Origin of the sequence: Pseudomonas sp. SJZ079, from assembly GCF_007993865.1 — a bacterium.
Lineage (GTDB): Bacteria > Pseudomonadota > Gammaproteobacteria > Pseudomonadales > Pseudomonadaceae > Aquipseudomonas.
On sequence record NZ_VIUH01000002.1, the window covers coordinates 230,687 to 286,571 of the forward strand.

Consider the following 55,885-nt stretch of genomic DNA (forward strand, 5'->3'; position numbering starts at 1 on the left):
CATCCTGTTCATCGCCTCGGGCGCCTTCCACCTGAGCAAGCCGAGCGACCTGGTGCCGGAACTGCAAGGCCGCCTGCCGATCCGCGTCGAACTCAAGGCCCTCAGCCCGGAAGACTTCGAGCGCATCCTCACCGAGCCGCATGCCTCCCTGACCGAGCAATACACCGCCCTGCTCAACACCGAAGGGCTGGCTATCGAGTTCGGCGCGGACGCCATCAAGCGTCTCGCCGAGATCGCCTGGCAGGTCAACGAGAAGACCGAGAACATCGGTGCACGGCGTCTGCACACCCTGCTCGAACGCCTGCTCGAAGAAGTCTCCTTCAGCGCTGGCGACCTGGCAGCCCAGCACAACGACACCCCCATCCACATCGATGCGGCGTACGTTAACAGCCACCTCGGCGAGCTGGCTGAAGACGAAGACCTGTCGCGCTATATTCTCTGATACAACCACCCACGCCGCCCGGAGAGCCTCCGGGCGGCACACTGGCCAAGCACAATGCCGAAGATCCCCAGCGCCATCGAGCTGCATAAAGCCTCGAAAACCCTGACCCTGCAATATGGCGACGAGCGCTATACCCTGCCCGCCGAATTCCTGCGCGTGCACTCCCCCTCAGCCGAGGTGCAAGGCCACGGCAAACCCATCCTGCAGTTCGGCAAACTGCATGTCGGTCTGAGCAGCATCGAGCCGGCCGGCAACTACGCCCTAAAACTGTGCTTCGACGACGGCCACGACAGCGGTTTGTTCACCTGGGACTACCTCCATCAGCTGGCGACCCAGCAGGAAACCCTGTGGACCGACTACCTCAGCGCCCTCGCCGCCGCCGGCAAAACCCGCGACCCGGAGCAGTCCGTGGTCAAGCTGATGCTCTAGGAGCCTGTCGGACTTGACCGTCCGTAGCGAGGAAAAGTCCGACTTTAGTCAGTTTTGCTGATCTTTCGAGGCGGGGGGCTGCCCCGCGAATAGCGAGCTATTTAACGAGAAAGAGCGAAATAAATGGCCAAGTCTGACTTTTGCGCAGTAGGGCAGCGTTAAGCCCGACAGGCTCCTAGCATGCACCCCGCGCCCGGTTAGAGCGCATTTTCTAATCCTTCTCGGCATACTCCCCCCACATTTGGCCCTATCGCGACAAGCTTGCGTTAATTGACGAACTCGGGTAACCAAGGAACTGGCAAGTTCCATGCATTTGGCCACCAAGTCGTTGAGACATTTAGCGAGTGAAGGCTAGGCAAGACCAAGCCAGGGAAAACCCAGTGCACGATCTGCACTGGCATTCTCAGACGAACCTCAACGCCCAGAGCCGAGCAGCGCAACGTTTCAACGCCCTGATATGCCAGATGCATAGACATAATAGATGCGGAGTTGATCCGCATCCGGTACCCCGAGCAATACCAGGCCCCAGCCCTGTGTCGCCGCGCACAGCAGTAACGTCGGTATTCGCCTCAGGACAATGGAGCGTCGTAGATGACTGATAAAAGTACTGATGACCTGAAACGTCAGGCGTCTGAAAACACCCTCGGCCTTAACCCGGTCGTCGGCATTCGCGGTAAAGACCTGCTGACCTCGGCACGCATGGTGCTCACCCAAGCCATCAAGCAACCCTTGCACAGTGCCAAGCACCTTGCCCATTTCGGCCTGGAACTGAAAAACGTTCTGCTCGGCCAATCCGAGCTGCAACCCGAGCCCGGTGACCGCCGCTTCGCCGATCCGGCCTGGAGCCAGAACCCGTTGTACAAGCGTTATCTGCAGACGTACCTGTCCTGGCGCACGGAGTTGCACGACTGGATCGAACACAGCAACCTGTCTGAACAGGATGCCAGCCGCGGCCATTTCGTCATCAACCTGATGACCGAAGCCATGGCGCCGAGCAACAGCATGGCCAATCCGGCCGCCGTCAAACGCTTCTTCGAAACCGGCGGCAAGAGCCTGCTCGATGGCCTGTCCCACCTGGCCAAGGACATGGTCAATAACGGCGGCATGCCGAGCCAGGTCAACATGGACGCCTTCGAGGTCGGTAAGAACCTAGGCACCAGCGAAGGCTCGGTGGTGTTCCGCAACGAGGTGCTGGAGCTGATCCAGTACCGCCCGAGCACCGAGCAGGTGCATGAACGCCCGCTGCTGGTGGTGCCGCCGCAAATCAACAAGTTCTACATCTTCGACCTGTCTCAAGAGAAGAGTGTGGCGCGCTTCCTGCTGCGCAACGGCGTGCAGACCTTCGTGGTCAGCTGGCGCAACCCGACCAAGGCACAGCGCGAGTGGGGCCTGTCCAGCTATATCGAGGCATTGAAAGAAGCCATCGACGCGGTACTCGCGATCACCGGCAGCAAAGACCTGAATATGCTCGGCGCCTGCTCTGGCGGCCTGACCACGGCCTCGCTGCTGGGCCACTACGCCGCACTCGGCGAACAGAAAGTGCACGCCCTGACCCTGCTGGTCAGCGTTCTCGATACCCAGCTGGATACCCAGGTGGCGCTGTTCGCCGACGAGAAGACCCTGGAAGCGGCCAAGCGCCGCTCTTACCAGTCGGGCGTACTGGAGGGCAGCGACATGGCCAAGGTGTTCGCCTGGATGCGCCCCAACGACCTGATCTGGAACTACTGGGTCAACAACTACCTGCTCGGCAACGAGCCGCCGGTCTTTGACATCCTCTACTGGAACAACGACACCACTCGCCTGCCGGCCGCGCTGCACGGCGAATTCATCGAGATGTTCAAGACCAACCCGCTGACCCGGGCCAACGCGCTGGAAGTGTGCGGCACACCGATCGACCTCAAGCAAGTCACCTGCGACCTCTTCTGCCTCGCCGGCACCACCGACCACATCACGCCGTGGGAGTCCTGCTACAAGTCGGCGCACCTGTTCGGCGGCAAGTGCGAGTTCGTGCTGTCCAACAGCGGGCATATCCAGAGCATTCTCAACCCGCCTGGTAACCCCAAGGCGCGTTACATGACCAACCCGGAGATGCCGCGCGACCCGAAAGCCTGGCAGGAAAGCTCGACCAAGCACGCCGACTCATGGTGGCTGCACTGGCAGACGTGGCTTGGCGAGCGTTCCGGCAAGACCAAGAAGGCGCCGACCAGCCTCGGCAACAAACGCTACCCCGCCGGCGCGGCCGCGCCGGGGACTTATGTCCACGAACGCTGACCGACTGCGTACTGCGCAGCACTGCCCGCGACACCAGGATGTGTCGCTCGCTCACCCGGCCGACCTTGCCGGGCCGGGCCGGCGAAACAGGTTTAGCCCTGGGGGTTCTGGGAGTGGCAGGGACAGCCTGACTCAGTGGTTTACTAGATAGGGCTTCTGCGCATGTCATTACCATTTGTATTTCGCACCATCGAACTGGATGGCCAAACTATCCGCACCGCCGTTCGGCCCGGTAACGGGCTGATGGCACCACTGCTGATTTTCAATGGCATTGGCGCCAACCTGGAGCTGGTCATGCCCTTCGTCCGGGCGCTCGACCCCGATCTCGAGGTGATCGCCTTCGACGTACCCGGTGTCGGTGGTTCCTCGACGCCCAGCACGCCCTACCGTTTTCCTGGCCTGGCCAAACTGGCGGCGCGCATGCTCGACTATCTGGATTATGGCCAGGTCAACGTCATTGGCGTGTCCTGGGGCGGTGCCCTGGCACAGCAATTCGCCCACGACTATCCGGAGCGCTGCAAGAAGCTGGTACTGGCGGCGACCTCGGCCGGCGCACTGATGGTACCGGGCAAACCCAAAGTACTCTGGCGCATGGCCAGCCCACGACGTTATATCCAGCCATCCTACGGCGTGCAAATTGCCCCGGACATTTACGGTGGGGCTTTCCGCCGCGATCCGCAACTGGCCCTGGCCCACGCCAGCAAGGTGCGCTCCGGTGGCAAGATGGGCTACTACTGGCAGCTGTTCGCCGGCCTCGGCTGGACCAGCATCCACTGGCTGCACAAGATCCGCCAACCGACCCTGGTGCTGGCTGGCGACGACGACCCATTGATCCCGCTGGTCAACATGCGCCTGCTCGCCTGGCGAATCCCCAATGCCGAGCTGCACGTGATCGACGACGGCCACCTGTTCCTGGTGACTCGCGCCGAAGCGGTGGCGCCCATCATCATGAAGTTCCTCGCCGAGGAGCGCCAACCTGCCGTGATGCACCCGCAGCCCACTCCGGCACGCAGCTACTGACAAGCGGCACCCCGTCGCACAACTGTAGCGCCAAGCCCCCATACTCCGCCCCACTTTAGGGCGGGTTTATCTACTTGAAGTTCTGCGCAACACTGTCTGTAATGGACTGTCTGCCTGCGCTGGCATAAGCCTTGCTGCTGACCCGTACACCTCGAGTCTCAATGGTTTAACGACGGAGTGTTGCCCAATGCGAGACAAGCCACTTATTGGCTCTTTACCTGCCCCTGCCAATTTCATGAATGCGCAAGACGCCATGATCGGGCTGCGTGGCCGTGACTTGCTTTCCACCGTGCGCTCCATGGCGCTGCAAGGGCTCAAGCAACCCGTGCTCAGCGCCCGCCATACGTTGGCCTTGGGCGTCAAGTTGGGCCGCGTATTGCTCGGCGACACGCTGCATAAAGTCAATCCGCAGGATGCCCGCTTCGCCGATCCGACCTGGCAACTCAACCCTTTTTACCGCCGCAGCCTGCAGGCCTACCTGGCCTGGCAAAAACAGCTGAACCTGTGGATCGACGAAAGTCATTTGCCCGCCGATGACCTCGCCCGCGCGCGCTTCGTCTCGACGCTGCTCAGCGACGCACTATCGCCCTCTAACAGCCCGCTCAACCCACTGGCGCTCAAGGAGCTGTTCAACAGCGGCGGCAGCAGCCTGATCAAAGGCCTGGGTCAGCTGTTCGACGACCTGCTGCACAACGATGGCTTACCCAGCCAGGTCAGCAAGCAGGCCTTCGAGGTCGGCCGCAACCTGGCCAGCACACCTGGTGCCGTGGTCTTTCGCAACGAGATGCTGGAGCTGATCCAGTACAGCCCGATGAGCGAAAAACAGTACGCGCGCCCTCTGTTGATCGTTCCGCCGCAAATCAACAAGTTCTATATCTTTGACCTGTCCAACGACAAGAGCTTTGTCCAGTACGCCTTGAAGAACAGTTTGCAGACGTTTATCGTCAGCTGGCGCAACCCCGATGCACGCCATCGCGAGTGGGGCCTGTCGAGTTATGTGCAGGCCCTGGAAGAAGCCGTAGACGCGTGCCGTTCGATTACCGGCAGCAAAGACGTCAACCTGCTCGGCGTGTGTGCCGGCGGCCTGACCAGCGCCGCCCTGCAGGGCTATCTGCAAGCCAAGCGACAGCTGCGCAAAGTCGCCAGCGCGACCTACATGGTCAGCCTGCTGGACAGTCAGATCGACAGCCCGGCCATGCTCTTCGCCGACGAAAAAACCCTGGAAGCAGCCAAGCGCCGCTCCTACCAGCGAGGGGTACTGGACGGTCGCGACATGGCCAAGGTGTTCGCCTGGATGCGCCCCAACGACCTGATCTGGAACTACTGGGTCAACAACTACCTGCTTGGCAAACAACCGCCAGCCTTCGACATTCTCTACTGGAACAACGACAACACCCGCCTGCCGGCCGCACTACATGGCGATCTGATCAATTTTTTCAAGTACAACCCGCTGAATCATTCTGGCGGCCTGGAAGTCTGCGGCACGCCGATCGACCTGAAAAAGATCACCGTCGACAGTTTCAGCGTGGCCGGCATCAACGACCACATCACACCCTGGGACGCGGTATATCGCTCGGCCCTGCTGCTCGGCGGCAACCGGCGCTTTATCCTGTCCAACAGCGGGCATATCCAGAGCATCCTCAATCCACCGGGCAACCCCAAGGCCAACTACTTAGAAAGTGACAAACTCAGCTCTGACCCACGTGCCTGGTACCACGACGCCGAACATGTACAAGGCAGTTGGTGGCCGCAGTGGTTGAGCTGGGCTCAAGAACGCTCCGGTGAGCAGCGTGACACCCTGCCAGCCCTTGGCAGCCAGGACCACCCGGCACTGGAGGCGGCCCCCGGCACCTATGTGCATGTGCGCTAGGCACTCGCTCACTGGCGCTGCGCGTGCAACAGCTGGAGAACCGCTGCTGCACGCGCAACGTGCCGGCGGCACTGCCGCCAGGCCGTTATCTTTCCCTTCCAGCGGTCAAAATAAGAAAGCCCTATGAAAACCCGCGAGCGTATTCTCGAATGCGCCCTGATGCTGTTCAACCAGCAGGGCGAACCGAACGTCCCCACTCTGGAAATCGCCAACGAATTGGGCATCAGCCCAGGCAACCTGTACTACCACTTCCACGGCAAGGAACCGCTGATTCTCGGGCTGTTTGAGCGCTTTCAGGCGGAGTTGGCACCGCTACTCGACCCGCCCGCCGATGCGCGCCTGGATGCGGAAGACTACTGGCTGTTCCTGCACCTGATAGTCGAGCGTATGGCGCACTATCGCTTCCTGTTCCAGGACCTGTCCAACCTGGCTGGACGCTTGCCGAAGCTGGCACGTGGCATCAGCCATTGGCTGAACGCACTGAAACGCACTCTGGCGTCGCTGCTTGCACGCTTGAAAGCGGAAAACCAGTTGGTCAGCGACACCCAGGCTCTGGGCCAACTGGTCGAGCAGATCACCCTGACCCTGCTGTTCTCGCTCGACTACCAACGCATTCTCGGCAGTCAAGGCGAAAGCCGCCTGGTGGTCTATCAAGTGATGATGCTGGTGGCGCCGCACCTGAGGGCAGACTCGCGCTTCGCCGCCGAACATCTGGCCCAACGCTACCTGCAAGCCTGAGCGCTGAAACGCAAGCGCCCGGCACTAGGCCGGGCGCTTGCGCTTGCTGACAGTCTTAGGACTGGCTGGCGGGTGTTACCGGCGCTACTGCTGCAACCGCTGGTGCAGGTGCGGCGGCAGGAGTCGGCGCCGACGCTACAGGCACGGCTGGCTTGGCCACCACCGGCTTGGCGGCTGCTGGCTTTTTCACCACTGGCTTTTTCGCCGCGGCAGGTTTAGCGGCCGCTTTGGCAGCGGGTTTAGCCACAGCTGGTTTAGTAGCGGCTTTGACTGCTGGTTTGGCGACAGCCTTCGGCGCTGGCTTGGCCGCTGCTTTGGTTGCTGGCTTGGCGGCAGGCTTGACCGACTTCACCGATACACCGGTGAGCTGCTCGATCTGCTTGGTCAAACTTTCGACCTTGGCATTGAGCGCCTTCACTTCGTTACGGCTTGGCACGCCAAGACGCGAGATGGCGTTGTTCAAACGCTTGTCGAAGGCCTCTTCCAGCTCACCCCATTTGCCCATGGCCCGGTCTTTGACTTCATCGACCCGGGATTTGGCAGTGCTGACTTTAGAGTCAACCGTGGTTTTCACCGATTCAACCTGCTTGTCGACTTCACTTTTGGCCTGCTTCTCGGCTTTCTCGCCGTCCTTGACCAGAGTGTCGAACAGCTTGGTGCCGTCCTTGCTGACTTTGGAGTAGGCACCAAGGCCTGCCAACCAGATCTGACGCGAGTATTTTTCAACCTCGCCGATCCAGGAGCTGGTCTGCTTTTCAGTTTTCTTTTTAACAGCCATTCTGCTCTCCTTATTTACTACGAGCGGCATGCTCGAGCAATGCGCTCAACGCGTCCAGCTTAGCAGACAGCGCTTCAACATCGTGTTTCGACGGGATGCCGATACGGTTGAGGCCACTGGCTACGCGGGCGTCGAAGGCCTTCTCGATTTTATCGAGCTGCACGTCGACTTTATTGCGGACGCTGCTGACATTGCTGGTGACGCTGTTCTTCACACTGTCGATCTGGCTGTTGGCCGCATCGACTTGCTCGCTGACCAGCTGCTTGCCTTGCTTTTCAACAGTCTCGCCAGTCTTGATCAGCTCTTTGAAATACTCGCTGCCTTCCTGGCCTGCCTTGGCGTAGGCACCCAGGCCTGCCAGCCAAATTTTGCGAGCATAGACTTTAACGTCGGCCAAACGGGTGGCTTTTTCTTCGGCTTCGACTTTCTTCTTAACGGCAACTTTCGACATGGTGCACCTCACGCGCAGTGGTTTGAGGAAACGCCCACGGAGTGCAGGCTTGAGTGCACGGTATCGAGGAAAATTAGAAACCGCATACTAGCCGCAAAGAATCTGCAAATAGTTGACCTCAGCCGATCAGGCTTTTATCCAGCGCCGCCTCGATTTCACGCTTGATACTGCTGCTCATCGGCGACAACAGCAGACCGAGATTGAGCCGCACGCAGACGCGGTCTTCGCTCACTTCGATGCAGCCATCGGCGCCGCTACGCTTGAATTCCAGGGTGTCGCCGTTCCAACGATAACGCACGTCATATTGGCTAGCCAGGCGCTCGGCGAGTTTCTCGGCTTTTTCCCGGGCCGCCTCGCGACCGAGGGAATGGGCGCGCTCTACGTTGATTTTGGCCATGCTTTTGCTCCTCGCTGCGACCTTAAGTCGCGTGACTATAACAGCCCGCAGCAGGCTCTCGCCCAGCGACCGGGCGTGCATGCCAAGACAAAGGGGGGCTGCAGGTTTAGAATGGCCGCCACTTTGATTCAGCCTCTCTGTTTGGGAAAGGGCGACATGAACGATCCGCGCAAGAGCAGCGAAAGCGAACCCACCACCCACTTCGGTTTTCAGGATGTGCCGGAAAGCCAAAAGGCGCAGAAAGTCGCCGAAGTATTCCATTCGGTGGCGGCCAAGTATGACCTGATGAACGACCTGCTCTCGGCCGGCATGCATCGTCTGTGGAAGCGCTTCACCATCGAATTGTCGGGTATTCGCAGCGGCAATCGAGTACTCGACATCGCCGGAGGCACCGGTGACCTGACCAAACAGTTCGCGCGCTTGGTCGGCCCGACCGGCGAGGTGGTACTGGCGGACATCAACGAGTCGATGCTCAAGGTCGGTCGCGACCGCCTGCTCGACCGCGGCGTGGCCGGCAACGTCAAGTTCGTCCAGGCCGACGCCGAAAAGCTGCCGTTCCCGGACAACCATTTCGACTGCGTGACCATCGCCTTCGGCCTGCGCAACGTCACCCATAAAGAAGACGCGATCCGTTCGATGCTGCGCGTGCTCAAGCCCGGCGGTCGTTTGCTGGTGCTGGAATTTTCCAAGCCTTCCAGCCCCCTGCTGGAAAAGATCTATGACCGCTACTCGTTCAGCTTCATGCCGCTGATGGGCAAGCTGATCACCAACGATGCCGACAGCTACCGCTACCTCGCCGAGTCGATCCGCATGCACCCGGATCAGGACACCCTCAAGGCGATGATGACCGAGGCTGGTTTCGAGCGCGTCACCTACCACAACATGACCGGCGGCATCGTCGCCCTGCACCGCGGCATCAAGCCCTGATGCTGCTGAGCGGGCTGCTGGCCGGGGTCGAACTCGGCGTCAACCGGGTGCTGGCCATGGACAGCACGGCGCTGCCACGCCTGGCGCACCTGAGCGGTCGAGTCATTGCGATCGACTGCCAAGCACCGACGCTCAGCCTGTTTATCCTGGCCGATGGCCAAGGTCTGCGCCTGGCCGCACAGTGGGCCGGCGAGGTCGACTGCCGTCTGCGCGCGCCGCCTGCCAGCCTGCTGCGCCTGGCCACCAGTACAGACAAGAGTGCGCTGTTGCACAGCCCCGAGGTCGAGCTGGACGGTGACAGCACCGCACTGCTGGAGCTTGCCGGAGTTCTGCAAGACCTGGAGCTGGACTGGGAGTACGAGCTGTCGCGTTGGCTCGGTCCAGTCGGCAGCCAGTTACTCGGCAGCCACCTGCGCAGCCGGGCCAACTGGGCGAACCAGACCCTCGACAGCCTGCGCCTGAACCTCGCCGATTACCTCAGCGAAGAGTCGCGCAACCTGGTTGGCCGGCGCGAGGCCGATGCGCGGTTCGCCGAACTGGATAGACTCAAGCTCGCCCTCGAGCGCATCGATGCACGTTTCGAGCGCATCGCCCAACGCCATGATAAGCCCAACGCATGAAGCTGCTTGCCGTCCGCCGCCTGTTCCGTATTCAACGTGTAGTGATCCGCTATCAGCTGGATGACCTGCTGCTGGCCCTGCCTCTGCCGCTATGGATGAGATTGGTGCGCTATGTGCTGCCGTGGCGCTGGTTGCCACGCAGAAGCTTGTCACTGTCGCGCGGCGCACGCCTGCGCCTGGCCCTGGAAGAGCTCGGGCCGATCTTCATCAAGTTCGGCCAACTGCTCTCCACCCGGCGCGACCTGCTGCCAGGGGATATCGCCGATGAACTGGCCAAGCTGCAGGATCAGGTGCCGCCCTTCGACCCGGAACATTCGCGGGAATTGATCGAGATCCAGTTGGGCGCCAAGGTCAGCGAGGTATTCGCTCGCTTCGACAGCAAACCGCTGGCTTCTGCTTCGGTCGCACAGGTGCATGCCGCCCAGCTGAAGAGCGGCGAAGAAGTGGTGGTCAAGGTCATTCGTCCAGGCCTGGGGCCGGTTATCAAGCAGGACTTGGCCTGGCTGTTCCTGCTGGCCAAACTGGCCGAGCGCGCTTCCACCGATGCCCGTCGTCTGCGCCCGGTGGAAGTGGTCAGCGATTACGAGAAAACCATCTACGACGAGCTCGACCTGCTGCGCGAGGCGGCCAACGCCAGCCAGCTGCGGCGCAACTTCGAAGGCTCGCCGCTACTCTATGTGCCCCAGGTGTACTGGGAACTGTGTCGGCCCAAAGTATTGGTCATGGAGCGCATCTATGGCGTCCAGGTCACCGACCTCGCCACCCTGGCCGACCAGCGCACCGACATGAAACTGCTGGCCGAGCGCGGCGTGGAGATCTTCTTCACCCAGGTGTTCCGTGACAGTTTCTTCCACGCCGACATGCACCCCGGCAACATCTTCGTCAGCACTCGCCAGCCGTGGAGCCCGCAGTACATTGCCATCGATTGCGGCATCATCGGCAGCCTGACCGCGGAAGACCAGGACTACCTGGCGCGCAACCTGCTCGCCTTCTTCAAGCGCGACTACCGCCGCGTGGCGCAGTTGCACATCGATTCGGGCTGGGTGCCGGCGCATACCAGGGTCAACGATTTCGAGGCGGCTATCCGCACCGTCTGCGAGCCGATCTTCGAGCGGCCGCTGAAGGATATTTCCTTTGGCCAGCTGCTACTGCGCCTGTTCCAGACGGCGCGGCGCTTCAATATGGAAGTTCAGCCACAGCTGGTGCTGCTGCAGAAGACCCTGCTGAATATCGAAGGCCTGGGCCGCCAGCTGTACCCGGACCTGGACCTGTGGAGCACCGCCCAGCCGTTCCTCGAGCGCTGGATGCGCGAACGGGTCAACCCGCTGCATTTATTGCGCAACCTGCAGCTGCAGGCCGAACAGGTGCCACACCTGTCGCAGATGGCCCGCCACACCCTGGAGCGCCTCAATCAACCGACGCCTGCGACACAACCCCAGACGGTGAGTGGCTGGCAATGGCCGGCCCGTTTGCTCGGCGCCCTGCTGATCGCCGGCGCCGTCACCCAGGAACTGGCGCCCAACCCAGCCGCCTGGCCGAGCTGGGTGATGCTCGCCGGTGGTCTTTATCTGGTACTGCGCCGATAGCCACGCCCGAGTCGCACTGGCACACTAGCTTTATACCCAACAGGCCCGTGATGGGCGGATGTACTGATGAACGACTGGCTCGACGAAATCAACTGGAACAGCGACGGCCTGGTGCCGGCGATTGCTCAGGATCACCAAAGCGGCCGCGTCCTGATGATGGCCTGGATGAACCGCGAAGCCCTGGCCCTGACCGCCAGCGAACAGCGCGCTATCTATTGGTCGCGTTCACGCGGCAAGCTGTGGCGCAAGGGCGAGGAATCCGGGCATGTGCAGAAGTTGCATGAACTGCGCCTGGACTGCGATGCCGACGTGATCATCCTCAAGGTCGAGCAACTCGGCGGCATCGCCTGCCACACCGGCCGGGAGAGTTGCTTCTACCGGGTGTTCGAGCAGGGCGCGTGGAAGACCGTCGACGCCGTGCTCAAGGATCCGCACGCCATCTATGCCACAGGACACCGCCATGACTGACACCCTGAGCCGCTTGGCCGAAGTGCTGGAAGCGCGCAAAGGCGCCGCCGCCGACAGTTCCTACGTCGCCAGCCTGTACCACAAGGGCCTGAACAAGATTCTCGAGAAAGTCGGCGAGGAGTCGGTGGAAACCATTCTCGCCGCCAAGGACGCAGCCGCCAGCGGCGACTGCAGCGACCTGATCTATGAAACCGCCGACCTGTGGTTCCACAGCCTGGTCATGCTCGCCGCCCTCGGCCAGCATCCCCAAGCGGTACTGGACGAGCTGGATCGACGTTTCGGCCTGTCCGGGCATGCGGAAAAAGCCGCACGCCCGCAAACCTGATCAACCTACTACGGAGTACGCATCATGGGATTCGGTGGCATTAGCATTTGGCAACTCCTGATCGTCCTGCTGATCGTGGTCATGCTGTTCGGCACCAAGCGCCTGAAAGGCCTGGGTTCCGACCTCGGTGACGCGATCAAGGGCTTTAAAAAATCCATGGGCAACGAAGCAGAGGACAAGCCTGCGGTGGACGAGCCCAAGGGCCAGACCTTCGACGCCCAGGCGCGCAAAGTCGAAGACCCGGCGAAAAAAGACTGAAAGGTGCTTTGCAACCGGCGAGCGGAGGTCAGGCAAGGCAAAAGTGGCGGAGAACGCGGAGTTTGCGCGCTGTAAATCAGCAGTTCGAAGCCATTTTTACCACAGCATCACCGAGCGCAGACATTTTGAAAACAGCGTTTAAGAGTCGACTCTCATGTTCGATATAGGCTTTACCGAACTGCTGCTGGTTGCCCTGGTTGCCCTGGTGGTACTCGGCCCCGAGCGCCTGCCGGGGGCGGTGCGCACGGCCGGACTGTGGATCGGTCGGATCAAACGCAGCTTCAACTCGATCAAGGCCGAGGTCGAACGCGAAATCGGCGCAGACGAGATCCGCCGCCAGCTGCATAACGAACATATCCTCGAGCTGGAACGGGAGATGAACGCGATGAAGCAGGATATTCTCGCGCCCGGCACCACACCCCCACTTTCGCCCGAACCGACCCAGACCAGCAGTCCAGCACCGGCAGAGGCCACGCCCGCGGCACCGACCGCTGTTAGCCAGGATAAAGCCGCACAACCATGAGTCGACTAACGGAAAGCGACCAGGAAATGCCCCTGGTCTCGCACCTGACCGAGCTGCGTACCCGCCTGCTGCGCAGTGTCGGCGCGATTTTTCTACTGTTCGCCGGGCTGTTCTATTTCTCCCAGGACATCTACGCCCTGGTGGCCGCGCCGCTGCGCGCCTATTTGCCGGCGGGGGCGACGATGATCGCCACCGGCGTCGCCTCGCCCTTCCTCACGCCGTTCAAGCTGACCATGATGGTCGCACTGTTCCTGTCGATGCCGATCATCCTGCATCAGATCTGGGGTTTTATCGCGCCGGGTCTGTACAAGCACGAGAAGCGCATCGCCGTGCCGCTGCTGATTTCCAGCATTCTGCTGTTCTACGGCGGCATGGCTTTCGCCTACTTCGTGGTGTTCCCGATCATGTTCGGCTTCTTCGCCAGCGTCACCCCGGAAGGCGTGGCAATGATGACCGACATCGGCCAGTACCTGGACTTCGTCCTCACCCTGTTCTTCGCCTTCGGCGTGGCCTTCGAGATTCCGGTGGCGACCTTCCTGCTGATCTGGGTGGGCATCGTCGATGTCAAAACCCTGCGCAAGAGCCGCCCCTATGTGGTGGTCGGCTGCTTCGCCATCGGCATGGTGCTGACACCGCCGGATGTGTTCTCGCAGACCCTGCTGGCCGTGCCCATGTGGTTTTTGTTCGAGGCCGGCTTGCTGTGCGGCGCCATGGTCAAACGCCGCGACGAGCAGGCGCCCGAGTCCGATGAAAGCGAGCATGAGCCCAACGACCAGCCGCCTGCCGCCCAGCCGTGAACCTGCTGCTGCTGGAGGACCAGGACTTCGTCGCCGCTGACCGCATACGCCTCAGCGGCCGCCGCCTCAACCACCTGAATGAAGTGCATCGCGCCGAGGCGGGCGACAGCCTGCGAGTCGGGCGCCTGAACGGCTTGATGGGTCGCGGCCAACTGTTGCGTCTGGATGCCCAGGAGGCCGAGTTGCAGGTCGAATTCGACCAGCCGCCGCCGGCCAAACTGCCGCTCACCCTACTGCTGGCCTTGCCTCGGCCGAAGATGCTGCGCCGCGTGCTGCAAACCGTCAGCGCCATGGGTGTACCCACAGTAATCCTGCTGAACAGCTATCGGGTCGAGAAAAGCTTCTGGCAGACACCGTTTCTGCAACCGGACGCGATTCGCCAACAGCTGATTCTCGGCCTGGAGCAGGCCCGCGACACCGTGTTGCCGGACGTGATCATCGAGAAACGCTTCAAGCCTTTCGTCGAAGACCGCCTGGGCCAGCTGACCGCCGGCAGCCTCGGCCTGATCGGCCACCCCGGTGCCTACCCGGACTGCCCACGGGCGGTCGATCGGCCGGTGACCCTGGCCATCGGCCCGGAAGGCGGCTGGATTGCCTACGAGGTGGAAAAACTGCAGGAGGCTGGCTTACAGCCCGTGCAACTCGGTGCACGCATTCTGCGCGTGGAAACCGCGGTGACCGCGCTGCTGGCCAGGTTGTTCTAAGCACGCACACTGCGTGGATTCGTGGCGTTTCTTCGCCTGGATATAATCGGCGGGCTGACGCTGTGTAGCCCGGATGCAATCCGGGGCTGCGCACTCCCCCGATGGCAAACGATTACGGGTTTTCCGCCACCTGCCGGGCCTGCCAGTGCGCCGGCAATAGCTGCCCCTTAAGGGCCGGCGCCTCCTCCAACCGCACATCCCGCGCCGCCAGTGGCTCGCCACACTCGGAACAGACCAGCACGCCGTGCATGGCCGCGCCGCAGCTGCGGTGCACATGCCGAATCGGCGCACCCTCTTCCCCGCTCATATGCCTATCGCCCCAATTCACCAGCGCCAGCACGGCTGGATAGAGGTCGCGGCCCTTTTCGGTCAGGCAGTACTCCTCACGCAGCGGCCGCTGCTGATAGGCCACCTTGCTCAACACTTCGGCCTCGACCAGTTTCTTCAAGCGATCGGCCAGCACATGCCGGGTGATCTGCAGACGCTTCTCGAACTCATCGAAACGGCGTATCCCCAGAAAACTTTCGCGCAACACCAGCAAGGTCCAGCGATCGCCAACCACCGACAGCGTGCGCGCCAGCGAACAGGGTTGTTGAGCAAGGTCTTCCCAACGCATGAGCCAATCTCCAGCAATCGATGGCCCACCATAGCTTGACAGGTTCCAAATTGGAACCGACTATCGTTAAGGTTCCAAAAAAGAACTTAGGAGAAAAGAGATGAATCAACGCAAAGCAATCCTGGTCATGGGCGCCGGCGATGCCACCGGCGGGGCTATCGCCAAGCGCTTCGCCCGCGAGGGGTATGTCGCCTGCGTCGCCCGCCGCCATGCGGACAAACTGCAACCGCTGGTCGACGCCATCGAGGCCGAGGGCGGCACGGCACGCGCCTTCGGCTGCGACGCGCGAATTGAAGCCGAGGTGCTGGAACTGTTCGCCACCATCGAGCAAGAGGTCGGTCCGCTGGAAGCCGTGGTGTTCAATATCGGCGCCAACGTGCAGTTCGCCATCACCGACACCACCGAGCGGGTCTATCGCAAGGTCTGGGAAATGGCCGCACTGGCCGGTTTCCTCACCGGCCGCGAGGCCGCACGGGTGATGCAAGCGCGCGCGCGCGGCACCATCATCTTCACCGGTGCCACCGCCTCGCTACGCGGTCGAGCCAATTTTTCCGCCTTCGCCAGCGCCAAATTCGCCCTGCGCGCACTGGCCCAGAGCATGGCACGGGAACTCGGCCCACAGGGTATCCATGTCGCCCATCCGATCATCGACGGCGCCATCGACACCGCCTTTATCCGCGAGACTTTCCCCGAGCTTTACCAACGCAAAGAGCAGGACGGCATCCTCAACCCCGAGCATATCGCCGAGACGTACTGGCAGATCCACGGCCAGCCGCGCGATTGCTGGGTGCATGAGTTGGACCTACGGCCCTGGACGGAAACTTTCTGAGCGCCGACTTCTCTGCCTCACTCCGTCGCCCGGATGCAATCCGGGGAACGGCTTATCTCGAACCCAACAAGCAGGAAGATGCTATGAGCAAAAGCGTAGAGTTCTTTTTCGATTTCGGCAGCCCGACCAGTTACCTGGCCTGGACCCAGTTACCCGGCATCGCCGCAGCGGCGGATGCGCAGATCATCTGGCGACCGATGCTCCTCGGCGGGATTTTCAAGGCGACGGGCAACCAGTCGCCGGTGAGTATTCCAGCCAAGGGGCGCTATATGCTGCAAGACCTGGCGCGCTTTGCCGAACGCTACGGCGTCGCCATGCACTTCAATCCGCACTTCCCGATCAATACCCTGACGTTGATGCGTGGCGCCGCCGGCTACCTCGACACGCCTCAGCTGCAGCCCTATTTGCGCGCAGTCTTCGACGCCATGTGGGTACAACAGCAAAACCTCGGCAACCCCGAAGTGCTCGCCGAGGTGTTAACCGTAGCCGGTCTGGATCGGGCGGCGTTCGAAGCCCTGGTCAACGATGAAGCCGTCAAGCAACGGCTGAAAGACACTACCGATGAAGCGATAAAGCGCGGCGTCTTCGGCGCACCGACGTTCTTCGTCGGCAAACAGATGCACTTCGGCCAGGATCGCCTCGATTTTGTCGCCGAGGCCCTGGCACAACCCGCCTAGAGGCTCTCGGCAAACAGCCGGGTCACCCGCTGACTGAGTTCGGTCGCACTCAGGTCGCCGCGCATGGCCTCGCTCAACTGCTGATCCAGCAGCAACTGAGCGAGGCCATGCACCAGGCTCCAGGCCGCCAGTGTCGCCACCAACGGATCACGCGTTGGCGCCGCCGCGCGCACAGTCTGTCCGAGCAACTCGTAGAGCTCAGTCGCCGCCTGCTGCAACTCGGGGTAGCGCGCCTTGTCCAGTGCAGCGGAAAACATCAGGGCAAAACGCCCTGGGTGCGCGAGAGCAAACTCGACATAGCGCTGTCCCAGCGCGGCCAGACCCTGCGACCCGCTCGCGCGCGTCCAGTCGGCCAGGTCATGGAAGGCTTGTGCCGCCAACGCCGCCAGCAGGCTGTCGCGATCGGGAAAATGCCGATAGGGCGCGTTGTGCGAGACACCGGCGCGGCGCGCCACCTCACGCAGGCTGATGACGGCCAGGCCGCCCTCGGCGAGTAGCTGCGCGGCAGCCGCTACTAGCGCAGCCTTCAAATCGCCATGGTGATAGGGCCGCGCAGGCGCCTCTTTATCTAGTGTTGACACTGACAACATCTCCTCGTATGTTGGCTCCGTCAACATTATGCCGAACGGTCAGCCAGCGGCGCCAGTCGACAGCCCAGATATCCAGGAGGTTCGCCATGCTATTCATCGCGCTACTGATTGTGTTGGCCGTACTCGCGGCGCTGGCCGACCGCCTCGGCGTGCCTGCCTTGCATAATTGGCCGGCGCGAATGCGCCTGGCCATGGCGTTGGCGCTGCTGTTTGCCGGCAGCGACCACCTGCTCAACCCGCAACGTTACCTGCCGATGCTGCCCGAGGTCCTGCCCTATCACCTGGAGCTGGTGCTATTCACCGGGCTCTGCGAGTTGGCGGGCGCCATCGGTCTGCTGCTGCCGCGCTGGCGGCGCTGGGCGGCGCTCGCCCTAGCGGTGTATTTCGTCTGCGTATTCCCGGCGAATATCAAAAATGCCCTCGACGGCCTGAACGTCGAGGGTCTGCCGGCGGCGACCTGGTACTACTGGTTACGCCTGCCCTTTCAGCCGCTGATCATATTCTGGGCGCTGTATGCCGGCGAAGTGGTCGGCGCTAGATCGCGCCAAGTGCCGGCTAGATAAACAGCGGCAGCAAAACGGCGGCAGAGGCCCGCTCAACAGTTGAGCAAATCACCTGCCGCCGGGTTATGGTTAGGTCAGTCAATTCCTTGGAGTCCAAGTCCATGCGCCCCATGACCATTGACCTGCCGCGCATCGAGCGGGCCCTGCTCAGCGTGGAAGACCTCGAGCACTTTCTCGACCTGCACACCGGTAGCGTCCTGACCGTCGCGCCCGGCGACCCGGTGCCGGGCGCCGATGAAAAATACGACGTCCAGCCGGAGCGCTACCTGCCCATCCAGCCCTTGCCACTCGGCGCGGCCCTGGCCATGCGCGAGGCCTTCCTGTACAGCCTGCACGACCCCCACGCGCATACCGCACTGAGCCACGCATTGGCCGGGCGCAAGCCGCTGCGCACCTTCGACTACCAGCTGCAACGGCTACCGCAGGTACGTCAGGCCTGGCTCGCGTATCAAGCCGAGCACATCCGCGACGAAGTCGTGGAGTGGTTGGAAAGCAACGGCCTGGAACTGGCGCAGACAGGCTAACCAGCGGTAGGAAAACCACTGAGCTCGAGCTGCGATCAGCTTTCCAGGAGAAAGGTCACCGGGCCGTCATTGACCAGGTGCACCTGCATCTCGGCCCCGAAGCGACCCGTGGCGACCTGCGCGTGCTTGGCCTGCGCCTGCTCGACCAGCAACTCGAACAGCTCGGCGCCCAGGGCCGGTGGCGCGGCGCTGGAGAAGCTCGGCCGCAGCCCGCTCTTGGTGTCGGCGGCCAGGGTGAACTGCGACACCAGCAGCAGGCCGCCGCCGACGTCGCCGAGCGACAGGTTCATCTTGCCCTCGGCGTCGCCGAACACGCGGTAGTTGAGCAGCTTGTGCAGCAGTTTGGCGACGCTCGCCGGGGTGTCTTGCGGCTCGACGCCGACCAGGGCCAACAGGCCTTGATCGATGGCCCCGACCACCTCCCCGGCGACCTCCACCCGCGCGCAGCGCACGCGCTGGATCAGTGCCTTCATGCTTCGTCCGGGGACAGGTTGAGCAGGCGCCGGGCGATCTGGTTGGCCGCGCGCACCAGCGCATCGGTAATCCCGGTTTCGGACGCCGCATGACCGGCATCGCGAATAATCTGCAGCTCGCTGTTCGGCCAGGCCTGGTGCAGTTCCCAGGCGTTATCCAGCGGACAGATCACGTCGTAGCGGCCATGCACTATCACCCCCGGCAGGTGGGCGATTTTCGGCATGTCGCGGATCAATTGGTCGGGTTCGAGGAAGGCGTTGTTGACGAAGTAGTGGCACTCGATACGGGCAATCGACAGCGCCCGGTGCGCTTCGCTAAAACGATCCACCACCTGCGGATTCGGCCGTAACGTGGCCGTGCGCCCTTCCCAGGCCGACCAGGCCTTGGCCGCATGCATCTGGGCGATCTGGTCGTTGCCGGTCAGGCGCTTGTAGAACGCCTGCATCAGATCGCCGCGTTCGTCGACCGGGATCGGCGCCACATAGTCCTGCCAGTAATCGGGGAACATGCGGCTGGCGCCGGCCTGGTAGAACCACTGAAACTCCTGCGGCCGGCAGAGGAAGATGCCGCGCAGAATCAGCGCATGCACCCGCTCCGGGTGGCTCTGGGCGTAGGCCAGGGCCAGGGTCGAGCCCCAGGAGCCACCGAACAGCACCCACTTGTCGATCCCCAGGTGCGTGCGAATGCGCTCCAGGTCGGCGACCAGGTCCCAGGTGGTGTTGTTCTCCAGGCTCGCGTGCGGCGTCGAGCGGCCACAGCCGCGCTGGTCGAAGGTGACGATGCGGTACAGATTGGGATCGAAGAAACGCCGACTGAGGGCATCGCAACCCGCACCGGGGCCGCCATGGATGAACACCACCGGCAAGCCATCCGGCGAACCGCTTTCGTCCACATAGAGCACATGCGGCGCCTCTACCGCTAGTTCATGGCGGGCATGGGGTTTGATCTCCGGATACAAAGTCTGCATGGTGCGCTCCCGTGTCTTGGCCTACGGTCCCTGTTGGGCGCCGCTCTGATGCTCAACCGGCATCATAACCATGAATCAGGAGTTCGGCATGTCAGTCCGGCAATTCGCCTTACCTTTCATACTGTTTTTCATTCTGCTGGCGGGCTGCGGTGGCCGCGATGATCCGCAAGCCGCACTGGAAGCCGCCGTGCAGCAGCTGCAAGACAACCTTGAGGGCAAGCAGACCCGCGCGGTACTCGAGCAACTGCACCCGCAGTTTTCCGCCCAGCAGAGCTTCGTGCGCGACTGGGCGCAGCGCACCATGACCCTGCTGTTCTTGCGCCACAAGAACATCCAGGTGCTGGCACTCAGTAAACACAGCCAGATCGACCCGACCTACCGCGACAAAGGCCGCAGCGAGGCGCAGATCGCCCTGACCGGCGCCGCAGGCCTGATCCCCGACAGCGCACGGCATTACAGCGTCGCACTGGAGTGGTGGCTGGAGGGCGACGAGTGGAAACTGGCGCGGCTGGACTGGCAGTGAGGCCAGCGGCGCCCTCAGACGCAGCTGGCCTTGGCCTTACAGGTCCCAGTTGAGCGACAGGTTGATGCCGTGCTGGCGCTCATCGGTGCCGCGGAACTGGTAGGACGCGCGCAGTTGCAGGGTCTCGGCCAGCGCATGGCTGATGCCCACGCCGGCCAGGGTCTGGCCACTGGCCGGCGTATGGCCCTGCAACTCGAAGCGGTTGCCGGCAACCGAATTGAGGCCCAGGCGCAGGTCACGCGCGTCGTCCTCGAACTCGCGCTCGCGGGCGATTTCGGCGAACACTTGGGTCGCCGGGGCGAGCTGGTAGTTCATCTGCAACCCCAGACCCAGGCGCTTGCTGTCGCGTTGCTGGTCGTCGAAGTTGAGTGAGGTAGCACTCATGCCGCGCTCGCGATAGCCGTCCACCTCGACCTTGGCATAGTCGGCGCTGATGAACGGGCTGACCCGCCAACCCGTGCCGGCATTGGCCAGGTCATAGCCCAGGCGCCCGGACAGAGCCCACAGCTGCCCATCGGTGTCAGCTTTTTCGCTGCGTTCGGTGATCCCCAGGGCGAACTGCCGGTTGAGGTCGCTGTAGTCCAGGTGGCCCAGACTGATGCTGCTATCGGCCCACACTCGGCCGTGCTGGTATTGGGCGAAGGCACTGAGCAAGTAGCTGCGCAGGTCGTACTCCGAGTCGGCCTCGCCCGCCTCGAGCTCCTGCTCCTGCAGGCCCAAGGCCAGGCCCAGGCGCCATTGCTCGCTCAGGCGATAGCTGCTGCCCAGGTTCACGCCCAGGCCCGTGCTGTCGCCGTCGGCCACCGCCTGGTCACGCTGGAACTGCTGGCGTTGGCCGCTGGCGGCGACGAAGCTACGCCACTGACCCACGGCCTGCCAGACGCCGCGGTCGGCCTGCCATTCGCTGCGCAGCTGTTGCTGGTGCGCGTTGAGGCTGGCCATGGCCATTTCCGGCAGCAGCGACACCTGCCACGGCGCGCCAAGAATCGAGTAGATGTAGTCGGCGCTGATCTGCTGCACCGCCGAGGTGGGGTGCACGCCGTCATTGAACATCAGCCGGTCGGGATTCGGCGTGAGCCCGCCCAGGCCCCAGGTCGGGTCGGCCAGGCAGCTGTCACCGCTGAAGCAGACATCGGTCTGGCTGACCAGCGGATCGAAGCCGTAGCTCGCCAGGTCGCCCTTCACCTCGCTCAACAGGCCGCGGAAATTCAGGCGGATGACATTGCCGCCAAGGGCCGCGAGCTGGTTGCCCAGTTGGTCGTTGAGCAATCCCGAGGCGTTCGACCAGGCCGCGCGGAACCCCGAGGCGAAACCGGCCGGGGTCAGGCCCACATCCGGCAGATCCGAGACGATGATGGTGCGCGCCCCTGCCGCCTGCAGCGCCGCCACCCCGGCGACCAGATCGGCTGCCGCAGCGGCGGCGCTGGCCTGGTCGGTGACCACGAATTGCAGCACATCGTTGCCGCCACCGTTGAGGTAGAACAGGGCATCGGGATCGACCCGCGGCACATCCACCAGGTAGCCGTTGCGGGTGCGGATGGTGCCGCCACCGGCATTCACCACCGAGCCGTTGAGCGCGGTGATAGAGGCGAGGATCTGATCGGTGCGGTAGCCGCCCACCGCATAGTTGCTCCCGTCCGGGTTACCGGTGAGCACCTGCGGCAGGATGGGGGTCGAGGGCAGGGCCTGCAGACCGAGCAGGGCCGCCAGGCGCTGGGTGGACACGGCGTCGTAGTACTCGGTGTTATTGGACAAAAAGCCGGGGCCGGTACGGTTGGTGAAGCGCAGGCCTCCGGTAGGGTTGCCGCCCAACAGCGGACTGCCGATATCGGGGAACTGGCCGCTGTCGCTCAGCGAGTCACCGAAGATCACCAATTGCGAGTAGGGCATGGCGTGGGTCGCGGCCGGCAGGCCGGCGAGCAGTACAGCGGCGGTCAGGGTTTTCAGGGAGGGGGTCATGGCTGCTCCTTCTTATTGTGGTTGCCTTACGGCAAGCCAAGAAGGTTATCGCGCACAGCCCAGGGCGACGCTCACCCAAATGGGTGGTGTCGCCCTGCAGATGCTGCGGCGCGCAGCCAAAGAGCCCGGGCCAACTAGCGCCCGTAGTGCTCGCGGCCCCAATCGAGCATGGCCTGGAGCAACTGCCGAATGACCGCCTGAGTCGGCTTGGCCAGGTCCTCGCGGTAGCCGAAGGGCGGCTGTTCGTCCATGTAGTTGCACTGGGCCAATTCCAGCTGCACGGCATGCCGATGCTGCTGCGGCTGGCCGTAATGACGGGTGATGTGGCCGCCTTTGAAGCGCCCGTTCAGCGCATGGCTGTAGCCCTGCGCCTGCGCACAGAGCTGACGCAGGCGCTCGGCCAAGTCGATCGCGCAGCTCGCGCCGCTGTTGCTGCCGAGATTGAAGTCGGGCAAACGCCCGTCGAACAGCCTCGGCACCTGCGAGCGGATCGAGTGAGCGTCGAACAGCAGCGCATAGCCGAACTCCTTCTGCAAGCGCGCCAGCTCGTCGGCCAGGGTCTGGTGATAGGGCTTCCAGATCTGCGCCAGGTAGCGCGCGCGCTCCTCGGTGCCGGGCGCCAGCCCAGGGCGATACAGCGCCTCGCCATCGAACAGGGTGGCGGGAAACAGCCCGGTGGTGGCACTGGCGTACAGCGGTGCGTCGTCCTGCGGCCGGTTGAGGTCGACGACGTAGCGCGAATAGTTGGCCGCCAGGGTGCTGGCGCCCAGTTCGGCGGCGCAGTGGTAGAGCCTGGGGATATGCCAGTCGGTGTCCGGCAGGCTGCGCGCCTGCTCGACCAAGCCGGCCTCGACCGCCGGAGTCAGGCGCAGGCCGGCGTGCGGCATGCTGATCAGCAGCGGCACGCGGCCACGGCTGAACTCGAACGCGTCATCGATCTCAGACATCGGTCAGCTCCTCAGCATGACGGATCACCCGTTTGCCCAGCTCGCCACCCAGCCAATAGGCCAGCTCAGCCGGCCGGGCGATATCCCAGGCGACAAAGTCGGCGACCTTGCCCACTTCCAGGCTGCCGTGGCTGTGGCCCAGGCCCAGGGCCTGGGCCGCGTGCAGGGTGACCCCGGCCAGGGCCTCCTCCGGGGTCATGCGGAACAGGGTGCAGGCCATGTTCATCATCAAGCGTAACGACAGGGCCGGCGAGGTGCCAGGATTGAGGTCGCTGGCGATCGCCATGGCCACGCCATGCCGGCGCAACAGATCGATCGGCGGCAACTGAGTCTCGCGCAGACAATAGAAGGCGCCAGGCAGCAGCACCGCCACGCTGCCGGCGGCGGCCATGGCCTGGGCATCGCTCTCATCCATGAACTCCAGATGATCGGCCGACAGCGCGCCGTAACGCGCTGCCAGGCTGGAGCCGTGCAACGAGGACAGCTGCTCGGCATGCAGTTTGATCGGCAGGCCCAGCTCGCCGGCGCATTGGAACACCCGCTCGACCTGGGCCGGGGAAAACCCCAGGTGCTCGCAGAAGGCGTCCACCGCATCTACCAGCCCTTCGCTGGCCAATTGCGGCAAGATTTCGGCGCAGACCAGGTCGATATAGGCGTCCGCCCGCCCGGCGAACTCCGGCGGCAGGGCGTGGGCCGCCAGGCAGGTGCTGCGCACCGTCACCGGCAGCAGCTCGCCGAGGCGACGGATCACCCGCAGCATCTTGCGCTCGGCGGCCAGGCTCAGGCCGTAGCCGGATTTGACTTCCAGGGTGGTGACGCCCTCGCGCAACAGCTGCCGGGCGCGCAGCAATGCGCCCGTCAGCAGCTCGCCCTCGCTGGCCTCGCGGGTGGCGCGCACGGTGCTGGCGATGCCGCCGCCGGCTGCGGCGATCTCGGCATAGCTGACGCCCTCGAGGCGCTGCTCGAATTCAGCGCTGCGGTCGCCGCCGAACACCAGGTGGGTGTGACAGTCGATCAGCCCCGGGGTCAGCCAGGCGCCGCCGAGGTCGACGGTTTCGCCATAGTCGCCGGCCGGCAGCTCGGCGCGCGGGCCGATCCAGACGATGTGCGCGCCCTCAGTGACCAGCGCCGCGTCCTCGATGATCGAGTAACGGCCGCCGGCCATGCTGGCGGCATGGCAATGTTGCCAACGCTTTTTCATTGCAGGCCTCCGATACTCGCCGCCACTCGCTCGAGAGCGCCGTCTTCACTCAGCAGGGCGGCGGCGCTGGCAATGTCCGGTGCCAGCCAGCGGTCGCTGTCATAGGCCGACACCCGTTCGCGCAGCAGCTCCCAGGCACAATGGGTGCCGACGCCGAAGTGCTGCGCCTTGAGGAACTCGAAGGCCTGGGCCGCCAGCAGGTACTCGATGGCAAGAATCTGCCGGCTGTTGGCCAACGCCTTGCCCAGCTTCAACGCGGCGCTGGTGCCGAGGCTCAGGTGATCCTCCTGCAGACCGGAGGTGACGAAGTTGTCGAGCACCGCCGGCTGCGCCAGCTGACGGTTCTCACCACACAATGCGCCGGCGACGTACTGCACGATCATCATCCCCGAGTTGACCCCGGGTTCTGCAACCAGAAAGGCCGGCAAGCCACTGACCAGCGGGTTGATCAACCGGTCCAGGCGCCGCTCGGCGATACCGCCGAGCTCGGCCACCGCGATGGCCAGCAGATCGGCGGCCATCGCCACCGACTCGCCATGCGGGTTGGCCTGGGACACCACCCGGTAGTCGTCCGGCGTGCCCAGCACCAGCGGATTGTCGGTGACCGAGTTGAGTTCGGTCTCGATCTGCTGCGCCGCATGGGCCAGTTGATCGCGGCAGGCGCCATGCACCTGCGGTATCGCACGGATGCTCAGGGCGTCCTGGGTGCGCAGGCCACGGCTGCTGGCCACGACTTCGCTGCCTTCGAGCAGGGCCCGCAGGTTGTCGCCCACCCGCTGCATGCCAGGGTGCGGTTTCAGCGCGATGACTTCCGGGGCAAAGGCGTCGAGCTGCCCGCGCAACGCCTCGAAGCTCATGGCGCCGATCACGTCGGCCCACTGCATCAGACGACTCGCGTCGGCCAGGGCCAGGCAGCTCAGGCCGGTCATGCACGGCGTGCCATTGACCAGGCACAGGCCATCCTTGGCCCCCAGCTGCACCGGCTGCAGCCCTTCGGCCGCCAGCGCCTGCGTGGCCGGCACGACCTGATCGCGATAGCTCACTTCACCGACACCGAGCAGGGCGATGCCGACATGCGCCATATGGGTCAGATAACCGACCGAGCCCTGCGCGGGCACCCGCGGAGTGATACCGCGGTTGAGCAGTGCCAGCAGCATCTCGACGACCCCACGCTGCACCCCGGACTTGCCGTGACTGTAATTGGCGATGGCGGCGCAGATGATCGCCCGGGTCTGCTCGTTGGTCAGCGCCGGACCGACGCCGCAGGCATGGCTGAGCAGGGTGTTGCGCGACAGCTGGGCGAGCTGCTCGCCCTCCAGCAGCACGTTGCACAGGGCGCCGAGGCCGGTGCTGATGCCGTAGGCCCGCTCCCCCCGGGCGACGATGCGCTCGACCACCGCGCGGGCGTTGTCGATGCGCCCCCAGGCGACCGGCGCCAACTCCAGTTGCGCGCCATGGCGGGCCACCGCCACGACGTCTTGCCAGCGCAAGGGCGCATTACCCAGGACTATGGTTTCGACAGACAACATCTGCATGCTTCCTTAAACAGTAGCCACACGGCGCTGGACGAAACGATCGACGTACTCATCGGCGGGCTGGTAGAGGATTTCCTTCGGCGTGCCGACCTGGATCAGCTGACCGTCCTTGAGAATGGCGATGCGATTACCGATGCGCACGGCCTCGTCGAGGTCGTGGGTGATGAACACTATGGTCTTGTGCAGGGCCTTCTGCAGTTCGAGCAACTGGTCCTGCATCTCGGCGCGAATCAACGGGTCGAGCGCGCTGAAGGCCTCGTCCATCAGAATGATGTCGGTATCCGCCGCCAACGCGCGAGCCAGCCCGACCCGTTGGCGCATGCCGCCGGAAAGCTGGTGCGGATAGGACTTTTCATAGCCCTTGAGGCCGACGGTGTTGATCCAGTGCAGCGCGCGCTCGGCGCAATGGGCCTTGCTCTCGCCGCGCACCTTGAGGCCGTAGGCGACGTTGTCCAGCACCGTCTTGTGCGGCAACAGGCCGAAGCTCTGGAACACCATGCTGATCTTGCGCCGACGGAAGCTGCGCAACGCCTCCCGGTCGTAACGCAGGATGTCCTCGCCATCGACCAGGATTTCACCGCTGGTCGGATCGATCAGGCGGTTGAAGTGACGCACCAGGGTCGACTTGCCGGAGCCGGAGAGGCCCATGATGACGAAGATTTCACCCGGCTCGATAGCCAGCGACAAGTCGTTGACCCCGACCACGCAGTCGGTCGCGGCGAGCACCTGATCCTTGCTCTGGCCCTGCTGAATCATCTTCAGCGCAGCCTCCGGGCGCGCACCGAATATCTTGAAGACGTTCTTCACCACGATCTTGCTCATTTGCTCACCTCATGCCGCGCACGGCCATAGGCCTGGGTGATGCGGTCGATGACCACGGCCAGGATGACGATGGCCAGACCGGCTTCGAGGCCGCGTCCGACGTTGAGGGTCTGGATGCCGATCAACACGTCCTCGCCGAGACCGCGGGCGCCGATCATCGAGGCGATCACCACCATCGACAGGGCCATCATGGTGGTCTGGTTGATTCCGGCCATGATGCTCGGCAGCGCCAGCGGCAGTTGCACGCCAAACAGCTGCTGCCAGCGGTTGGCGCCAAAGGCGTTGACCGCTTCCATCACCTCGCCGTCGACCTGGCGGATACCCAGGTCGGTGAGGCGGATCAACGGCGGCGCGGCGTAGATCACCGTGGCGAAAATCGCCGGCACCTTGCCCAGGCCGAAGAGCATCAGCACCGGGATCAGGTAGACGAAGCTGGGCATGGTTTGCATGATGTCCAGCAGCGGCATCAGCACCGCACGCAGGCGGTTGCTGCGGGCGGACAGAATGCCCAGCGGAATACCGATAATCACCGCGATCAGGGTCGCCACCAGCATCAGTGCCAGGGTCTGCATCAATTTGTCCCAGAGCCCGACCGCACCGACCAGGAACAGCAGGCCGACGATCGCCAGGGTCGGCAGCGTACGGCGTGTGGCGTGCCAGGCGACAGCGGCGACGATGGCCAGCATCAGCCACCAGGGTGTGCCGCGCAGCAGGCCTTCGAGGTTGACGATGGCCCACAACAGGGTGTCGGAGATGTGGCGGAACACATCTCCGTAGTTGGCCACCAGATCGTCGACCCAGGTATTGACCCAATCGGCAATGGAGAAAGTGAAGCGTTCGGGGAACATAGGCTGCTCTCGATCGGTTTGCTCTGGGAGGGCGGCGCCAGCCCCCGCTCCCCGACCCTCGCGCGCACGCGAGGGGACTGTCCTGTGCAACATCGCGGAGGGGCATCGGCGCCCCTCCCGTGCTGCGGGTTACAACGCCGCGTCGATCTTCTGCGCCGCCTCTTCGCTGACCCAGGCGCGCCAGACGTCCGGGTGCTGTTTGAGGAAGAGCTTGGCCAGCTCAGGCGAATCGATGCGTTCCTTGGCCATCCGCGCCAGGTTCTGGTTCAGCAGGTCGATCGGCAGATTGACCTTCTCCAGCACCGCCACCAGTTCCGGCGCCTGCTCGTGGAAGTCCTTGGACAGACCGACCTGGATGCTGATGGTCTTGTCGACGCCAGGCTTCTCGTCCAGCTTGAGCAGATCGACCTGCCCCATCAGCGGCGTCGGCGACCAGTAATAGAACAGGATCGGCTCGCCGCGCTTGTAGCTCGACAGCACCGCGGCATCCAGCGCCGGCCCGGTGCCCGGGCGGAAGTTGGTGAACTTGTCTTCCAGGCCGTAGCTTTTCAGCATCTCGCTGTTGTCCAGCTCGCAGGTCCAGCCGGCCGGGCAGTTGTAGAAGCGGCCTTTACTCGGCTCTTCCTGGTCACGAAAGACTTCGGCGTACTGCGCCAGGTCGGTAATCGCCTTGAGGTTCGGCGCCTTGGCTTCGAGCTTGCGCTGGGCATCGCCCTCGACCACATAGCGCGGCACGTACCAGCCTTCGGCCGCACCGACGATCGGCGCGCCGACCCCGACCACTTTGCCGGCCGCCGCGGCCTTGTTCCAGACCTCGCTGCGGCCCACCCATTCCTCGGCGAACACCTGAATGTCGTTGCTGCTCAAGGCGTTCTCCATGGTGATGGAGTTGCCCGGCAAGCTGTCGGTGGCGCAACCGTAGCCTTCCTTGAGGACGATCTGCATCACGTCGGTGAGCAGCATGCCGCTCTCCCAGTTCAGCCCGGCGAATTTCACCGGTTTGCCCGATTCGCACCAGCCGGCGGCTTGCGTCGCGGCGGAAGTGGCGAACAGGCCGAGGGCGAGGACAGTGCCGAGCAGCGACTTAGGTTTTTTGTTCATCGGATACTCCAATCATTCAATGGGTTGGGTAACGGCAGTCGAGCAAAAGTGTTACGGCGACCTCAGAGACTCGGCAGCAGCTTCGCCGGCAGCAGGTCGTTCAGGCAGCGCGTCGCCAACAGCTGGCTGGCGGCCTCGATGTCCGGGGCGAAGAAGCGGTCTTCCTGGTAATGGCTGACCTGCTCGCGCAGCGCGGCGCGGGCCTGTTCCAGTTTCACCGAGGTCTTGCGCCCTTCGCGGAAGTCCAGGCCCTGGCAGGCACCGAGCCATTCGACGGCGAGGATGCCGCGCACGTTGTCGGCCATTTCCCACAGGCGCTTGCCGGCGGCCGGGGCCATGGACACGTGGTCCTCCTGGTTGGCCGAGGTCGGCAGGCTGTCGACGCTGTGCGGATGAGCCAGCGCCTTGTTCTCGCTGGCCAGCGCGGCGGCGGTGACCTGGGCGATCATGAAACCGGAGTTGACCCCGCCATTGGCCACCAGAAACGGCGGCAACTGCGACATGTGCTTGTCCATCATCAGCGAGATGCGCCGCTCGGACAGCGCGCCGATTTCGGCGATGGCCAGGGCCAGGTTGTCGGCGGCCATGGCCACCGGCTCGGCGTGGAAGTTACCGCCGGAGATCACGTCGCCCTCGGCGGCGAACACCAGCGGGTTGTCCGATACCGCGTTGGCTTCGACCGCCAACACCTCGGCGGCCTGGCGCAGCTGGGTCAGACAAGCGCCCATGACCTGCGGCTGGCAACGCAGCGAATAGGGGTCCTGGACCTTGTCGCACTTTTCATGGGAACGGGAGATCTCGCTGCTGGGCGTGAGCAAATCGCGGTAGGCGGCGGCTGCATCGATCTGTCCGCGCTGGCCACGGGCCGCGTGAATGCGCGCATCGAAGGGCGCCCGCGAGCCGAGCATGGCCTCCACGCTCAGGCCGCCGCAGACCAGCGCCGCGGCGAACAGGTCTTCGGCCGCGAACAGCCCGCGCAGGGCGTAGGCGGTGGACACTTGAGTGCCGTTGAGCAGCGCCAGGCCTTCCTTGGCCGCCAGGGTCAGCGGCTCGAGGCCGGCCTTGGCCAAGGCCTCGGTGGCCGGCAGCCATTCGCCCTGGTAGCGCGCCTTGCCCTCGCCGAGCAGGACCAGCGACATGTGCGCCAGCGGCGCCAGGTCGCCGGAGGCGCCGACCGAGCCCTTGAGCGGGATGTGCGGGTAAACCTCGGCATTGATCAGGGCGATCAGCGCGTCGATCACCTGCCGACGGATACCGGAGAAGCCACGCGCCAGGCTGTTGACCTTGAGCAGCATGATCAACCGCACCAGATCATCATCCAGCGGCTGGCCGACACCGGCGGCATGCGACAGCACCAGCGAGCGCTGCAGGTTTTCCAGGTCTGCGCTGGCGATGCGGGTCGACGCCAGCAGGCCGAAGCCGGTGTTGATGCCGTAGGCGGTGCGGTTCTCGGCGAGTATCTGCTCGACGCAGGCGACGCTGGCCTCGATGGCCTCGGCGGCGCTCTCGTCCAGGGTGACCGTTACCGGCCCCTGCAGCACCAGGCGCAACTGGCCCAGGCTCAGTTGACCAGGCAGTAAGTTCAGCGCAGTCATGTTCAGGCTCCTTTGACCGGGGTAACCATAGGTAGATTGAGGCCCTGTTCGCGGGCGCAGTCGATGGCAATCTGATAACCGGCATCGGCGTGCCGCATCACCCCGGTGGCCGGGTCGTTGTGCAGCACGCGGGCGATGCGCGCGGCGGCTTCATCGCTGCCGTCGCAGACGATGACCACCCCGGAGTGCTGGGAGAAGCCCATGCCGACGCCGCCACCGTGGTGCAGCGAGACCCAGGTGGCGCCGCTGGCGGTGTTCAGCAGGGCGTTGAGCAGCGGCCAGTCGGACACCGCATCGGAGCCATCGGCCATCGCCTCGGTTTCGCGATTGGGGCTGGCCACCGAGCCGGAATCCAGGTGGTCGCGGCCGATCACCACCGGTGCGGACAGCTCGCCACTGCGGACCATTTCGTTGAAGGCCAGGCCGAGCTTGGCGCGCTGGCCCAGGCCGACCCAGCAGATACGTGCCGGCAGACCCTGGAAGGCGATGCGTTCACGGGCCATGTCCAGCCAATGATGCAGATGGGCATCGTCAGGGATCAGCTCCTTGACCTTGGCGTCGGTCTTGTAGATGTCCTCGGGGTCGCCGGACAAGGCCACCCAACGGAACGGGCCGACGCCGCGGCAGAACAGCGGACGAATATAGGCCGGAACGAAGCCGGGGAAGGCGAAGGCATTGCTCACGCCCTCTTCCTTGGCCATCTGGCGGATGTTGTTGCCGTAGTCGAAGGTCGGCACGCCCTGCTGCTGGAAGGCCAGCATGGCGCGCACGTGCACGGCCATCGACTGCTTGGCGGCCTTGACCACTTCGGCCGGCTGCAACTGCGCCTTGGCACGGTACTCGTCCCAGCTCCAGCCGATCGGCAGGTAGCCATTGAGCGGATCGTGGGCGCTGGTCTGGTCGGTGACCATGTCCGGGCGCACGCCACGCTTGACCAGTTCCGGAAGGATCTCGGCGGCGTTGCCACACAGGGCGATGGAAATCGCCTTGCCCTCGGCGCAGTACTTCTCGAGGCGCGCCAGGGCGTCGTCGAGATCCTTGGCCTGCTCGTCGACGTAGCGGGTCTGCAGGCGGAAGTCGATGCGGCTCTGCTGACACTCGATGTTCAGCGAGCAGGCGCCGGCCAGGGTCGCCGCCAGCGGCTGCGCACCACCCATACCGCCGAGACCGGCGGTGAGTACCCAGCGGCCGGTGAGGTCGCCACCAAAATGCTGGCGGCCGGCCTCGACGAAGGTCTCGTAGGTACCCTGGACGATGCCCTGGCTGCCGATATAGATCCAGCTGCCGGCGGTCATCTGGCCGTACATCGCCAGGCCCTTGGCATCCAGCTCGTTGAAGTGTTCCCAGGTCGCCCAGTGCGGCACCAGGTTGGAGTTGGCGATCAGCACGCGCGGCGCGTTGCTGTGGGTCTTGAATACGCCGACCGGCTTACCGGATTGCACCAGCAGGGTCTCGTCGTCGTTCAGTTGCTTGAGGCTCTCGACGATCTGGTCGTAGCACTCCCAGTTGCGCGCGGCGCGGCCGATGCCGCCATACACCACCAGCTCCTTGGGGTTCTCCGCCACTTCCGGGTCGAGGTTGTTCATCAACATGCGCAGCGGCGCCTCGGTCATCCAGCTCTTGGCGCTCAACTGGGTGCCACGCGGGGCGCGAATTTCGGTGTCACGGAATTTGGTCATGGCAGACTCCTCAATCTAACTAGTTAACGGCGGACGGCGTCACAGCCAGCCCATAAAGTGCGCCAGGTAGGCCAGCGGAATGCTGAACACCAGGCTAAGTACGGTGCGCTGCAGCCAGACCAACAGCAGGTCGCGCAGACGCAGGGGAATTCGCGTGGCCAGCACGCAGGGAATCGATGCGGAGAGAAACAGCACGCTGCTCACCGAGACGATGCCGGTAACGAACTTGACGATCTGGTCGGCGTCTTTCAGCAGCATCGCCGGCAGGAACATTTCCGCCAGCCCGGCCGCGAGGGCACGCGCCACCTCCATCGGCTCACTGAGGCCGAACAGCCAGGTGATCGGATAGAGCAGCACGCCGATGGCATCGAACAGCGGGGTGTACTTGGCGGCCAGCAACCCGAGCAGGCCGACCGCGAGAATGCTCGGCAGGATGGCGGCGGTCATGCGCAGGCCATCGCTGAAGGTGTCGCGCAGGGCCGTGAGTAGCGAAGGCGCACAGGCCGCCTGGCTGAGGCCGGCACTCCAGGCGCTGCGCAGGCGGCTCTCGCCGGGACGCAATTGCGGCTCCGGGTGCGCCTCGGACGGCAGGCGTGACAGCGGATAGATCCGCGCGCTGACCGCGGTGACGCTGAAGGTCACCAGCATGGCGCCCCAGAAATACAGGTTCCAGATTTCCATCAGGCCCAGGGTCTTGGCGATGATCACCATGAACGGGGCGGACACGGTGGAGAAGCCGGTGGCAATGATCGCCGCCTCGCGCAGGCTGTAGTGGCCCTGCTGGTACATGCGGTCGGTGATCAGCAGGCCCACCGAGTAGCTGCCGACGAAGGAGGCCACCGCGTCGATCGCCGACTTGCCGGGCGTGCGCCAGATCGGTCGCATCACCGGCTGCATCAATACCCCGACGGTCTCCAGCAGGCCGAAGCCGATCAAGAACACCAGCGCCAGCGCGCCCAGCGGCACTATCAACGCCAGGCTGAGCACCAGCTTGTCGAACAGAAACGGCAGCATGCCCGGCTGATACAGCGCATCCGGCCCGAGCTTGAACAGATAGGCCACGCCGATCAGCAGGCCGAGCACCTTGAGCCCACTGAACACCGTGTGGGTCAGGTCCTTGCGCCAGCTGCCGCTGATCCAGGGCTCCAACGCACCGTAGAGCATGAACAGCAGGGCGATGCCGATCACCAGTGGTCGGGCATGCAGCACCAAGGCGCTGGCCGTATGGTCGAGCAGGATGGTCGAGCGACCACCGATCTCGAAGGGGACGAAAAACAGCACCAGGCCGATCAGGCTATACCCCAGCAGGCGCGCTAGGGCTCGGCCGGAGGCGGCACTGACGGTCGACGAAAGCTCTTCAGGCATGACTCTTCTCCGAGGCGGCAGGTGGATAGACAATCACTAAATCCACACACATATATTTACTTGTACATACAAGCATATGCAAGCAGAGGGCCATTTTTATTTTCTTCCCCGACAAATAGCCGCCTAGCGCCCCGCACGTCCCGAATAATCGACCTGGCGCACTGGAGGAGAACCACCGGCAGACTCCATCCGCCAGGTGCAGAATTGTTACCGGGAAACAAAAATCGCCTACTCGCCGAGCACTCGCGCAGCACAGGCGTGGCCCTAAGTAACACTCGCGCCAACTGCCGCGATCCACTCACTCGGCGCCGACGTCGCCCCTGCACAAGGAGAGACGAGGCTAGCGCCGGAGCGGCTCAGGCCGCGGGACGGGGCCGAGCAACCACGGTAGCTGCCCCTGACTTCAACATGCGCGGATGCAGCCGCATGGACGACATGGGGAGACGCTGCCAACGCCTTCGCTGGCAGCCGCAGGTTGTGAGGGGGTTCAAGGGAGGAATCAGCCCGAGCGGCCAAGCAGGTCGCTACGCGTCATCTGTTCGGCAGGGGCCCTGCGCGGCAGCCTTAGCAGGCCGCCGCAGTTTGTCTCAGGTGGATTGATCGCCGCACGCGTGCAGCTCGATCAGTGCGTAGCCGTTTTGCTCCGCACCAGTCAGGCGCAGCTCGCGCAACAGCGCACCGCCTTCGCACACCCAGCAGTCGTAGCGACCGAGATGCTCGGTGCGCCCTTCGAGACTGACGCTCAAGCCATCCTCCAGACTGAAGAGCAGCAGCACCGACGCGGAACTGAACAGCTGGTGTGGCGCCGGCAGCCCCTGCGACCATTGCAGCCGCGCGCGGTAGCGCGCCGGCGCATAGATCAGATTGAAATCGCGTATGGCGCCGCCAAGCAACTGGCAGTGCACCCGGCTGTCGCCGGAGAAGGCGAAGGCATCCATCGCCAGCAAGGGCCGCGAGCGCACATCATCGACCTCCAGCTGCATCCCTGCCCCTTCGAGCACGGTGATGATGCGCTGATAACCGTTGAACGCGGAAAACCCGCCGGACTCGCCGACATCGGCCAGCGACAGGCGCCAGCCGAAACCTTCCAGGCCCTCGCCGGCATCGCGGGCGATTTCCAGGGTGCTGCCGGCGCCATTCTTCCAGGGCATGCGCGGGTAATCGGCCGCGCGCAGCATACGCGGCAGGCTCATGAGCTGAAGCGTCCTTCCAGACGATGGCGCGAGCCGGGATAGAGCAGCCGCGCGCTGGTCACCGTCTTCTGTCCCGACCAGGTACGCCGACGAATCAACAAGCACGGCTCGCCGCGCTCGATCTGCAGCAGCTTGCACTCGCCGGCATCGGCCAGGATCGCCTCGACCACGTGCTCGCCCTCGCTCAGCGGCGCGACCTGAGACAGGTAGGCATAGGGCGTCTGCTGGGTGAAATCCTGCTTGAGATAGTCCGGCGCCACCGCCGCATTGACGTAGCGATCCTCGATCTGCACCGGTAGATCGTTCTCGTAATGCACGATGACCGAATGGAACACCCGCTGGCCTTCGCGCACGTCCAGCGCCAGGGCCCGCTCGGACCCCGCCTGCTCTTCCTCCAGGCGAACCACGACACAGTGATGGCGATGACCGCGCGCGGCGATCTCATCGGCGATGTTATGCACCTCGAACAGGGCCGACTGGCCCTTGGGCTCGGCGACGAAGGTGCCGACGCCCTGCATGCGCACCAGTAACCCTTCCGCGGTCAATTCACGCAGTGCCCGATTGATGGTCATGCGGCTGAAGCCGAGCTGATTGACCAACTCACTTTCCGAGGGCACGCGGTGGTGCGGCGGCCAGGCCCCGGACTGAATCTGGCCACTGATCATCTGTTTGACGCGCGCATACAAGGGCGCGGGGGTATCCCCCAACTGCGAGGCCAGCGATGCGATCTCGGGGTGCGAAGTGGACACGGGGTACTCCTGATCATGGCGCCGGCGCCGATTGCACACGGCAGTAATCCAACGAGGCCTGGAGAACACTCATGCATTCCCCGGCGAGCGGTAACGGCTGCCACCCGCTGGACAGGCTCAGTCTGCCAAGAGTTTACGACGCCGCCAAACATCTGTATATGTATATACAAATCAAGCACCACTCGCGAGAGCAAAATCATGCCTGCTTTTTTCGCCGACCACGCCTTGCTCGCCAGCGGCTGGGCGCGCAACGTACGCCTCGAAGTCTCGACCAGCGGATTGATTGAACAGATCAGCCGCGACGCCAGCAGCGCGGGCGCCGAGCGTCTCAACGGCCCGCTGTTGCCGGGCATGCCGAACCTGCACTCGCACGCCTTTCAGCGGGCCATGGCGGGCCTCGCCGAGGTCGCCGGCAACCCGAATGACAGTTTCTGGACCTGGCGCGAACTGATGTACCGCCTGGTCGGTCAGCTCAGCCCCGAGCAGATCGAGGTCATCGCCCGCCAGCTGTATATCGAGATGCTCAAGGCCGGCTACACCAGCGTCGCCGAGTTCCACTATGCGCATCACGACCCGCAGGGCCAGGCCTATGCCGACCCGGCGGAGCTGGCGCTGTGCATCAGCCGGGCGGCGAGTGCTGCCGGTATCGGCCTGACCCTGCTGCCGGTGCTCTACAGTCACTCGGGCTTTGGCGGCCAACCGGCCAATCCCGGACAGCGCCGCTTCATCCACAGCAGCGACAGCTACCTGGCCCTGCAGCAACGCCTGCACCCGTTGCTGGCGCAACAACCGGCCCAGCGCCTGGGCCTGTGTTTTCACTCGCTGCGCGCGGTCACCCCCGAGCAGCTCACCGAAGTACTGGCCGCAGGCGACAGCCACTGCCCGATCCATATCCACATCGCCGAGCAGCAGAAGGAAGTCGACGACTGCCTGGCCTGGAGTGGCCGGCGGCCGTTGCAGTGGCTGTACGAGCACGCGCCGGTGGATTCACGCTGGTGCCTGGTGCACGCGACCCACGCCAACCCGGACGAGGTCAGCGACATGGCGCGCTCTGGCGCGGTGGCCGGATTGTGCCTGACCACCGAGGCCAACCTGGGCGACGGGATCTTCCCGGCGGTGGACTACCTCGCCCAGGGCGGGCGCCTGGGCATCGGCTCGGACAGCCACGTGTCGGTCAGCGTGGCCGAAGAACTGCGCTGGCTGGAATACGGCCAGCGCCTGCGCGACCAGAAGCGCAATCGCCTGTACCACAGCGACCAGCCGATGATCGGCCGCAGCCTGTACGACGCCGCCCTGGCCGGTGGCGCCCAGGCGCTGGGGCAAGCGATCGGCGCGCTCGAAGTCGGCAAGCGTGCCGACCTGCTGGTGCTGGATGGCGATGACCCCTACCTCGCCACCGCCGAGACCGACGCCATCCTCAACCGCTGGCTGTTCGCCGGCGGCGACCGCCAGGTGCGCGATGTCATGGTGGCTGGGCGCTGGGTGATCCGCGAGGGCCGCCACGCCGCCCAGGAACAGACAGGCCAGGCCTTCGCCCAGGTGTTGCGTGAGCTGCTGGGTTAATCCCGAGCGCAGAGTGGGCAGGCGATTCCCGCTAGCAAGCCGCGCCCTATCGGCAGAGGCTACTTCAGGCCCTTACCGGAGAACATCAGCACTTTGTCGCCGGCGTATTGCACGCTGATAAAGCTGTTGTCGTCGCCCCAGGTGCAACTCGAAATACCCAGTGCGCCGGAGCATTCGGTGGGGCCGCCGAGCAAGCCTTCGACCTCAGGCTTGGTCATTCCCGGCTTGAGCTTGGAGTAGTTTTCCTGGTTGATCTTGCTGCAAGCCACCAACCACACACAGCACGACAGCAATACGAGAGAACGCAACGACATGGCACAGCTCCTGGATAGAGGGTGGGGCCAGCTTGACACAGCGCCCCACGACTTGCCCGCTTGGACGTCAGAAGCCTGAGCCGGGTTCCCGCAAGAACGCCAGTTCGTCAGGGGTCGAAGCACGACCGAGAATGCTGTTGCGATGGGGGAAGCGGGCAAAGCGCGCGATCACCCGCTGGTGACGTTCGGCGTAGTCCAGGTAACCGGCGAACAGCTGACGCTCGGCGGCCGCAGCCTGCTCATGCAGCTCGGTGAAACAGGCCAGCGCCCGCTCCTGTTGCTCGAGGTCTTCGGCATGCTCGAAGACGATATAGACGAACACCCGCTGAATCGGTGTCAGCTGTATATCCCAGCCATACCTCAGCCCCTCGCGCACCAGCGCTTGAGCCTGCAGGTCGCCGGCGAACGCCCGCGGACTATCGCGAAAGATCATCCGCGGCAGCTGGTCGAGCAACAGCACATTGGCCAACCAGCCCTCGGCATGTACGTGCCAGGCGTCCAGCTCGCCGGCCAGCGCCTGCTCGACCAGTTCAGCGAAACGCGCCTGCGCCTCGCTGTCCTGGCTGTCCTGCTTGCCGAACCAGAGCGTGTTGCGCGCCGCAGCCACCTCGCTCGCCGTTGTCGCGGCGCCGAACCACCAGTCGAGCAAGGGTTGCCAAGGCTGCGTCATGGGTCACTCCTGATGGTAAGCGGTGACCCGCTCGACTTCCTGCTTGGAGCCGAGGAACACCGCCACACGCTGGTGCAGGGACGTCGGCTGGATATCCAGAATGCGCTGCACGCCGTTGGTTGAGGCGCCACCCGCCTGCTCGATGATAAAGGACATCGGGTTGGCCTCGTACATCAGACGCAGCTTGCCGGGCTTCTCCGGCTCACGGGAATCACGCGGGTACATGAACAGACCGCCGCGCGTCAGGATACGGTGCACGTCGGCGACCATCGCCGCGACCCAGCGCATGTTGTAGTCCTTACCCAGAGGGCCCGTCTTGCCGGCCAGCAATTCCTCGACATAGCGCTTGACCGGCGGCTCCCAGTGACGCTGGTTGGACATGTTGATGGCGAATTCCTGGGTGGTTTCCGGCACCTTCATATGGTCGTGGGTCAGCACGAAGCTGCCGAGCTCACGGTCCAGGGTGAAGCCTTTGACACCATTGCCCAGGGTCAGGATCAGCATGGTCTGCGGGCCGTAGATCGCGTAACCGGCGGCGACCTGCTCGGTGCCCGGCTGGAGGAAGGCGTCCTCGCCAAGATCACCGCTCTGACCGTTGCGCTCCGGGCAACGCAGTACCGAGAAAATGGTACCGACCGAAACGTTGACATCGATGTTGGAGGAGCCGTCCAGCGGATCGAACACAAGCAGGTAGGCGCCTTTCGGGTAACGGCCGGGAATCTGGTAAGCCTTGTCCATCTCCTCCGACGCCATGCCGGCCAGGTGACCACCCCACTCGTTGGCCTCCAGGAGAATTTCGTTGGACAGCACGTCGAGTTTCTTCTGCACCTCGCCCTGCACGTTCTCGGTTTCCATGCTGCCGAGCACGCCGCCCAGAGCGCCCTTGGACACCTGATGACTGATCGCCTTGCAGGCACGCGCCACCACCTCGATAAGGAAACGCAGATCGGCAGGGGTGTTGTGGCTACGGGTCTGCTCGATCAGATAGCGACTCAGGGTAACGCGGGACATGGAAGGCTCCGGGAAGGAAGAAAAATCGCGCGCAGTTTAACCCTTTACGCGCGCCAGCGCCTCCTGCCGCCGCCCGTCGGTAGCGCCCCCAAGGTCGGCAGACAGAGCAAAGCCCTACGGCTTAACCGCCCTCGCTCAAGACTTGGCCGGCGCGCGCAACAGGCTCAGCGCCATCAGCACTAGCAGGCCGACGCCGGCGAGCAAGACGCCCCACAGTCCCAGGCGCTTCCAGTCGAAGCGCGTCGCCTGTTCGACACTCGCCGCCCCCGCCTCGAATGCGGACGCCTCAGCAGCTGTGGCTACGCCCAGCCCAGCCAGACGCCGATCGTCGTAACCGGGAATCAGCGTATCCAGCGGCAAGCTGGCCGCCTTGCCGGCGGGGTTGCCGGTGGCCAGCACGTAGGGCGGCGTGCCGCGGGCGAGGAATACCAGCTGGGTGGCCCGCAGGCCGACGCGCAACTGCGGCGCCTGGTTGCCCAGGCCACCGCCGCGTTCGTCCACCCGCAGGCTCAACTGCTGCGCAGCAGCGCCATACAGTTCGAGTTCATCGTGCAGCACCTCCGCGCCACCCTGGGTCAGACGGTAGAGCAGCCCGCGACCCAAGGGTTGCCAGCGCACCTGGCCGTCGCGGCGGCCCGAGACCGTCACCGGCGCCAGGGTATTGCTCTGGCTGAGCTCGACGCGCAGGCGTTGCAGCGGCAAGGCCAGGGGTAGATCCCAGCGGTACTCGCCAGGTGCGACCCGACTCGGCGCCAGCGGCGCCGACCAGACCAACGGCGCCGGCACGCTGCGGCTGCTGACCAGGCGCGCGGCGGTCAGCAGCGGCGCCTGCTGCGGATCGTTCCAGAGCAGCCGCAAGTAGCGCGCCTGCTGTCCCGGCAAGCCCACCTCGCGCAGGTCGATGCGCTCGTCGGCAAACCTCAGGCGGGCCACCTGCCCGTTGCCCCAGCTGCGCCAGTGCTGCAGATCATCGCTGGCCTCGATGGTGAAATGCTGAAAGCCTTCACGCTCGACGCTCCAGTCGAGGATCAACAGCTGCAGCGGCGCCTCGATCGCGCTGGCATCCAGCAACCAGCCGCGCAACGGCTCGGCCTCCGCACTCTGGACTTCCTCCGCCGCCAACTCGACCAGGGTGCCCGTGGCGCTGCGCTGCACCCGTACCGCAGGCATCCGCTCGGCGCTCGCCGGACCGCGCAAGGGAAACCAGTTGACTGGGATTTCGCTGCGCGTCTCGCGGCTCTGCGCGGCGTCCCGAGTCAGGGCATAGGCCAGGGCCTGCCCTTCGGCGTTGAACACCCGCAGGTCACGCAGGTCGGCATAGCGCGCGGCGAGATGCACCGCCATCGGCACCTCCAGGCGATACCAGGGACCCTCGCCGGCCAGGGTCAGCGGCACCCGGGTCGCATAGTCGTCCAGCGCCTGCGCGCTCGCTGGCTGCACAGCCAGCAGAGCGAGCGTGGCCAACAGCGCCAGTCGCGACCCTGCCTTGTTTGAGAACACCTTCATGCCTTGACCCGCTCCGGTTCTGGCTCTGCTTCGGCGACCGCCTGCCGGGGCGGCAGCGGCGCGAAATAGCCGACGATCAACAACAGCACGCCGACCCCGATAAACGACACGATGCGTTCCAGGCCGCCGCGGTTATCCAGCTCGACGAAGAATAGCTTGGCCACCACCACGCCGATCAGCACCGCCCCGACCAACCACAACTCGCGGCGGCTGCGCAGGTGACCGAAGATCATCAGCGCCAGGGCGATCAGGGTCCAGATGAGCGATAGGCCGGCCTGCACCAGCATCGACTCGAGCAGCGCGTCCAGCCGATAGGGCACCGCTGCCCAATGGTGCGCCGCGCGGAACACCGCCGCGGTGAATAAGGCGAACAGCGCAGTACCCACGACCAGCTGCGGCAGATGCTGCCGGTAGGCCTCGCTCAACCCCAGCTGAGGCAAGGTGCTGCGCAGCCATTGGTACACGCCGAACAGCGCGATCAGCAAGCCCAGCTCCAGCGGGTTGAGCAGCGGCAGGTAGGGCAAGGGCTCGGCGGCGCCGTCACTGCCGCTATTGGCCAGCCAGAACCAGGCCAGCATCAACGCCGCCAACGGCGCCGCCGCCAGCACGCGGTACTCGCGCGAGTAGGCGCTGAATGGCCAGCGCAACTGGCGCGGCAGCGCCATCAGCAGCAGATAACCGCTCGGCAGCAACGCCCAGCCGAGCCAGCGCCAGGCGTTGTAATGCTCGGACAACAGATAGAGCAGGTAGCGCAGTTCCAGCGCCAACACCCCGAGGATCAGCCAGCAGCCCAGCACATGCGCCGCACTCAACGCCCCGCCTGGCAGCAGCGCGGCGAGCCGGCGCAGCGACCACAGGTGCACCGCGAATAGCGCGCCCCAACCCAGCCAGCCGAAGTCCGCCGCCGGGTGGTAGGCCAAGTGCCAGGCAAGCAGCAGGGTCAGCGCCGCAGCCGGCACCAGCAGCGTGCACAACAGCGCCAAGGCGCGCCACTGCAGCCGCGCGGCAAGCAACGTCGACAACGCAACGCTCGCGGCGGCGGCCAACAGCACCAGCGGCGCGCGCGACTCGGGCGCGGCGAATCGAAATATTTCGCCGACCAGCGCCAAACTCCACCAGCCCGCCCCCCACACCAGCAGCACCTGAGACAACCGCACCAGGCTCAACGCCGGCAAGATAGCCGCCTGCTCGCCGCGGGCGACTCGCTGCACCCGCCAGGCCCCGATCAGCGCGGCGATCGCCAGCACCGCGGGCGTCCAGAAGCCGGCGTGAGCCAGCGGGCGCAGACCTTCGCTACCGAGCTGGGCCAACAGCAGCGGAGCGGCAAGCAGAAACGCCAGCCCGCCGAATACCTGCAGCAACACGCCGAAGACGAAACTGGCGCGCTGCTGCAACTGCAAACTAAGCCAGATAATCAGCAGACCGCTGCCGCCCCACACCGCGCTGGCGCTCTGCCAGGGCAGGACGAACAGCACCGCCAGGTTGATAAACACCAGCCCGACCAGCAACACCAGCGCCAAGCCGCGCATCAAGCGGCGGTCACGGCTGACCTGCTTATCGCGCGCAGCCAGGAGCATGCCGCCGATCAGCGCCAGACCGATCAGGGTCGCCGTCAACAGGCCACGCCAACCGGCACTGAACACGCCGCCGGTAGCAGCTGAACTGCCGTGCAACTGCAGCAAAAACACCGCGCCACCGAGCAACTGCACCGCGAAGGCGCTGAACAGGAAGCTGCGCGACTGCAGGCGCAGGCCGAGCAACAGCGTCGCCAGACCGGCCAACGCCCAACTGATAGCCGTGGCCTCGGCGGCGAAGCACAGCGGCGCGATCAGATAAAGGAAGGCCAGACCGCTGCAGGCCAGCCACGGCAGCGCACGGCGCTCCCAGGCAGTCGCCTGCTCGGCTGCCTGGCGCAGGCGCCAGAAGCTGAACAGCAGGGCCGCGCCCAGCAACAGCGCGCCCAGCGGCGCGCCCTGCAGCAGTGCCTCCTGGCTTGAGCGCAGCTCGGCGAGGTAGGCCAAGGCCGCGCCCAGTTGCAATAGCAAGGCAAAGCAACGGGCCAACAGGCGCTGTTGACGCAGGCCCAACCAATAGAGACCGGCGCCCTCCACCGCCCAGGCGGCGGAGGTCCAGCGCGCATCCAGCCCCAACGGGATCGCCAGGGTGCCGAACACCACGCCCAGCACCAGGCAGGTTTCCACTAACAGCAGCGCGCGCCCGGCGGTGCGCCTGGCCAACAGTCGGGCCAGGCCGATATAGAACAGGCCCAGGGCCAGGGCACTGAAGGCGGCGGCGAACGCCAGGTGCTGCACCACCGCGTACTGCAGGCCGAAGCCCACCAGCGGCGGGCCGAACAACACGGTGGCGTCGACATAATCGCCTTGGCGCGCCGACCAGCGCAGCAACTCGGCGCGGCCAGCCGGCGCCTGTTGCGCCTCGAGCAGCTTGCGCCGGGCGAACAACAGGCCGATGGCCACGTACAACAGGAAGAACAGCAAGAGGAACGGCTCAGTGCTCCAGAGCAATTCCGCGCTGTAGGAACGCAGCCCCCAGGCAAAGCCGATACCGAAGGTGCCGACGAAGCCGACCAGGTTGAGCGGGCGCCAGGCCTTGAACCAGGCGATGGCGAAGATGCCGGCATTCAACAGGGCGAAATAGGAGAACAGCGCGACATGGTTACCGCTGCCGGTGGAGGTCAACAGAGGCGCGGCGAAGGCGCCGAGGGCCGCTGCCACCGCCAGTGCCAGGGCGTCCTGCGCCACCGCGAGAATCGCCGAGCAGAGCGTCACCGCCACCAGCAGGGCGAACGCGGCCCCGGGCGCGAGCAAGGGATGCAGGCGCATGGCGGCGAATACCGTCAGGTACAGCACGGCGATGCCGGCACCCTGCACCATCAGGGCATAACTCGGGTTGCGTCGGCGCAGCCACCAGCCCAGGCCGAGCAAGGCAATGGCACTGGACGCCACTCCGGCGTAGCGCAGCTCCACCGGCACCACCATGCCTTCGGTGGCATAGCGCAGGAGGAAGGCCAGACCCAGGAACAGCAGCAGTACGCCGATCCGCAGCACCGGGTTGCCGCCCAGCAGCCAGGCCTGGGCGGCACCCATCGCCCGTTCGAGCGGCGACGGTTCGCGGGGCATTGCCGCTTGCCGGCCGGCGTGGCGCGCCGCGGCGGCCGCGACTGGCCGGCCGGCTTCAGCCGTGCTGGCGACAGGTTCCAGCGGCTCGCCGAGCGCCTGCCGATCCAGTGCGGCCAGCAGCTCGGCATCCAGCGCCCAGTCCAGCGGCTGCTCATCCTCGCCGGGGCCAGCCGCGGGCGGCTCGGCTTGCCGGGCCTCGGTCGCCATCGCCGCGTCGCGCGGCGCTACGGGCTCGGTCGCGGCGTCCGGACGACCCGGCTCCACCTTGAGCAAACGCTCATGCAGCTCCGATGTGCGGCGCGCGAAACGCTCGGCGAAGTCCTGCAACTGCGCAGCCAGGGCCGTGCTCTGCTGTTGCAGCGCCTGCAGCTTGAGGGCCTGCCCCAAACTCAGGGCCAACAGGCCGGCGACTATCGCCGCGCTGATCGATTCGCCGACCAGCGCTCCCAACAGCAACCCGACCAGCATGAACATCCATTGCATGCAGCGATTCCCCAATCAGCCAAGAGGCGAGTCAGCCGCCCCTGCCCGGCAGCGGATCATTCCAACACTATTGAGGCCGGCCGTCTCCTCACACAGAGACGCTTGCGACCTGCATCACAGGCACAATCGGCTTTGCGCGACACTGAAAACACGACCAGCCGGCAGATCGTGGTTCACAAATCCGCCCACGCCGCTATCATCCCCGGCCGCATGCCGAACGCGCCTCTGCCCTGAGCCTGAAGCCATGATGAAAAACAACCTGATTGCCGCCGCCGAACTCGACCGCCTGGATACCTGGGCCAAGTACACCGCCGATATGTGCCATAGCTGCATGTCCAGCTGCTGCACCCTGCCGGTGGAGGCGCGCATCGGCGACCTGATCCGCATCGGCGTGGTCGACGATTTCGAGCGTGGCGATCCGCCCAAGCAAATCGCCAAGCGCTTGCAGAAAGAGGGCATCATCGAGCGTTTCAACCAGAAGTCGGGGATCTTCACCCTGACCCGTTTGGCCAACAACGACTGCCTGTACCTCGACCGTAAAACGCGCCTGTGCAGCATCTACGAGAAACGCCCGGACACCTGCCGCAACCACCCCAAGGTCGGCCCGCGCCCTGGCTATTGCGCCTACAAGCCGAAAGCCTGAGCGACGCCAACAGACAGCCGCGAGTCGCGGCAATGCGACACATGCCTAGGGGCGGCGCCTATGGTTAGACTGAGCGGTCAGGCATAACACTTACAGACAGCCGCCCATGCATAACCCCACCGCGACCACGCCCAACCTAGCTGGCCTGCGCTTCCACACGGAGCGCGAGGCCTTGTTCAACGAGTTGCACACCCGGCCTTTTCCCGTACTGGCCACGCCGACCCGCCTGGCACAATTGGTGCTGCTGCCCGACAGCCAACAACCTGACGCCGAGTACCAGCACCTGCTCCGCCTCTGCGAGCGCCACGCCGTGCTGCCGCCCAGCTCCAATTCCTCCTGCTACTACCAGGACTTTGGCGGCTTCGAGCTGCGCTGGGAGCGACATACCGAGTTCTCCAGCTACACCCTGATCAGCCAGCAACCGCAGGACGCACCCTTCGCTCAGGACGTCCTGACGCTGCTGCCGGAACACTGGCTGCAACAACTGCCAGGCCGACTGATCAGCAGCAACCAGCTGGAAATCATCCCGGCCCCGGCCAATGAGCCAGAGCCCCACGAGCTGCGCCAGCATTTCGAAGGCCAGCGCCTGATCAGCTCGCTGGTCAGTGATGGTCAGGCCCGTTTGTGGAGCGCCTACCGCATCCACCGCGATGGCCACGGACGCGTACTGATCCATAACCGTGGCCTCAACCCCTGCCAAACCGGGCGCCTGGTACGTACCCTGCTGGAAATGGAAACCTACCGCATGATGCTGCTGCTGGCCCTGCCCCAGGCCAAATCCATCTCGCCGCAGATCAAAGCCATGGAGCGACAGTTGGCGGCGTCCATCCAGCAGATCAATCAGATCCGTGACCTGGCCGACGAGCGCCATTTGCTCAGCGAGCTCGGCAGCCTGGCGGCGCGGGTCGAACAGCTGATCGCCGCGCACAACTTCCGCTTTGCCGCCAGCCGCGCCTATCACGAACTGATCCTCAATCGCCTGGCCGAGCTGCGCGAGCAGGAATGCCCGGGCCTGCAGACCTTCCGCGAATTCCTCCTGCGCCGCCTGACGCCGGCTTGGCGCACCTGCGAAGCCGCGGAGCAGGACCTGGACGACCTGGCGCGACGCATCGACCGCGCCAGCGAACTGCTGCGCACGCGCATCGACCTGACCATCGAAACCCAGAACCAGCAATTGATGCGCGCCATGGACCAGCGCAGCCACACCCAGCTGCGCCTGCAACAAACGGTGGAAGGCCTCTCGGTGGCCGCGATCAGTTACTACCTGGTAGGCCTGTGCAAATACCTGGCGGAATCGGCCAAGGCCCTCGGCCTGATCGACAGCAGCACGCTCGCCACCGGGATTGCCGTGCCCTTGTGCGTCACCGCGGTCTGGCTGGGCATGCGCCGACTCAAGCGCGGCCTGCACCTACCCGAGGCAAAGTAAGCCAAGCCGAGCACAGGCTGCTCAGGAACAAAACACGGAAACAAAAAAGCCCCCGCCAGCTTGCGCTGACGGGGGCTTTTTCAGTCATGCAACCGAGTTATCAGTTGCCTTTCTTGGCCGCGCGGGTGCGCTCGCTTTCGCCAAGAATTTTCTTACGCAGGCGAATCGACTTCGGCGTCACTTCGCACAGCTCATCGTCCTGGATGAATTCCAGAGCCTGTTCCAGGGTGAAGCGAACCGGCGGAACCAGGGCGATGGTTTCGTCCTTACCGGAAGCACGCATGTTGTCGAGCTTCTTGCCTTTGGTCGGGTTCACGCCCAGGTCGTTGTCGCGGCTGTTGAGGCCGACGATCTGACCTTCGTAGATATCCTGGCCGTGCTCGACGAACAACTTGCCGCGGGCCTGCAGGGTTTCCAGCGAATAGGTCAGCGCCTTGCCGGTGGCGACCGAAACCAGTACGCCGTTCTGACGGCCGGACATGTCGCCGGACTTCATCACGTCGTAACGGTCGAAGATGCTGGTCATGATGCCGGCACCGGAGGTCAGGGTCAGGAACTCGTTACGGAAACCGATCAGACCACGGGCCGGAATGTTGTACTCGAGACGCACACGGCCCTTGCCATCCGGAACCATGTTGGTCAGGTCGCCTTTACGGATACCCATCTGCTCCATCAGCGCGCCCTGGGAAACTTCCGGCACGTCGATGGTGACGTTCTCATAGGGTTCGTGCTTGACGCCATCGACCAGCTTGATGATCACTTCCGGACGACCGACGCCCATCTCGAAGCCTTCGCGACGCATGGTTTCGATCAGTACCGAGAGGTGCAGTTCGCCACGGCCGGAGACCTTGAACTTGTCAGCACTGTCGCCCTCTTCGACGCGCAGGGCCACGTTGTACAGCAGCTCCTTGTCCAGACGCTCCTTGATGTTGCGGCTGGTGACGAACTTGCCTTCCTTACCGCAGAACGGCGAGTCGTTGACCTGGAAGGTCATGGCAACGGTCGGCTCGTCCACGGACAGCGGGACCATGGCTTCGACGTTCTGCGGATCGCACAGGGTGTCGGAGATGAACAGCTGATCGAAGCCGCTGATGCAAACGATGTCGCCAGCTGCGGCTTCGTCCACGTCGACGCGGTGCAGACCGTGGTGGCCCATCAGCTTGAGGATACGACCGTTACGGCGCTTGCCTTGAGCGTCGATCGCGACCACCTGGGTGTTCGGCTTGACGCGGCCACGGGCGATACGGCCAACGCCGATGATGCCGAGGAAACTGTTGTAGTCCAGTGCGGAAATCTGCATCTGGAACGGGCCGTCGCGGTCGACTTGCGGCGCGGGCACGTGGTCAACGATGGCCTGATACAACGGCACCAGGTCTTCCGCCATGGCGGTGTGTTCCAGACCGGCAACACCGTTGATCGCCGAGGCGAACACGATCGGGAAGTCCAGCTGCTCTTCGGTCGCGCCGAGGTTGTCGAACAGGTCGAAAATTTGCTCGACCACCCAATCCGGACGCGCGCCCGGACGATCGACCTTGTTCACTACCACGATCGGACGCAGGCCGGCTTCGAAGGCCTTCTTGGTCACGAAGCGGGTTTGCGGCATCGGGCCGTCTTGGGCGTCGACTACCAGCAGCACCGAGTCAACCATCGACATCACGCGCTCGACTTCACCGCCGAAGTCGGCGTGGCCGGGGGTGTCGACGATGTTGATGTGGTGACCATTCCAGTTGATGGCGGTGTTCTTCGCCAGAATGGTGATGCCGCGCTCTTTTTCCTGGTCGTTGCTGTCCATCAGGCGCTCGGTGTCGAGCTCGTTGCGCTCGAGGGTGCCGGACTGGCGCAGCAGGGCATCAACCAGCGTGGTTTTGCCATGGTCGACGTGAGCGATGATGGCGATGTTGCGTAGTTTTTCGATCACTTGTGTATCTCGATCAGAGGATTCGGTTTGCCGCATAGTCTACGCGGCGGATATTAACTAAATACGAATTCGGTCAGACGGTGTAAACGCGCGGCGGCGTTTACACCGTCTACAGGTCGGGGGGGCGATGGCGGATGCTGCCGCCATTCAACCCCGGCGTCTTATGTCGGACGATAAACGCGCACATTGGCATGTCCCTCGCTGAGCAGGTGGTGGGCATGCAGACGGCTCATCACACCCTTGTCGCAATACAGCAGGTACTGGCGATTCTCATCCAGTTCCTTGAACTTGCTGTTCAAGGCGTAAAACGGTACAGCCTGCACCTCGATACCCGGCAGCTGCAGGGGCTGGTCATCGGCGGCATCGGGGTGGCGGATATCGATGATCACCTGGCCGGCCAGTGCCTCGTCGACTTCCTCGACCTGGATATCCTTGCCCAGTTCGTCGATCACCTTGTCGATTGGCAACTGGGTCGCGCGCTCCAGAGCGCGCTCGAGGATCGCCATGTCGAACTGCGACTCTTCGTAGGCGATGCGCTCGGGCTTGGCCTTGGTGGTCGGGTTGATCGAGATGACGCCGCAGTACTCCGGCATGTGCTTGGCAAACTCGGCGGTGCCGATCTGCGTGGCGGTGTCGATGATGTCCTGCTTGTGGCTGGCGATCAGCGGGCGCAGCACCAGCTTGTCGGTGGCCGAGTCGATCACCGAGAGGTTCGGCAGGGTCTGGCTCGACACCTGACTGATCGCCTCGCCGGTGACCAGCGCGTCGATCTGCAAACGCTCGGCAATGCGCGTGGAGGCGCGCAACATCATGCGCTTGAGGATGACGCCCATCTGGCTGTTATCGACCTTGCCGAGAATCTCGCCGAGCACTTCCTCGAACGGCACGCTGATAAACAGCACGCGCTGCGAGCGACCGAATTTCTGCCACAGATAATGGGCGACTTCCATCACCCCCAACTCGTGGGCACGACCACCGAGGTTGAAGAAGCAGAAGTGGGTAATCAGGCCCCGGCGCATCATCTGATAGGCGGCGACGGTGGAGTCGAAACCACCGGACATCAGCACCAGGGTCTGCTCCAGCGAGCCCAGCGGATAACCGCCCAGGCCTTGATGCTGGTGATGAATGACGAACAGACGCTGGTCGCGGATCTCCATGCGCACTTCGACTTCGGGTTTCTTCAGGTCGATGCCAGCGGCGCCGCATTGCTGACGCAACTGGCTGCCAACATGGCGCTCGATGTCCATGGAGCTGAAGCTGTGCTTGCCGGCACGCTTGCAGCGCACGGCGAAGATCTTGCCCGGCAGCTGATCGGCGAAATGGCTCTTGCATTTAGCCAGCACGTCGTCGAAGTCGCCCAGCGGGTACTCGTGGACCTCGAGAAAATGCGTGATGCCTGGCGTGCAGGACAGACGAGCGATCATCTCCTGCAGCACTTTCGGCTCGCTGAGCGCGGTTTCCACTTCCAGATTGTCCCAGACACCGGTTACCGACAGCTGCGGATCCAGGTCGCGCAGCACCGCACGAATATTCTTCGCCAATTGCCGGATAAAGTGCTTACGCACCGGCCGACTCTTGATGGTGATTTCCGGGAAGACTTTAACGATCAGTTTCATGAAAGCAGCGCGTGCCGAGGTAGCCTAAAAACAGGGGGCGCGGATTATAGCGGAAATTGCTCAAGCTTTAACCAAAAATCCTACCCGGCCTTTTAAGCGCACCATTATCGAGCGCTATAAAATTAAAGCGCACCAAAATGGAGCCAATATCATCCAAGCCTGACTCCGCACTCCCCGCCACGCCTGTGCTTCAGGCCACCAGCCCATTCCAGGGCACTGGCATGCAATTTGCTCCCTTGTGAGGCAGGTTGTCCTGGCGGACTATCGCGCCGGGCTTCACCGAACTATATAAGGGCTCACCCTTTGAGCCTTATCCATCTGGAGGACAGCATGTCGAAGTCGATTCAACTGATCAAAGAACACGACGTGAAGTGGGTAGACCTGCGCTTCACCGACACCAAGGGTAAGCAGCACCACGTCACCATGCCGGCGCGCGACGCCCTGGACGACGAATTCTTCGAACATGGCAAGATGTTCGACGGCTCCTCCATTCATGGCTGGAAAGGCATCGAAGCCTCCGACATGATCCTGATGCCGGTCGACGACACCGCCGTCCTCGACCCGTTCACCGAAGAACCGACCCTGATCCTGGTCTGCGACATCGTCGAGCCGAGCACCATGCAGGGCTACGACCGCGACCCGCGCTCGATCGCCAAGCGCGCCGAAGAGTTCCTCAAGAGCACCGGCATCGGCGACACCGTATTCGTCGGCCCGGAGCCTGAGTTCTTCATCTTCGACGAAGTGAAGTTCAAGTCCGACATCTCCGGCTCGATGTTCAAGATCTACTCCGAGCAAGGCTCCTGGATGACCGACCAGGACGTCGAAGGCGGCAACAAGGGCCACCGCCCGGCCGTCAAAGGCGGTTACTTCCCGGTTCCACCGTGCGACCACGACCACGAAATCCGTACTGCCATGTGCAACGCCATGGAAGAAATGGGCCTGGTCATCGAAGTGCATCACCACGAAGTGGCGACTGCCGGCCAGAACGAAATCGGCGTGAAGTTCAACACCCTGGTGGCCAAGGCTGACGAAGTTCAGACCCTGAAGTACTGCGTGCACAACGTCGCCGACGCCTACGGCAAGACCGCGACCTTCATGCCGAAGCCACTGTACGGCGACAACGGCTCGGGCATGCACGTGCACATGTCGATCTCCAAAGACGGCAAGAACACTTTCTCCGGCGAAGGCTATGCCGGCCTGTCCGACACCGCGCTGTACTTCATCGGCGGTATCATCAAGCACGGTAAGGCCCTGAACGGCTTCACCAACCCCTCGACCAACTCCTACAAGCGTCTGGTTCCGGGCTTCGAGGCGCCGGTCATGCTGGCCTACTCGGCGCGTAACCGTTCCGCCTCGATCCGCATCCCCTACGTGTCCAGCCCCAAGGCGCGCCGCATCGAGGCACGCTTCCCGGATCCGGCTGCCAACCCGTACCTGGCATTCGCCGCCCTGCTGATGGCTGGCCTGGACGGCATCCAGAACAAGATCCACCCAGGCGATGCAGCCGACAAGAACCTCTACGACCTGCCACCGGAAGAAGGCAAGCTGATCCCGCAGGTGTGCGGCAGCCTGAAAGAAGCCCTGGAAGAGCTGGACAAGGGCCGCGCGTTCCTGACCAAGGGCGGCGTGTTCTCCGACGACTTCATCGACGCTTACCTGGAGCTGAAGAGCGAAGAAGAAATCAAGGTCCGCACCTTCGTACACCCACTGGAATACGACCTGTACTACAGCGTCTAAACCCGGCATCCGCCGCTCAGGCGGCGTGACACCAGAAGCCTCCCTGGCGCAAGCCAGGGAGGCTTTTTTGTTGGATACCCGATTGCCTTAAATAAGTCGCCCCGCCCCGTTCGACCAGCTATTTGGTGCGCCAGGGCACGCCGCCACCTCCGCCCCCTTGCCAGCACCGCCAGCCAGTGCAAGTCTTAGCAGCACATCACTCGGGAGAATGGCCATGCGCCAGATGCTCACTTGCCTGCTGCTGATCCTGGCCCTGCCGGCCAGCGCGCAGATCTACAAATACACCGACACCAAGGGTAATACGGTGTTCACCAACCAGCCGCCGGACGGCCAGAACGCCGAGACCGTTGAGCTGCCCACGACCAACACCATAGAAGCCCAGCCGCTCACTTCGCCCCCGAGCACGCCGGCCGGCGCGGTCGCTTCGAGCAGCTATTCGGTACTCGAACTGACCGATATCCCAACCGACGAAGCCCTGCGCGCCAACAACGGCACCTTCAGTGTCGGCGTGCGCCTGCAGCCGCGCCTGGCCGCGACCCATCGCCTGCGCCTGCTGCTGGATGGCCAGCCCTACGGCCAGCCAAGCAACGTACCGCGCCTGCAGTTGAGCAATATAGATCGCGGCGAACACAGCCTGGCGGTTGAAATACTCAATGGCGAGCAGTCGATTCAACAGAGCGCCAGCGTCACCTTCACCGTGCAACGGGTCAACACCAGCAGCCCGGCACTGCGTCCGCCACCACCGCCCCCTACCCCCAAACCGGCCAGCTAAAACATGCGCAACCTATTGTTGTACTTAGTACTGCTGAGCCTGCCGGCTGCCGCCCAGGTCTATACCTACCTCGACGCGGAGGGTAATCGCGTGTTCACCGACCAACCCAGGCAGGGCAACGCCGAGCGCATCGAATTAGCGCCCAGTAACGGCATGGCCAGCCTGCCCGCTGCCACTCCGCCAGCACCCACCGCGGCCACTGCACAAGTGCCCGCCTACCAGGTGCTGCGCATCTTGATCCCCGAGCCAGACGCCACCATCCGCGACAGCGCCGGCAATCTGATCGTCAGCGCCAGCAGCGAACCGGCCTTGCACGACGGCCACAGCTACCGCCTGCTACTGGACGGCCAGAGCATCGGCGCCACGGGGCGCAGTCCGGTGTTTGAACTGAATAACATCGACCGCGGCACCCACCAACTGGCCGTGGAAATCGTCGATGCCCAGGGCCGCACGTTGGAGCGCACGCCGAGCCAGCCACTGCATATGCTGCGCATCTCGCTGGCCCAGAAACGCATGGTCAGACCCTGCAAAAAAGCCGACTACGGCGTGCGCCCGGAATGCCCCCTGAAGGACAAGCCAGTGGAGAAGCGCGACATTCCCTTCGTACCCTTTATCTAAGCCGAACGACCAACGCACCATTGCGGTGCAATAAGCCGCACCACTTTCTATACTCTCCCCATTCTGGTTCGCTCGCGCGCCCGCGCCTGCGCCGAAACACGGCCTGAGCCACCGATTCCGCCTATTCCCTGCGTCTTTCCGGGGCTTTGGTTTGCTTCTTGCATTTTCCAACCCATTGCCGGAAGCCTTCGCCTATGACCATTAACGACGCACTGCACCGCCTGTTGCTCGACAACCTGACCACCGCCACTCTGCTACTCAACGCCGAACTGCGCCTCGAGTACATGAACCCGGCCGCGGAAATGCTCCTGGCCGTCAGCGGCCAACGCAGTCACGGGCAATTCATCAGCGAGCTGTTCACCGAATCGGCAGAGGCCCTGTCCTCGCTGCGCCAGGCGGTCGAGCAGGCGCATCCGTTCAATAAGCGCGAAGCCGTGCTGACCTCGGTAACCGGCCAGACCCTGACCGTCGACTATGCGGTGACGCCGATCCTCAATCGCGGCGAGACCCTGCTGCTGCTGGAGGTCCATCCGCGCGACCGCTTCCTGCGCATCACCAAGGAAGAGGCACAGCTGTCCAAGCAGGAAACCACCAAGCTGCTGGTGCGCGGCCTGGCCCATGAAATCAAGAATCCGCTGGGCGGTATTCGCGGTGCCGCGCAACTGCTGGCGCGCGAGCTGCCGGAAGAAAGCCTGAAGGACTACACCAACGTCATCATCGAAGAAGCCGACCGCCTGCGGAACCTGGTGGATCGCATGCTCGGCTCGAACAAACTGCCGTCGCTGGCCATGACCAACGTGCACGAGGTGCTGGAGCGCGTCGGCAGCCTGGTCGAAGCGGAAAGCCAGGGCAGCATCACCCTGGTCCGCGACTACGACCCGAGCATCCCGGACGTACTGATCGACCGCGAGCAGATGATCCAGGCGACACTGAATATCGTGCGCAACGCCATGCAGGCGATAGGCACGCAGAATGAGCTGCACCTCGGTCGCATCACTCTGCGCACCCGCACCCTGCGCCAGTTCACCATCGCGCACATCCGCCACCGCCTGGTGGCCAAGCTGGAAATCATCGACAACGGCCCCGGCATACCCACGGAGCTGCAGGAAACCATCTTCTACCCCATGGTCAGCGGACGTGCAGACGGCACCGGGCTCGGCCTGGCCATCACCCAGAACATCATTAGTCAGCATCAAGGCTTGATCGAGTGCGAGAGCCACCCCGGGCACACCGTGTTCACGATCTTCCTGCCGCTGGAACAAGGAGTAACGCCGTCATGAGTCGCAGTGAAACCGTATGGATCGTCGACGACGACCGTTCCATCCGCTGGGTGCTGGAAAAAGCCCTGCAACAGGAAGGCATGACCACCCAGAGCTTCGACAGCGCGGATGGCGTACTCAGCCGCCTCGGCCGGCAGCAGCCGGACGTGGTCATCTCGGACATCCGCATGCCCGGTGCCAGCGGCCTGGATCTGCTGGCGCAGATTCGCGAACTGCATCCACGCCTGCCGGTGATCATCATGACCGCCCACTCGGACCTGGAAAGCGCGGTCGCCTCCTATCAGGGCGGGGCCTTCGAGTACCTGCCCAAGCCCTTCGATGTCGACGAGGCAGTGTCCCTGGTCAAGCGTGCGTTCCAGCATGCACAGGAACAGCAAGGCCTGGCGCCCCCCGTCGCCGAAGCACGCACTCCGGAAATCATCGGTGAAGCGCCGGCCATGCAGGAGGTATTCCGCGCCATCGGCCGCCTCAGCCACTCGAACATCACCGTATTGATCAACGGCGAGTCCGGCACCGGCAAGGAACTGGTGGCCCACGCCCTGCACCGCCACAGCCCGCGTGCGGCTTCGCCCTTTATCGCACTGAACATGGCCGCGATCCCCAAGGACTTGATGGAGTCCGAACTGTTCGGCCACGAGAAAGGCGCCTTCACCGGTGCGGCCAACCTACGTCGCGGACGCTTCGAGCAGGCCGACGGCGGCACCCTGTTCCTCGACGAAATCGGCGACATGCCAGCCGACACCCAGACTCGCCTGCTGCGCGTGCTGGCCGACGGCGAGTTCTACCGGGTCGGCGGCCATACGCCGGTGAAAGTGGACGTGCGCATCATCGCTGCCACCCATCAGGATCTGGAAAACCTGGTACAGGCCGGCAAGTTCCGCGAGGATCTGTTTCACCGCCTCAACGTGATCCGCATCCATATCCCGCGCCTGGCCGACCGCCGCGAAGACATCCCGACCCTGGCCCGGCACTTCCTCAGCCAGGCCGCGCAGGAGCTGACAGTCGAGCCCAAGCTACTGAAGAGCGAGACCGAGGACTACCTGAAGAACCTGCCCTGGCCGGGCAACGTGCGCCAGCTAGAAAACACCTGCCGCTGGATCACCGTGATGGCCTCAGGGCGCGAGGTGCACGTCGACGACCTGCCGCCGGAACTGCTCAGCCAACCGCAGGACAGTGGCACACCGAGCAACTGGGAACATGGCTTGCGCCAGTGGGCCGACCAGGCCTTGACCCGCGGCCAGTCAAGCCTGCTCGACAGCGCGGTGCCGGTGTTCGAGCGGATCATGATCGAGACGGCCCTCAAACACACCGCCGGACGCCGCCGCGATGCCGCCGTGCTGCTGGGCTGGGGACGCAACACCCTGACCCGCAAGATCAAGGAGCTGGGCATGAATATCGACGGCGCCGAGGAAGACGACGGCGACGACAACTGAGCCGGCGACTGGCGCAACAAAGGAGCGGACCTCGGGGTTCGCTTTTTTTATTGCACCGATCCGCGCGGAAATGCTCACTGTCGGCGCACACGATGCCCGCTGTGCACTCCGGCGGACCAGTCTGAGGCTGAACGCCCCCGCAAAAACCCAGCAGAATGGCTTTAGCCCGCAGTATTTCCGCGGGTTTGCGACATCGTAATAAAACTGGCATACCCCCTGCATAGACTCAAGCAACTCCAGTTTCGGGGGCCTTGGTACAGGCAGGCCGGGGATTCCCCTCTTTTATTCTTGCTCCAGGCTGACCACCAGCCGCCAGCGCCCGTCCAGCGCCTCGCTGCGCCATTCACCGCGCAGCGGGCGGGCCGCTACAAAGCGCAGACGCAACACCCGTTGA

General features: G+C 64.0%; 55 protein-coding genes (2 of these 55 cut by a window edge). 28 read left to right on the forward strand and 27 right to left on the reverse strand.

Annotation, left to right across the window (positions count from 1 at the left end; translation table 11 throughout):
• From hslU to FBY03_RS03185, 6 genes are all read left to right on the forward strand, one after another.
• Window positions 1–442, forward strand: partial view of an HslU--HslV peptidase ATPase subunit gene (hslU, locus tag FBY03_RS03160; protein WP_147170743.1) — the 3' portion only. It extends 899 nt beyond the left edge of the window; only the last 442 of its 1,341 coding nucleotides appear in the window; its start codon lies beyond the left edge, outside the window; its stop codon occupies window positions 440–442.
• Between the two features lie 54 nt (window positions 443–496).
• A complete protein-coding gene (locus FBY03_RS03165) occupies window positions 497–871 on the forward strand; it encodes a gamma-butyrobetaine hydroxylase-like domain-containing protein (RefSeq protein WP_147170744.1) in 375 nt (124 codons plus the stop codon).
• A gap of 591 nt (window positions 872–1,462) precedes the next feature.
• The gene (gene phaC, locus FBY03_RS03170; RefSeq protein ID WP_147170745.1) at window positions 1,463–3,142 is read left to right on the forward strand and encodes a class II poly(R)-hydroxyalkanoic acid synthase; all 1,680 of its coding nucleotides are present in this window, start codon (window positions 1,463–1,465) and stop codon (window positions 3,140–3,142) included.
• A 162-nt stretch (window positions 3,143–3,304) separates the two neighbouring features.
• Entirely contained in the window at window positions 3,305–4,162 is an 858-nt protein-coding gene (phaZ, locus tag FBY03_RS03175) for a poly(3-hydroxyalkanoate) depolymerase (protein ID WP_147170746.1), read from the forward strand.
• 187 nt (window positions 4,163–4,349) lie between these two features.
• Window positions 4,350–6,032, forward strand: a complete 1,683-nt coding sequence (phaC, locus tag FBY03_RS03180; RefSeq protein ID WP_147170747.1) for a class II poly(R)-hydroxyalkanoic acid synthase — start codon at window positions 4,350–4,352, stop codon at window positions 6,030–6,032.
• A 123-nt stretch (window positions 6,033–6,155) separates the two neighbouring features.
• Window positions 6,156–6,770: a TetR/AcrR family transcriptional regulator gene (locus FBY03_RS03185; RefSeq protein ID WP_147170748.1), complete on the forward strand. Its 615-nt coding sequence runs from the start codon at window positions 6,156–6,158 to the stop codon at window positions 6,768–6,770.
• A 55-nt stretch (window positions 6,771–6,825) separates the two neighbouring features.
• Here the strand turns inward: FBY03_RS03185 and FBY03_RS03190 are convergent, their stop codons facing one another.
• The 3 genes from FBY03_RS03190 to FBY03_RS03200 all read right to left on the reverse strand — a co-directional run bounded on the left by FBY03_RS03190 (window position 6,826) and on the right by FBY03_RS03200 (window position 8,396).
• Window positions 6,826–7,548 carry a phasin family protein gene (locus tag FBY03_RS03190; RefSeq protein ID WP_147170749.1) on the reverse strand — a complete coding sequence of 241 codons (723 nt, stop codon included), beginning with the start codon at window positions 7,546–7,548 and terminating at the stop codon, window positions 6,826–6,828.
• Between the two features lie 10 nt (window positions 7,549–7,558).
• A complete protein-coding gene (locus FBY03_RS03195) occupies window positions 7,559–7,999 on the reverse strand; it encodes a phasin family protein (RefSeq protein WP_147170750.1) in 441 nt (146 codons plus the stop codon).
• A gap of 118 nt (window positions 8,000–8,117) precedes the next feature.
• Window positions 8,118–8,396 carry a polyhydroxyalkanoic acid system family protein gene (locus FBY03_RS03200; protein ID WP_147170751.1) on the reverse strand — a complete coding sequence of 93 codons (279 nt, stop codon included), beginning with the start codon at window positions 8,394–8,396 and terminating at the stop codon, window positions 8,118–8,120.
• Window positions 8,397–8,552: 156 nt separating this feature from the next.
• Here FBY03_RS03200 and ubiE point away from each other — a divergent pair, with 156 nt between their 5' ends.
• The 9 genes from ubiE (at window position 8,553) to FBY03_RS03245 (ending at window position 14,604) form a co-directional block, all read left to right on the forward strand.
• Window positions 8,553–9,323: a bifunctional demethylmenaquinone methyltransferase/2-methoxy-6-polyprenyl-1,4-benzoquinol methylase UbiE gene (ubiE, locus tag FBY03_RS03205; RefSeq protein WP_147170752.1), complete on the forward strand. Its 771-nt coding sequence runs from the start codon at window positions 8,553–8,555 to the stop codon at window positions 9,321–9,323.
• Window positions 9,323–9,943, forward strand: a complete 621-nt coding sequence (locus FBY03_RS03210; protein ID WP_147170753.1) for an SCP2 domain-containing protein — start codon at window positions 9,323–9,325, stop codon at window positions 9,941–9,943. Before ubiE ends, FBY03_RS03210 begins: the two co-directional genes overlap by 1 nt.
• Window positions 9,940–11,529, forward strand: a complete 1,590-nt coding sequence (gene ubiB / locus FBY03_RS03215) for a ubiquinone biosynthesis regulatory protein kinase UbiB (protein ID WP_147170754.1) — start codon at window positions 9,940–9,942, stop codon at window positions 11,527–11,529. Before FBY03_RS03210 ends, ubiB begins: the two co-directional genes overlap by 4 nt.
• Before the next feature lie 66 nt (window positions 11,530–11,595).
• Window positions 11,596–11,997, forward strand: coding sequence for a phosphoribosyl-AMP cyclohydrolase (gene hisI / locus FBY03_RS03220; protein ID WP_147170755.1), 402 nt, complete (start codon window positions 11,596–11,598; stop codon window positions 11,995–11,997).
• The gene (locus tag FBY03_RS03225; protein WP_147170756.1) at window positions 11,990–12,322 is read left to right on the forward strand and encodes a phosphoribosyl-ATP diphosphatase; all 333 of its coding nucleotides are present in this window, start codon (window positions 11,990–11,992) and stop codon (window positions 12,320–12,322) included. The genes hisI and FBY03_RS03225 overlap by 8 nt, the downstream gene beginning before the upstream one ends.
• Before the next feature lie 24 nt (window positions 12,323–12,346).
• Window positions 12,347–12,580 (forward strand): twin-arginine translocase TatA/TatE family subunit, encoded by a 234-nt coding sequence (gene tatA / locus FBY03_RS03230; protein WP_025164183.1) that lies wholly within the window; start codon window positions 12,347–12,349, stop codon window positions 12,578–12,580.
• A 154-nt stretch (window positions 12,581–12,734) separates the two neighbouring features.
• Window positions 12,735–13,103: a Sec-independent protein translocase protein TatB gene (gene tatB / locus FBY03_RS03235; protein ID WP_147170757.1), complete on the forward strand. Its 369-nt coding sequence runs from the start codon at window positions 12,735–12,737 to the stop codon at window positions 13,101–13,103.
• Complete coding sequence (gene tatC, locus FBY03_RS03240; RefSeq protein ID WP_147170758.1) at window positions 13,100–13,900, forward strand: twin-arginine translocase subunit TatC; 801 nt, start codon at window positions 13,100–13,102, stop codon at window positions 13,898–13,900. Before tatB ends, tatC begins: the two co-directional genes overlap by 4 nt.
• Window positions 13,897–14,604, forward strand: a complete 708-nt coding sequence (locus FBY03_RS03245; protein WP_147170759.1) for a 16S rRNA (uracil(1498)-N(3))-methyltransferase — start codon at window positions 13,897–13,899, stop codon at window positions 14,602–14,604. Before tatC ends, FBY03_RS03245 begins: the two co-directional genes overlap by 4 nt.
• Before the next feature lie 112 nt (window positions 14,605–14,716).
• Here the strand turns inward: FBY03_RS03245 and FBY03_RS03250 are convergent, their stop codons facing one another.
• Window positions 14,717–15,220 (reverse strand): helix-turn-helix domain-containing protein, encoded by a 504-nt coding sequence (locus FBY03_RS03250; RefSeq protein ID WP_147170760.1) that lies wholly within the window; start codon window positions 15,218–15,220, stop codon window positions 14,717–14,719.
• Between the two features lie 100 nt (window positions 15,221–15,320).
• On the opposite strand from FBY03_RS03250, the gene FBY03_RS03255 reads away from it, so the two are divergent.
• Entirely contained in the window at window positions 15,321–16,049 is a 729-nt protein-coding gene (locus FBY03_RS03255) for an SDR family oxidoreductase (RefSeq protein ID WP_147170761.1), read from the forward strand.
• Window positions 16,050–16,132: 83 nt separating this feature from the next.
• Window positions 16,133–16,726, forward strand: a complete 594-nt coding sequence (locus tag FBY03_RS03260) for a 2-hydroxychromene-2-carboxylate isomerase (protein ID WP_147170762.1) — start codon at window positions 16,133–16,135, stop codon at window positions 16,724–16,726.
• On the opposite strand, the gene FBY03_RS03265 is transcribed toward FBY03_RS03260, so the two are convergent.
• The gene (locus FBY03_RS03265) at window positions 16,723–17,307 is read right to left on the reverse strand and encodes a TetR/AcrR family transcriptional regulator (protein WP_218570753.1); all 585 of its coding nucleotides are present in this window, start codon (window positions 17,305–17,307) and stop codon (window positions 16,723–16,725) included. The genes FBY03_RS03260 and FBY03_RS03265 overlap by 4 nt on opposite strands.
• Window positions 17,308–17,402: 95 nt before the next feature.
• Here FBY03_RS03265 and FBY03_RS03270 point away from each other — a divergent pair, with 95 nt between their 5' ends.
• Complete coding sequence (locus FBY03_RS03270) at window positions 17,403–17,879, forward strand: DoxX family protein (protein WP_178090542.1); 477 nt, start codon at window positions 17,403–17,405, stop codon at window positions 17,877–17,879.
• Between the two features lie 101 nt (window positions 17,880–17,980).
• Complete coding sequence (locus tag FBY03_RS03275) at window positions 17,981–18,403, forward strand: UPF0158 family protein (RefSeq protein ID WP_147170765.1); 423 nt, start codon at window positions 17,981–17,983, stop codon at window positions 18,401–18,403.
• Window positions 18,404–18,438: 35 nt separating this feature from the next.
• Here the strand turns inward: FBY03_RS03275 and dtd are convergent, their stop codons facing one another.
• Both dtd and pip read right to left on the reverse strand, forming a co-directional pair.
• Complete coding sequence (gene dtd / locus FBY03_RS03280) at window positions 18,439–18,876, reverse strand: D-aminoacyl-tRNA deacylase (RefSeq protein WP_147170766.1); 438 nt, start codon at window positions 18,874–18,876, stop codon at window positions 18,439–18,441.
• A complete protein-coding gene (pip, locus tag FBY03_RS03285) occupies window positions 18,873–19,844 on the reverse strand; it encodes a prolyl aminopeptidase (protein WP_147170767.1) in 972 nt (323 codons plus the stop codon). Before pip ends, dtd begins: the two co-directional genes overlap by 4 nt.
• Before the next feature lie 88 nt (window positions 19,845–19,932).
• On the opposite strand from pip, the gene FBY03_RS03290 reads away from it, so the two are divergent.
• Window positions 19,933–20,367: a hypothetical protein gene (locus tag FBY03_RS03290; RefSeq protein ID WP_147170768.1), complete on the forward strand. Its 435-nt coding sequence runs from the start codon at window positions 19,933–19,935 to the stop codon at window positions 20,365–20,367.
• 36 nt (window positions 20,368–20,403) lie between these two features.
• On the opposite strand, the gene FBY03_RS03295 is transcribed toward FBY03_RS03290, so the two are convergent.
• The 12 genes from FBY03_RS03295 to hutC form a co-directional block, all read right to left on the reverse strand.
• Entirely contained in the window at window positions 20,404–22,326 is a 1,923-nt protein-coding gene (locus tag FBY03_RS03295) for an autotransporter domain-containing SGNH/GDSL hydrolase family protein (RefSeq protein ID WP_147170769.1), read from the reverse strand.
• A 134-nt stretch (window positions 22,327–22,460) separates the two neighbouring features.
• Window positions 22,461–23,273, reverse strand: a complete 813-nt coding sequence (gene hutG, locus FBY03_RS03300) for an N-formylglutamate deformylase (protein ID WP_371920742.1) — start codon at window positions 23,271–23,273, stop codon at window positions 22,461–22,463.
• Entirely contained in the window at window positions 23,266–24,474 is a 1,209-nt protein-coding gene (hutI, locus tag FBY03_RS03305; protein ID WP_147170770.1) for an imidazolonepropionase, read from the reverse strand. Before hutI ends, hutG begins: the two co-directional genes overlap by 8 nt.
• The gene (gene hutH, locus FBY03_RS03310; RefSeq protein WP_147170771.1) at window positions 24,471–26,003 is read right to left on the reverse strand and encodes a histidine ammonia-lyase; all 1,533 of its coding nucleotides are present in this window, start codon (window positions 26,001–26,003) and stop codon (window positions 24,471–24,473) included. The genes hutI and hutH (FBY03_RS03310) overlap by 4 nt, the downstream gene beginning before the upstream one ends.
• 12 nt (window positions 26,004–26,015) lie before the next feature.
• On the reverse strand, window positions 26,016–26,831 hold the full coding sequence (locus FBY03_RS03315; RefSeq protein WP_147170772.1) for a glycine betaine/L-proline ABC transporter ATP-binding protein: 816 nt from the start codon (window positions 26,829–26,831) through the stop codon (window positions 26,016–26,018).
• Window positions 26,828–27,679, reverse strand: coding sequence for a proline/glycine betaine ABC transporter permease (locus FBY03_RS03320; RefSeq protein ID WP_147170773.1), 852 nt, complete (start codon window positions 27,677–27,679; stop codon window positions 26,828–26,830). Before FBY03_RS03320 ends, FBY03_RS03315 begins: the two co-directional genes overlap by 4 nt.
• Window positions 27,680–27,808: 129 nt before the next feature.
• Window positions 27,809–28,780 carry an ABC transporter substrate-binding protein gene (locus FBY03_RS03325; RefSeq protein WP_147170774.1) on the reverse strand — a complete coding sequence of 324 codons (972 nt, stop codon included), beginning with the start codon at window positions 28,778–28,780 and terminating at the stop codon, window positions 27,809–27,811.
• Window positions 28,781–28,842: 62 nt separating this feature from the next.
• Complete coding sequence (gene hutH, locus FBY03_RS03330; protein WP_147170775.1) at window positions 28,843–30,375, reverse strand: histidine ammonia-lyase; 1,533 nt, start codon at window positions 30,373–30,375, stop codon at window positions 28,843–28,845.
• A 2-nt stretch (window positions 30,376–30,377) separates the two neighbouring features.
• The gene (gene hutU / locus FBY03_RS03335) at window positions 30,378–32,054 is read right to left on the reverse strand and encodes a urocanate hydratase (RefSeq protein WP_147170776.1); all 1,677 of its coding nucleotides are present in this window, start codon (window positions 32,052–32,054) and stop codon (window positions 30,378–30,380) included.
• A gap of 39 nt (window positions 32,055–32,093) precedes the next feature.
• Window positions 32,094–33,419: a YjiH family protein gene (locus tag FBY03_RS03340; protein ID WP_147170777.1), complete on the reverse strand. Its 1,326-nt coding sequence runs from the start codon at window positions 33,417–33,419 to the stop codon at window positions 32,094–32,096.
• A 587-nt stretch (window positions 33,420–34,006) separates the two neighbouring features.
• Window positions 34,007–34,612, reverse strand: a complete 606-nt coding sequence (locus FBY03_RS03345) for a HutD family protein (protein WP_147170778.1) — start codon at window positions 34,610–34,612, stop codon at window positions 34,007–34,009.
• Entirely contained in the window at window positions 34,609–35,361 is a 753-nt protein-coding gene (gene hutC / locus FBY03_RS03350) for a histidine utilization repressor (RefSeq protein WP_147170779.1), read from the reverse strand. The genes FBY03_RS03345 and hutC overlap by 4 nt, the downstream gene beginning before the upstream one ends.
• Window positions 35,362–35,559: 198 nt before the next feature.
• On the opposite strand from hutC, the gene FBY03_RS03355 reads away from it, so the two are divergent.
• The gene (locus FBY03_RS03355; protein ID WP_147170780.1) at window positions 35,560–36,924 is read left to right on the forward strand and encodes a formimidoylglutamate deiminase; all 1,365 of its coding nucleotides are present in this window, start codon (window positions 35,560–35,562) and stop codon (window positions 36,922–36,924) included.
• Between the two features lie 59 nt (window positions 36,925–36,983).
• On the opposite strand, the gene FBY03_RS03360 is transcribed toward FBY03_RS03355, so the two are convergent.
• The 5 genes from FBY03_RS03360 to FBY03_RS03380 form a co-directional block, all read right to left on the reverse strand.
• Window positions 36,984–37,238, reverse strand: coding sequence for an outer membrane protein assembly factor BamE (locus tag FBY03_RS03360; RefSeq protein ID WP_147170781.1), 255 nt, complete (start codon window positions 37,236–37,238; stop codon window positions 36,984–36,986).
• Window positions 37,239–37,305: 67 nt separating this feature from the next.
• A complete protein-coding gene (locus FBY03_RS03365; RefSeq protein WP_147170782.1) occupies window positions 37,306–37,908 on the reverse strand; it encodes a DUF924 family protein in 603 nt (200 codons plus the stop codon).
• Between the two features lie 3 nt (window positions 37,909–37,911).
• Complete coding sequence (locus FBY03_RS03370; protein WP_147170783.1) at window positions 37,912–38,919, reverse strand: class 1 fructose-bisphosphatase; 1,008 nt, start codon at window positions 38,917–38,919, stop codon at window positions 37,912–37,914.
• 135 nt (window positions 38,920–39,054) lie between these two features.
• Window positions 39,055–40,425 (reverse strand): DUF3999 domain-containing protein, encoded by a 1,371-nt coding sequence (locus FBY03_RS03375; protein ID WP_147170784.1) that lies wholly within the window; start codon window positions 40,423–40,425, stop codon window positions 39,055–39,057.
• Window positions 40,422–44,048, reverse strand: a complete 3,627-nt coding sequence (locus FBY03_RS03380) for a DUF2339 domain-containing protein (RefSeq protein WP_147170785.1) — start codon at window positions 44,046–44,048, stop codon at window positions 40,422–40,424. Before FBY03_RS03380 ends, FBY03_RS03375 begins: the two co-directional genes overlap by 4 nt.
• A gap of 244 nt (window positions 44,049–44,292) precedes the next feature.
• Here FBY03_RS03380 and FBY03_RS03385 point away from each other — a divergent pair, with 244 nt between their 5' ends.
• Both FBY03_RS03385 and FBY03_RS03390 read left to right on the forward strand, forming a co-directional pair.
• A complete protein-coding gene (locus FBY03_RS03385; RefSeq protein WP_147170786.1) occupies window positions 44,293–44,691 on the forward strand; it encodes a YkgJ family cysteine cluster protein in 399 nt (132 codons plus the stop codon).
• Between the two features lie 106 nt (window positions 44,692–44,797).
• Window positions 44,798–46,117: a DUF3422 family protein gene (locus FBY03_RS03390; protein ID WP_147170787.1), complete on the forward strand. Its 1,320-nt coding sequence runs from the start codon at window positions 44,798–44,800 to the stop codon at window positions 46,115–46,117.
• Window positions 46,118–46,217: 100 nt separating this feature from the next.
• Here FBY03_RS03390 and typA read toward each other — a convergent pair whose 3' ends face one another.
• Window positions 46,218–48,035: a translational GTPase TypA gene (typA, locus tag FBY03_RS03395; protein ID WP_147170788.1), complete on the reverse strand. Its 1,818-nt coding sequence runs from the start codon at window positions 48,033–48,035 to the stop codon at window positions 46,218–46,220.
• A 161-nt stretch (window positions 48,036–48,196) separates the two neighbouring features.
• On the reverse strand, window positions 48,197–49,651 hold the full coding sequence (gene thiI, locus FBY03_RS03400) for a tRNA uracil 4-sulfurtransferase ThiI (RefSeq protein ID WP_147170789.1): 1,455 nt from the start codon (window positions 49,649–49,651) through the stop codon (window positions 48,197–48,199).
• A 330-nt stretch (window positions 49,652–49,981) separates the two neighbouring features.
• Here thiI and glnA point away from each other — a divergent pair, with 330 nt between their 5' ends.
• The 5 genes from glnA (at window position 49,982) to ntrC (ending at window position 55,491) form a co-directional block, all read left to right on the forward strand.
• Window positions 49,982–51,388 (forward strand): glutamate--ammonia ligase, encoded by a 1,407-nt coding sequence (gene glnA / locus FBY03_RS03405; RefSeq protein ID WP_147170790.1) that lies wholly within the window; start codon window positions 49,982–49,984, stop codon window positions 51,386–51,388.
• A gap of 214 nt (window positions 51,389–51,602) precedes the next feature.
• On the forward strand, window positions 51,603–52,160 hold the full coding sequence (locus tag FBY03_RS03410; protein ID WP_147170791.1) for a DUF4124 domain-containing protein: 558 nt from the start codon (window positions 51,603–51,605) through the stop codon (window positions 52,158–52,160).
• Window positions 52,161–52,163: 3 nt separating this feature from the next.
• Window positions 52,164–52,778 carry a DUF4124 domain-containing protein gene (locus FBY03_RS03415; RefSeq protein WP_147170792.1) on the forward strand — a complete coding sequence of 205 codons (615 nt, stop codon included), beginning with the start codon at window positions 52,164–52,166 and terminating at the stop codon, window positions 52,776–52,778.
• Window positions 52,779–52,972: 194 nt separating this feature from the next.
• Entirely contained in the window at window positions 52,973–54,058 is a 1,086-nt protein-coding gene (glnL, locus tag FBY03_RS03420) for a nitrogen regulation protein NR(II) (protein ID WP_147170793.1), read from the forward strand.
• A complete protein-coding gene (gene ntrC, locus FBY03_RS03425; protein WP_147170794.1) occupies window positions 54,055–55,491 on the forward strand; it encodes a nitrogen regulation protein NR(I) in 1,437 nt (478 codons plus the stop codon). Before glnL ends, ntrC begins: the two co-directional genes overlap by 4 nt.
• 282 nt (window positions 55,492–55,773) lie before the next feature.
• Here the strand turns inward: ntrC and FBY03_RS03430 are convergent, their stop codons facing one another.
• Window positions 55,774–55,885: the 3' end of a hypothetical protein gene (locus FBY03_RS03430; protein WP_147170795.1), read on the reverse strand. It continues 329 nt past the right edge of the window; 112 of the gene's 441 nt are visible here — the last part of the coding sequence; its start codon lies beyond the right edge, outside the window; the stop codon is at window positions 55,774–55,776.

Coding starts and splice junctions, on each gene's coding strand:
- FBY03_RS03225 (WP_147170756.1), top strand. CDS start 11,990: ATGACTGACACCCTGAGCCGCTTGGCCGAAGTGCTGGAAGCGCGCAAA.
- hutH (WP_147170775.1), bottom strand. CDS start 30,375: ATGACTGCGCTGAACTTACTGCCTGGTCAACTGAGCCTGGGCCAGTTG.
- FBY03_RS03415 (WP_147170792.1), top strand. CDS start 52,164: ATGCGCAACCTATTGTTGTACTTAGTACTGCTGAGCCTGCCGGCTGCC.
- FBY03_RS03195 (WP_147170750.1), bottom strand. CDS start 7,999: ATGTCGAAAGTTGCCGTTAAGAAGAAAGTCGAAGCCGAAGAAAAAGCC.
- FBY03_RS03370 (WP_147170783.1), bottom strand. CDS start 38,919: ATGTCCCGCGTTACCCTGAGTCGCTATCTGATCGAGCAGACCCGTAGC.
- hutI (WP_147170770.1), bottom strand. CDS start 24,474: ATGAAAAAGCGTTGGCAACATTGCCATGCCGCCAGCATGGCCGGCGGC.
- thiI (WP_147170789.1), bottom strand. CDS start 49,651: ATGAAACTGATCGTTAAAGTCTTCCCGGAAATCACCATCAAGAGTCGG.
- FBY03_RS03390 (WP_147170787.1), top strand. CDS start 44,798: ATGCATAACCCCACCGCGACCACGCCCAACCTAGCTGGCCTGCGCTTC.
- FBY03_RS03290 (WP_147170768.1), top strand. CDS start 19,933: ATGTCAGTCCGGCAATTCGCCTTACCTTTCATACTGTTTTTCATTCTG.
- FBY03_RS03345 (WP_147170778.1), bottom strand. CDS start 34,612: ATGAGCCTGCCGCGTATGCTGCGCGCGGCCGATTACCCGCGCATGCCC.
- FBY03_RS03185 (WP_147170748.1), top strand. CDS start 6,156: ATGAAAACCCGCGAGCGTATTCTCGAATGCGCCCTGATGCTGTTCAAC.
- glnL (WP_147170793.1), top strand. CDS start 52,973: ATGACCATTAACGACGCACTGCACCGCCTGTTGCTCGACAACCTGACC.
- hutH (WP_147170771.1), bottom strand. CDS start 26,003: ATGTTGTCTGTCGAAACCATAGTCCTGGGTAATGCGCCCTTGCGCTGG.
- pip (WP_147170767.1), bottom strand. CDS start 19,844: ATGCAGACTTTGTATCCGGAGATCAAACCCCATGCCCGCCATGAACTA.
- hisI (WP_147170755.1), top strand. CDS start 11,596: ATGAACGACTGGCTCGACGAAATCAACTGGAACAGCGACGGCCTGGTG.
- FBY03_RS03255 (WP_147170761.1), top strand. CDS start 15,321: ATGAATCAACGCAAAGCAATCCTGGTCATGGGCGCCGGCGATGCCACC.
- FBY03_RS03380 (WP_147170785.1), bottom strand. CDS start 44,048: ATGCAATGGATGTTCATGCTGGTCGGGTTGCTGTTGGGAGCGCTGGTC.
- tatB (WP_147170757.1), top strand. CDS start 12,735: ATGTTCGATATAGGCTTTACCGAACTGCTGCTGGTTGCCCTGGTTGCC.
- FBY03_RS03165 (WP_147170744.1), top strand. CDS start 497: ATGCCGAAGATCCCCAGCGCCATCGAGCTGCATAAAGCCTCGAAAACC.
- ubiE (WP_147170752.1), top strand. CDS start 8,553: ATGAACGATCCGCGCAAGAGCAGCGAAAGCGAACCCACCACCCACTTC.
- dtd (WP_147170766.1), bottom strand. CDS start 18,876: ATGAAGGCACTGATCCAGCGCGTGCGCTGCGCGCGGGTGGAGGTCGCC.
- FBY03_RS03375 (WP_147170784.1), bottom strand. CDS start 40,425: ATGAAGGTGTTCTCAAACAAGGCAGGGTCGCGACTGGCGCTGTTGGCC.
- glnA (WP_147170790.1), top strand. CDS start 49,982: ATGTCGAAGTCGATTCAACTGATCAAAGAACACGACGTGAAGTGGGTA.
- FBY03_RS03275 (WP_147170765.1), top strand. CDS start 17,981: ATGCGCCCCATGACCATTGACCTGCCGCGCATCGAGCGGGCCCTGCTC.
- tatA (WP_025164183.1), top strand. CDS start 12,347: ATGGGATTCGGTGGCATTAGCATTTGGCAACTCCTGATCGTCCTGCTG.
- hutU (WP_147170776.1), bottom strand. CDS start 32,054: ATGACCAAATTCCGTGACACCGAAATTCGCGCCCCGCGTGGCACCCAG.
- FBY03_RS03355 (WP_147170780.1), top strand. CDS start 35,560: ATGCCTGCTTTTTTCGCCGACCACGCCTTGCTCGCCAGCGGCTGGGCG.
- FBY03_RS03250 (WP_147170760.1), bottom strand. CDS start 15,220: ATGCGTTGGGAAGACCTTGCTCAACAACCCTGTTCGCTGGCGCGCACG.
- phaZ (WP_147170746.1), top strand. CDS start 3,305: ATGTCATTACCATTTGTATTTCGCACCATCGAACTGGATGGCCAAACT.
- FBY03_RS03410 (WP_147170791.1), top strand. CDS start 51,603: ATGCGCCAGATGCTCACTTGCCTGCTGCTGATCCTGGCCCTGCCGGCC.
- FBY03_RS03320 (WP_147170773.1), bottom strand. CDS start 27,679: ATGTTCCCCGAACGCTTCACTTTCTCCATTGCCGATTGGGTCAATACC.
- FBY03_RS03210 (WP_147170753.1), top strand. CDS start 9,323: ATGCTGCTGAGCGGGCTGCTGGCCGGGGTCGAACTCGGCGTCAACCGG.
- FBY03_RS03385 (WP_147170786.1), top strand. CDS start 44,293: ATGATGAAAAACAACCTGATTGCCGCCGCCGAACTCGACCGCCTGGAT.
- FBY03_RS03315 (WP_147170772.1), bottom strand. CDS start 26,831: ATGAGCAAGATCGTGGTGAAGAACGTCTTCAAGATATTCGGTGCGCGC.
- FBY03_RS03200 (WP_147170751.1), bottom strand. CDS start 8,396: ATGGCCAAAATCAACGTAGAGCGCGCCCATTCCCTCGGTCGCGAGGCG.
- FBY03_RS03270 (WP_178090542.1), top strand. CDS start 17,403: ATGCTATTCATCGCGCTACTGATTGTGTTGGCCGTACTCGCGGCGCTG.
- FBY03_RS03260 (WP_147170762.1), top strand. CDS start 16,133: ATGAGCAAAAGCGTAGAGTTCTTTTTCGATTTCGGCAGCCCGACCAGT.
- FBY03_RS03295 (WP_147170769.1), bottom strand. CDS start 22,326: ATGACCCCCTCCCTGAAAACCCTGACCGCCGCTGTACTGCTCGCCGGC.
- FBY03_RS03365 (WP_147170782.1), bottom strand. CDS start 37,908: ATGACGCAGCCTTGGCAACCCTTGCTCGACTGGTGGTTCGGCGCCGCG.
- ubiB (WP_147170754.1), top strand. CDS start 9,940: ATGAAGCTGCTTGCCGTCCGCCGCCTGTTCCGTATTCAACGTGTAGTG.
- FBY03_RS03190 (WP_147170749.1), bottom strand. CDS start 7,548: ATGGCTGTTAAAAAGAAAACTGAAAAGCAGACCAGCTCCTGGATCGGC.
- FBY03_RS03340 (WP_147170777.1), bottom strand. CDS start 33,419: ATGCCTGAAGAGCTTTCGTCGACCGTCAGTGCCGCCTCCGGCCGAGCC.
- FBY03_RS03360 (WP_147170781.1), bottom strand. CDS start 37,238: ATGTCGTTGCGTTCTCTCGTATTGCTGTCGTGCTGTGTGTGGTTGGTG.
- FBY03_RS03325 (WP_147170774.1), bottom strand. CDS start 28,780: ATGAACAAAAAACCTAAGTCGCTGCTCGGCACTGTCCTCGCCCTCGGC.
- phaC (WP_147170745.1), top strand. CDS start 1,463: ATGACTGATAAAAGTACTGATGACCTGAAACGTCAGGCGTCTGAAAAC.
- hutG (WP_371920742.1), bottom strand. CDS start 23,273: ATGTCTGAGATCGATGACGCGTTCGAGTTCAGCCGTGGCCGCGTGCCG.
- phaC (WP_147170747.1), top strand. CDS start 4,350: ATGCGAGACAAGCCACTTATTGGCTCTTTACCTGCCCCTGCCAATTTC.
- tatC (WP_147170758.1), top strand. CDS start 13,100: ATGAGTCGACTAACGGAAAGCGACCAGGAAATGCCCCTGGTCTCGCAC.
- ntrC (WP_147170794.1), top strand. CDS start 54,055: ATGAGTCGCAGTGAAACCGTATGGATCGTCGACGACGACCGTTCCATC.